Source organism: Streptomyces sp. NPDC052107, assembly GCF_040680215.1.
Lineage (GTDB): Bacteria > Actinomycetota > Actinomycetes > Streptomycetales > Streptomycetaceae > Streptomyces.
Genome location: NZ_JBFAWG010000014.1, coordinates 104365 through 158552 on the forward strand (window position 1 = coordinate 104365; position 54188 = coordinate 158552).

The window sequence follows — 54188 nt, forward strand, 5'->3', positions numbered from 1 at the left end:
GGCCGGATGTCAGGAGCCGGTCCGGGCGGATCGGCTGGAGCCGGGCTGGACGGATTCCAGAGCCGGTCCGGGCGGATCGGCTCGGGCTGGGCCGGCTGGATTCCAGAGCCGGTCCGGGGCGAGTTCGAGGTGCCGGACCAGGCGGACTCCGGGAGCCGGCGCGCCGGTGAATTCCTGGAGACGGCCCGGGCGGGTTTCCGGAGGCGGCGCGTGCGGGTACGCCGTACGCTGGCCCGATGCCGCACACCGCACCCCACTACCTCGCCGAGGGCCCCCGGGTGGCCATCCGTCACTTCAGCCTCGAAGACGGACCCGAGTTCACCGCGCGGGCCCGGGAGAGCAAGGACCTGCACCGGCCCTGGCTGTTCCCGCCGGACAACGACAGGGCCTACGCCGCCTACGCGCGCCCGCTGATCGAGGACCCGACCAAGGCCGGCTTCCTGGTGTGCGAGAAGGACAGCGGGGACATCGCCGGGTTCATCAACATCAACAACATCGTGCGCGGCGGCTTCCAGTGCGGTGCCCTCGGCTACGGGGCCTTCGCGCACGCCGCCGGGCGCGGCCTGATGCGCGAGGGCCTCGACCTGGTCATCGGGTACGCCTTCGGCCCGCTCGGGCTGCACCGGCTGGAGATCAACGTGCAGCCCGAGAACACCGCCTCCATCGCGCTGGCCCGCGGCGCCGGCTTCCGGCTGGAGGGGTTCTCCCCGGCCATGCTCCACATCGACGGCGCCTGGCGCGACCACGAACGCTGGGCGCTCACCGCCGAGATGCGCGACCCCGCCGCCTGAACACACCCTTTGCGCAATCCTGACCGGCACATCCCCTGGCCGACTCGACCCTCGCCGGGTTCCATGGTGATCGTGACGAGGATCCGACGTGAGGTACTGACGCTGCCCGCCGGGCGGCCCGGCCCGGACAACCCCCTGCCCCCGCTGCGCCCGCTCGACGAGGTCCACCGCATCGACGACCGCGACCGGGACGGCATGCCCAGGGACATGGCCCGCCAGCTCGGCTACGACCCGCTGCGCAGCCTGCTCCCGGTCCGTATCCGCGACGGCTACGACAGAAACCGCGAGCCCCGCGCCCTCGACGCCCTGGTGATCGAGAACGACCGGCTGCGCGCCACCGTCCTGCCCGGCCTCGGCGGCCGCATCGCCTCCCTGCTCCACCTGCCCACAGGACGCGAACTCCTCTACCGCAACCCGGTGTTCCAGCCAGCCAACTTCGCCCTCAACGGCGCCTGGTACTCCGGCGGCATCGAATGGAACATCGGCGCCACCGGCCACACCACCCTCTCCTGCGCGCCCCTGCACGCCGCCCGCGTCCCCGCCCCGGACGGCGGCGAGATGCTGCGCCTGTGGGAGTGGGAGCGGCTGCGCGACCTGCCGTTCCAGGTCGACCTGTGGCTCCCCGACGGCTCCGACTTCCTCTACGTCGGCGTCCGCGTCCGCAACCCGCACGAGCGGCCGGTGCCGACCTACTGGTGGTCCAACATCGCCGTGCCGGAGGAGGTCCGCGTCCTGGCCCCCGCCGAGGAGGCCTGGCACTTCGGCTACGAGCGCCGGCTGCGCCGGGTGCCCGTCCCGTCGTACGACGGCATCGACCGCACCCACCCGCTCAACAGCCCCTATGCCGCCGACTACTTCTACGAGGTGCCCGACGGCCGCCGCCGCTGGATCGCCGCGCTGGACGCCGAGGGCCGCGGCCTTGTGCAGACCTCCACCGACGTGCTGCGCGGCCGCAAGCTCTTCGTGTGGGGCCACCTGCCCGGCGGCCGGCGCTGGCAGGAGTGGCTGACCGAACCCGGCACCGGCGGCTACTGCGAGATCCAGGCCGGACTCGCCCGGACCCAGCTGGAACACGTCCGGCTGGAGGCCGAGAGCGAGGTGTCCTGGCTGGAGGCGTACGGCCCGCTCGACGCACCGCCCGAGGGGGAGTGGAACCAGGTGGTCGAGGGCGCCGAGGAACGGCTGGAGTCGGTCCTGCCGCGCGCCCGGGTCGCGGAGGCGTACGCGGCATGGCAGCCGTGCGCCGACAGCGACCCCGGCGAGACCCTGGCCGCCGGATCCGGCTGGGGCGCGCTCGAAGTGCTGCGCGCCGACTGGAAACTGCCCGGCACCCCGTTCCCCGAGTCCACCCTGGGCGAGGCACAGGCGCCCTGGCGGGAACTGCTGCGCACCGGCTCCCTGCCGGAGCCGCGCCGGGTACGGCCGCCCGGCGAGACCCTCGTCGCCCCGCACTGGCGGGACATGCTGGAGACCGCGCCCGCCACCCCGCACACCGAGTACCACCTCGGCGTCGCCCAGTGGCACGCCGGCGACCGCGCCCAAGCCGTCCGCAGCTGGGAACGCGCCCTCGAACTCGCCCCGTCGCTCTGGCCGTTGCTGCGTTGCCTCGCCGTCGCCGACCAGGAGTCCGGTCACCACGAACGGGCCGCCGAACGGTACGCGGACGCCTTCGACGACCTGTGCCGCGAACGGCGCGACGAGGGTGAGGCGTGGACGGCCGCGGTGGCCGCGCTCGGCCGGGAAACCCTGCAGGCACTGCTCCGGGTGCGGCGCATGGCGGACGCCCGAGCGGTGTGGGAGCGGCTGCTGCCCGCCGTCCGCGAGCGCGGTCGGTTCCGGCTGCTGGAGGCCGAACTGCTGCTCGCCGAGGGACGGCCCGTCGAGGCGCGGGCCGTCTTCGACGCCGGGTTCGAGGTCGCCGATCTGCGGGAGGGCGAGGAGGTGCTGGGCGGCCTCTGGGCCCGGCTCACCGACGAGCCGCTGCCCGACCGGTACGACTTCCGGATGCGGCCCGACGCGGTCTGACCGGCTCAGCCCCGCTGGTCGACGTACTCGAACACCGACCCGTCCGGATGCATCGCGAGCAGGTTCCGGCCCACCGGGGTCGGCACCGGCCCCGCGATGATCCGGGCGCCGAGGTCGGTCAGCAGCCGGTGCGCCTCGTCCACGTCCTCGACGGCGATGGTCGCGGCCACTTTGCGCAGGATCTCCAGCTCCGCCTCCGGACCGCTCATCAGCAGAAAGGAGCCGATCGCGGCGACCTGGACCCCGCCGCGCTCGAAGCGCAGGGCTCTGCCGCCGGCCAGCCGCTCGTAGAAGGGGATCGCGGTCTCGAGGTCGTCGACGCAGATGCGCAGCGAGGCGCCCAGAATCTCCATGCCGCCGAGCCTAGTTGGGGCGGTCCGGGGCGTGCAGGGCGCCCGCGTTACCCGCCGTGGCCTCCGGGTACCCGGAGGGTATGGACCGTTTGGATCACCTGGAACATCTGGACAAGCAGCTGGTCGAAGAGCTGGCACAGGTGGCACGCGAGACGGTACGCGACGAGCTGCGCGAGCAGACCCGCAAGCAGCGCCGCACCGCCACGCTCTACGCCGCGTCCGGCGCCGCCGCCCTGTACGCGGGCGCCGCGCTGGCCCTCGCGGTGGGTCTGGCCCTGGCCACCGGTCTGCCCGGCTGGGGCGCCGCCCTGATCACAGCGGCGATCATGGGCGTGGTGGCCTACGCCCTGCGTGGCGCCGCCCACCCCAAGCACGGCCACCCCGCGCCGCCGGCTCATGTCATCGGCGGCACCGCACCGGCCGGCCCGCCGAGCGGCCTCGGGCTGCCGTACCCGCCGATGCCGACGGAGCCTCCGGACGCCCCGGACACTCCGGATACTCCGGACACCCCTGGTCACAGGGCCTGAGGCTCGACAGGGCCTCGGGTCCGGGGCGTCCTTCGCGGCAACGCGCCGAAGTCACCCGAACCGCGGCAGCACCTTCGTCCGGTAGAAGTCGAAGAACCCCTTCTGATCGGCCCGGGCCGGGTAACCGGGGCCGGGCGGGCGAAACGCCGGGGGCGCGGCGCGGCGTTCGGGTGCTCCGACCGGCGTACGGGTGACCCGCCCGGCGTTTGGGTGCCCCGCCCCCGGTTACGCGGAAAACCTCGGACGAGCCACACCGCCGGAGGCGCACCGTGAGCCGACCTCATGTCGTGATCGTCGGCGCCGGGTTCGCGGGGTACCGGGCTGCCCGCACACTGGCCCGGCTGACCCGGGACCGGGCCGACGTCACCTTGCTGAACCCGACCGACTACTTCCTGTATCTGCCGCTGCTGCCCCAGGTCGCCGCCGGCATCCTGGAGGCCCGCAGGGTCACCGTGTCGCTGCCGGGCACCCTGCACGGGGTGCGGATGGTGCTCGGCGAGGCGGACCACGTCGACCTCGACGGCCGCACGGTCCACTACTCCGACCCCGAGGGCGGCATCGGCACCCTCGCCTACGACCGGCTGGTGCTGTGTGTCGGCAGCGTCAACAAGCTGCTGCCCGTCCCCGGGGTCGCCGAGCACGCGCACGGCTTCCGCGGGCTGCCCGAGGCGCTGTACCTGCGCGACCACGTGACCCGCCAGGTGGAGCTGGCCGCCACGGAGGACGATCCGAAGGTCTGCGCGGCCCGCTGCACCTTCGTCGTGGTCGGCGCCGGCTACACCGGCACCGAGGTCGCCGCGCAGATGCAGCTGCTCACCGACCGGCTGGCCCGCCGGCATCCGCCGCCCGCCGGGCTCCGGCCGCGCTGGATCCTGCTGGACGTGGCACCCCGCGTGCTGCCGGAGATGGACGAGCGGCTGTCCCGCACGGCCGACCGGGTGCTGCGGGCGCGGGGTGTCGACGTACGGATGGGGACGTCGGTGAAGGAGGCCACCCATGACGGGGTGCTGCTCACCGACGGTGAGTCCGTCGCGTCCCGGACGCTGGTGTGGTGTGTCGGGGTACGGCCTGATCCGCTGGTGGAGGCGGCCGGGCAGCCACTGGAACGGGGCCGCCTGATCGTCGACCCGTATCTGCAGGTGCCGGGCCGGCCCGACGTGTTCGCCTGTGGGGACGCGGCCGCCGTACCGGATCTGGAGCGCCCGGGGGCCTTCACGCCGATGACGGCCCAGCACGCGTGGCGCCAGGGCCGGGTGGCCGGGGAGAACGTGGCCGCCTCGCTCGGCCTCGGCCGGCGCCGGCGGGCCTACCGCCATCGCGACCTGGGCTTCGCCGTCGACCTCGGCGGGGTCCAGGCCGCCGCCAATCCGTTCGGCATCCCGCTGTCCGGCCCGGCTGCCGGGGCGGTCACCCGCGGCTACCACCTGGCGGCGCTGCCCGGCAACCGCGTCCGGGTGGCCGCCGACTGGCTGCTGGACGCCGTGCTGCCGCGCCAGGGTGTCCAGTTGGGCCTCGTACGGTCCTGGTCGGTACCCCTGGACACGGCCTCTCCGGAGCTGCCACGTGTACCGGGTGGGCCGGAGCGGGCCGGTGTACCAAAACGGCCCGACGTACCGGAGCGGGCCGAAGGAGCGGAACAGGCGGACGGACCGGAGCGGGCCGGAGCAGCGGAATCCGGCGGCGGATCGCCGGCCGCCGGGCGCGGGGACCACCCCGCACCCGGCCCGGTCAAGCGGACCGACGCCCCGGATCACCCCGCCTCCGGCCCGGTGAAGCGGACCGACGCCCCGGATCACCCCGCCTCCGGCCCGGTGAAGCGGACCGACGCCCCGGATCACCCCGCCCCCGGCCCGGTCAAGCGCACCGACCCCCCGGACCCCGCTGCCGAGTGACCCCGCGGGCTGTACCCCTCGACGCACTGCAAGGAGACCCAGACCCATGAACACCGACGAACTCGCCGAACTCGGACAGCAGTTGCGCGTGGACAGCGTGCGGGCGTCCGCCGCGGCGGGATCCGGGCACCCCACGTCCTCGATGTCCGCCGCCGATCTGATGGCCGTGCTGCTCGCCAACCATCTGCGCTACGACTTCGAACGCCCCGAGCACCCCGCCAACGACCGCTTCGTGCTGTCCAAGGGACACGCGTCGCCCCTGCTGTACGCCGCGTACAAGGCGGCCGGTGCCATCGAGGACGGCGAGCTGCTCACCTTCCGCAAGCTCGGCAGCCGGCTCGAAGGTCATCCGACGCCCCGGCGGCTGCCCTGGCTGGAGACGGCCACCGGATCCCTCGGCCAGGGCCTGCCGGTCGGGGTCGGCATCGCCCTGGCCGGCAAGCGGCTGGAGCGCACCGGTTACCGGGTGTGGGTGCTGTGCGGCGACAGCGAGCTGGCGGAGGGGTCGGTGTGGGAGGCCGCCGAACACGCCGGGTACGAGCACCTGGACAACCTGATCTTGATCGTGGACGTCAACCGGCTCGGCCAGCGCGGCCCCACCCGGCACGGCCACGACCTGGACGCCTACGCCCGCCGCTTCCAGGCCTTCGACTGGCACACCGTCGAGATCGACGGCCACGACGTCGACAAGATCGACCGGGCCTACGGCGAGGCGCTGTCCACGACCGGGCAGCCCGTGGTGATCCTCGCCCGCACCCTCAAGGGCAAGGGCGTCGCCGCAGTCGAGGACCTGGAGGGCCACCACGGCAAGCCGGTGCCGGACGCCGAGGCGGCCGTCGCCGAGCTCGGCGGGCCGCGCCGGCTGCACGTCCGGGTCCACGAACCGCCGGCCGCCGCCGCGCTGCGCGACCTGACGACCGAGGTGCTGCAGCTGCCGCGCTACGACGAGGGCGATCGGGTCGCGACCCGGGACGCCTTCGGCGCGACCCTCGCCGCGCTCGGCAGCGCGCGCGGCGACGTCGTCGCCCTGGACGGCGAGGTCGGCGACTCCACCCGCACCGAGGAGTTCGCCAAGGCTCATCCCGACCGGTTCTTCGAGTGCTACATCGCCGAGCAGCAGCTGGTCGCCGCGGCCGTCGGCATGGCCGCGCGGGGCTGGCTGCCGTATGCCTCGACGTTCGCCGCGTTCCTCACCCGCGCCTACGATTTCGTGCGGATGGCGTCCATCAGCGGCTCCGGCATCAACCTGGTCGGCTCGCACGCCGGTGTCGCGATCGGCCAGGACGGGCCCTCGCAGATGGGCCTGGAGGACCTGGCGATGTTCCGCGCCGTGTACGGCTCGACAGTGCTGTACCCGTGCGACGCCAACCAGACCGCCCGGCTGGTCGCGGCCATGGCGGGCCTCGACGGGATCCGCTATCTGCGCACCTCGCGCGGCAGGACGCCGGTGATCTACGGCCCCGACGAGGAGTTCCCGGTGGGCGGCAGCAAGACGCTCGTCTCCGGTGAGGAGGACCGGCTCACGGTCGTCGCGGCCGGGGTCACCGTGCCCGAGGCGCTGGCCGCGGCCGACCGGCTCGCCGAGGACGGCATCCGGGTGCGGGTGATCGACCTGTACTCCGTCAAGCCCGTCGACACGGCGACCCTGCACCGGGCCGCCGAGGAGACCGGCTGTCTGCTCACCGTGGAGGACCACCACGCCGAGGGCGGCCTCGGCGACGCCGTCGCGGAGGCCTTCGGCGACGGCCGGCCCGTGCCCCGGCTGGTCCGGCTCGCGGTGCGCACCATGCCGGGCTCGGCCGCACCCGACGAGCAGCTGAACGCGGCCGGCATCGACGCCGTGGGCATCGCGGCGGCGGCCAAGCTGCTGGTGGAGGAGGCGGTCGCGCGATGAAGGACGCGGACGCCCGGACCATACGGGCGGGCCGCCGCACGGTGGAGATCCAGCGGCCCGGGAAGGTGCTCTTCCCGGGCGGCGCCGGCGCGGCGATCTCGCCGACTACTACCGGTCCGTCGCGCCGTACATGCCGCCCCACCTGCGGGGCCGTCCGCTGATGCTGGAGCGGTATCCGGACGGCGTCGACGGGCAGCGCTTCATGCAGAAGAACGTCCCGAAGCACTGTCCGGACTGGATCACCCGCGCCGAGGTCCCCAAGGAGGGCGGCACGGTCACGCACGCCGTCTGCGACGACACCGCCACCCCGCCGACCAGGCCTGCCTCACCCTGCACCGCTGGCTCTCCCGCACCGACCGCTCCGGCGGCGTCGACCACCCAGACCAGCTCGTCTTCGACCTCGATCCCCCGGGCGGCGACTTCGTCCAAGTATGTGAGGCGGCCGTATGGTTGAGAGAGCTGCTGGACGAACTGGAGCTGCCCCCCGCCCCGATGACCACCGGCTCGCGCGGACTCCATCTCGTCGTCCGTCTCGACGGCCGCCAGGACTTCGACGAGGTCCGCGAATTCGCCCGTGACGTGGCCGAACTGCTGGCCTCCCAGCACCCGGACCGGCTCACCACCGCGGCCCGGAAGGAGGACCGCGGCGACCGCCTCTACCTCGACGTGCAGCGCAACGCCTACGCGCAGACCGCCGTCGCCCCCTACGCGATCCGCGCCCTGCCGGGCGCGCCCGTGGCGGTGCCCCTAGCCTGGGAACAGGTGGACGATCCCGGCATCGACGCCCGCCACTGGACGATCGCCGACGCCGTGGACCAGGCGCACGCGGACCCCTGGGCCGGGCTACCGAGCCGCGGCCGGTCCCTGAAGACCGCCCGTAGCCGTCTCGCGGAATTGGATGGCTGATACAGGTATCCCCTCTGGTCAGGTGGGACGGCCGGATCCTGGCGCGCGATGGCTTCCGGAGGTTTGGCCGAGGGCGTAAGGGCCACACGCAGGGGAGAGGTGGCCATGTCGAACACAAAGAACACATCTGAGTCACAAAGTTCACGTGAAACGCGAAACTCTCACGACTCTCATGAGTCCCACAGCCCTACAGAGCACGCGGCGGACGGCGACCGTCCGAGCCCCATCGAGGTGCTGCGCCAGGCGCGCGACCAGCTCGCGGAACTCACCGGCCTGGCACCGGAATCGGTGTCCTCCTTCGAGCAGACGGAGGAGGGATGGTCCCTCGAGGTCGAGGTCCTCGAACTTGCGAGGGTGCCCGACACGATGAGCCTGATGGCGAGCTACCGGGTCGAACTCGACCCGGAGGGGCAGCTCACCGGCTACCGGCGCGTGCGCCGCTACGAACGCGGAAGGGCCGACGCCCGCGGCGGCCGCTAGGCCACAGCGCGTCGCGGCCCGACCGCGTACCGACTACGCAGGAGGAGGAATCGCCGGCATGACTGTTGTCCCGGCACAGACCGGAGGCGGAGGCGGCAGCAGCGGTCTCTACGACGTACTCGAGCTGGTCCTCGACCGGGGACTCGTGATCGACGCGTTCGTGCGCGTCTCCCTGGTGGGCATCGAGATCCTGAAGATCGACGTGCGGGTCGTCGTGGCCAGCGTCGACACCTATCTGCGCTTCGCCGAGGCGTGCAACCGCCTCGACCTGGAGGCCGGCCCGCGCAAGAGCCCCGGACTGCCCGACCTCGTCGGCGAGATCACCGAGTCCGGCGCCCGTGGCAAGTCCAAGGGTGCTCTGTCCGGAGCCGCGGAGACCATCTCCGACGCCTTCAAGCAGGCCCGCGAGGAGGGCGGCGAGGGCCGGCCGCGCGCCCGTAAGGCCCCGGCCCGCCGGAAGGAGGAGCAGGAGTGAGCACATACGTCTATGGGATCACCGCCCGGTCGCACCCCGCGCTCCCCGAGGGCATGACGGGCGTCGGTGAGTCGGCCCGGCCGGTACGCGTCCTGACGGCCGGCGATCTGGTCGCGGTCGTCAGCGACGCCCCCGAAGGCCTGCGCCCCAAGCGACGGGACCTGCTCGCGCACCAGAACGTGCTCGCCGAGGTCGGAGCGGCCGGCTGTGTCCTGCCGATGCGCTTCGGCATCATCGCGGACAGTGACGACGACGTCACCCAGGTGCTCACCGAGCGGGCGGAGCACTATCGCGAGCGGCTGCGGGAGCTGGACGGCAAGGTCGAGTACAACATCAAGGCCACCCACGTCGAAGAGGCCGTTCTGCATCTGGTGATGGCCGAGAACGCCGACGTGCGCGCACTCGCCGAGGCCAACCGCCGCTCCGGCGGAGGCGGCTACGACGACAAGATCCGCCTCGGTGAGATGGTCGCAGCCGCCGTCAAGGCCAAGGAGGCCGAGGACGCCGGCGAGGTGCAGGGCCTGCTGACGCCGTTCTCCGCCGCGGTCAGCGTCGGCCCCGAGTCCACCGGCTGGCTGGTGAATGTCTCGTTCCTGGTCGCCCGGGACTCGGCCGAGCGCTTCATCGCCGCCGTCGAACAGGTTCGCAAGAGCCACCCCCACCTGGAGTTGCGGGCCAACGGGCCGCTGCCGCCCTACAGCTTCGTCGAGCCCGGCCCGGCCGAGCCTGCGGGCTACACGGCGGGCGCGGACGCCGGCGCGCAGTAGCGCTCCGGGCCCGGACGGAAGGGAGAACACCGTGGGACTGATCGGCGAAGTGCTGATGCTCCCCTTCGCCCCCGTGCGCGGCAGCGCGTGGGCCATCAGGCAGGTACTCCGCGAGGCGGAACGGATCTACTACGACCCCGCCACCGTACGGGCCGAGCTCGCCCGCCTCGAAGAACAACTGGAGGCGGGCGAGATCACCGAGGAGGAGTTCGACCGACGCGAGGACGAACTGCTCGACCGGCTGGAGGCCGCCCTGCGCTCCGGCGACACCACAGGCAACGGGACGTGAGATGAACCGAACGGTACTGGGCCTCGCTGTAGGGGCCGGATACTTCCTGGGACGGACGAAGAAACTCAAGATGGCTCTCGCGGTCGGCTCCCTGGTTGCCGGGAAGAAACTGAACCTCAGTCCAAAGATGCTCGCGGACGTGGTGAACCAGCAGCTGAAGAACAACCCGCAGTTCAAGGAGATCGGGGACCAACTGCGCCAGGACCTGCGAGGTGTCGGCAAGGCCGCCTCCGGGGCCATGGTCGAGCGGCAGATGAACGCGCTCGCCGACCGGCTGCACGGCCGCACCTCCCAGGTGCGCGACGAACTGACGGGAGCGGTTCCCGGCACCGGTTCCGACGAGTCGGACGAGGAGGAGCCGCGGGACGAGGCCGACGGCGACGGGGACTCCCGTGAGGAGAGGCCGCGCCGTGGGGACGGCGGGAAAGCGGACCGAAGGGGTGAGGCGCGCCGCAAGAAGGCGGTCAAGAAGGCCCCCGCCAAGAAGGCGGCGGATCCGGCTCCCTCCAGGAAGGGCCCGGCCAAGAAGGCGGCGGCCAAGAAGACGACCGCGGCCCGCAAGACGGCCGCGAAGAAGACGGCCGCCGGTGGCGGCGCCGCCCGCGGTGCCTCCCCCCGGCAGTCGAAGGGCGGCGATGAGCGATGACCGAGGCCCTCGGATCCGCTTCGTCCGCGGCCGGCAAGGCCACGGACGCGGCCAAGGACAATCCGCTGACCAACCTCGCCCACAGCGAGGCCGCCGACCGGCTGAAGGCCGAGGCTCAGGAATACCTGGCCGCACAGGCCACGAAGATGCTCACCGGCCTCGGCCGCAAGCTGGGCGAGACAACGGGCAAACTCAACGACATAGCCGAAGGCAACAGCCCGGGCTTCGCCAAGCTCGCGCTCGACGGCGGTCGCAAGCTCGCCGAGGGCAAGGGGCCGTTGCGCTCCGCGCTCGAGCTGGGCGGCTCCCGCGTCAAGGAGAAAGTGATGGACGCGGTCAGAAACCTCGGGGGCAGCAAGGGCAAGAAGGGCAGCGCGGGCAATAAGCCCACCGTCATCATGGAGTCCGTCGACGTCGGCGTACCGCTGCGCACCGCCTACGACCAGTGGACCCAGTACAAGGACTTCAGCAGCTTCGCCAAGGGTGTCAAGAGCGCGAACCGCGCCGATGACACCCACTCCGACTGGCAGGCGAAGATCTTCTGGTCCAGCCGCAGCTGGAAGGCGCAGACCACCGAGCAGATACCCGACTACCGCATCCAGTGGACATCGGAGGGCGCCAAGGGAACCACCAAGGGCGTTGTCTCCTTCCACCGGCTGGAGGAGAACCTCACCCGCGTCCTGCTGGTCATCGAGTACTACCCGACTGGCCTGTTCGAGAAGACCGGCAACATCTGGCGCGCCCAGGGCCGACGGGCCAGGCTGGATCTCAAGCACTTCGCCCGCTTCATCACCATCAAGGGCGAGGCGGAGGACGGCTGGCGGGGCGAGATCCGCGACGGCGAGGTGGTGCGCAGCCACGAGGACGCCGTGTCCGAGGAGGAGCAGGAGACCGAGGCGCCCGAGGACGAGGACGCGGAGGGCGAGGCCGAGGAACCATACGAGGGCGAGTACGAGGAGGAAGAGGAGCCCGAGGGCGAGTACGAGGAGGAAGAGGAGCCCGAGGGCGAGTACGAGGAGGAAGAGGAGCCCGAGGGCGAGTACGAGGAGGAAGAGGAACCGGAGTACGCCGGGCGCGGGAGCCGTCGATGACGACGGCCAGCCGGTTTCCCGAGCCCTACGGACAGGGCTCGGGGGCCAACCTCGCCGACATCCTGGAGCGGGTGCTCGACAAGGGGATCGTCATCGCGGGCGACATCCGGATCAACCTGCTCGACATCGAACTGCTCACCGTCAAGCTGAGGCTCATCGTCGCCTCGGTGGACAAGGCCAAGGAGATGGGCATCGACTGGTGGGAGAGCGATCCCGCGCTTTCCTCCCGGGCCCGCCGCGACGCACTGACCCGGGAGAACGCCGAGCTGAGAGAACGGCTGGCCCGCCTGGAGGAGCTGGAGCCGGGCCGCGCGCCGAAGGAGGCACCATGACCGGACTGCGCTACGTCTACGCCGTCTGCCGCCCCTTCGGGACTCCCCTGCAGTCCCAGCTCACGGGCGTCGGGGGCGCCCCGCCGGCACTGCTGCACCACCACGGGCTGATCGCGGTGGTCAGCCAGGTACCGGCGGCGGACTTCAGTGAGGAGGCCCTGAAGGCGCACCTGGAGGACCTGGACTGGCTGGCCGTGACCGCACGCGCGCACCAGGGCGTGATCGACGCCCTCACCACGGTCACCACTCCGCTGCCGCTCCAGCTCGCGACCGTCTTCCGGGACGACAGCGGGGTGCGCATGATGATCGAGGCCCGCGAGGAGGACTTCCGGCGCATCCTGGACCGGCTGGAGGGCCGGGTGGAGTGGGGGGTCAAGGTGTACCTGGAGCCCGAGCCCGCCGAGCCTGCCGAGCCCGCCCCCGCCGCGGAGCCCGCGAGCGGCCGGGATTATCTGCGCCGACGGCGCGAGAGCACCCACGCGACCGAGGAGCGGTGGCAGCGGGCGGAGGCTTTCGCCCGGTCGCTGCACGAGGGTCTTTCCCGGTACGCCGAGGATTCCCGGCTGCACGCCCCACAGAATTCCGCGCTTTCCGCCGAGCCCGGCCGCAACGTACTCAATGCGGCCTATCTGGTGCCCCGCGGGCATTCCGAGGAATTCGTGGAAATGGTGGACCGCACGAAGGACGAGGCACCCGGAATCCGAGTGGAACTCACCGGGCCCTGGGCCGCCTATTCGTTCGTCGGGGAGGCGACGCCGTGACCGTGGTGGAACGGCGCGAGATCGCCCTCGTCGACCTGCTCGACCGACTGCTGGCGGGCGGAGTGGTGATCACGGGCGACGTCACCCTGCGGATCGCGGACGTCGACCTGGTCCGCATCGATCTGAACGCGCTGATCAGCTCCGTGAACGAGTCGGTTCCCTCGCCCTTCGAGGAGATCCTGTGACCCCGCGCAACCGGCTCGACCTGGAACCCGACACGGTCGAGCGCGACCTGGTGAAACTGGTGCTCACCGTGGTGGAGCTGCTGCGGCAGCTCATGGAACGGCAGGCCGTGCGCCGCTTCGACACCGGTGAGCTGAACGAGGAGCAGGAGGAGCGGATCGGGCTCACCCTGATGCTCCTGGAGGACCGCATGGCCGAGCTGCGCGAGCGCTACGGACTGCGGCCCGAGGACCTCAATCTGGACCTCGGGCCGCTCGGACCGCTGCTGCCCCGCGACTAGCTCACGTCACCACCGGTACCAGCGGCTCCTGCCGCCGCCGGCTGTCGTGCTGCGGACCAGGAAACCCAGCAGCCAGACGACCAGCACTACCAGGGCAATCCACCATAGAATCTTCACCGCGAATCCGACACCGAAAAGAAGCAGCGCCAGAAGCAGTACCAGCAGGATGGGAACCATAATGTAAAACCTCCTGCAGTCCGGGTTTCCCGAATTTGGCGGATCAGACTTCTTTACGGCACAGAATCTCCCCGTGCAGGACCGCGAACCAGCCGTCCTCCCGCCGACCCCATTCCCGCCACGCCGCGGACACGGCCCGTAGGCCCTCCTCGGTGGCGTGACCGCCCTGCGTGGCCCGCTCCGCGTAGGAGGAGGCCAGGGTGCGGTCCGCCCACAGGCCGCTCCACCAGGCCCGCTCCTCGGGCGTGGCGAAGGTCCACGTGCTGGAGGTGGCGGTGATGTCGGTCAGCCCGGCGGCCAGCGCCCACGCCTTCAGCCGGCGCCCGGCGTCGGGCTCGCCGCCGTTGGCCCGGGCCACCCGCTCGTACAGGTCCAGCCACTCCGCCAGGCCCGGCACCACCGGGTGCCAGGTCATCGCCGCGTAGTCCGCGTCGCGTACGGCGACGAACCCGCCCGGCTTCGTCACCCGGCGCATCTCGCGCAGCGCCTGCACCGGGTCGCCGACGTGCTGCAGCACCTGGTGGGCGTGGACCACGCAGAAGGTGTCGTCCGGGTAGTCCAGTGCGTGCACGTCGGCGACCGCGAAGTCCACGTTGGTCAGGCCGCGCCCGGCGGCGGTGGCCCGGGCCTGCTCCAGGATGCCCGGCGCGTGGTCGACGCCGGTGACGTGGCCGTCCGGGACCCGTTCCGCCAGGTCGGCCGTGATGGTGCCCGGCCCGCAGCCGATGTCCAGGATCTTCATGTGGGGCTTCAGGGAGCCGAGCAGATAGGTCGCGGAGTTCTCGGCGGTCCGCCAGGTGTGCGACCGCAGCACCGATTCGTGGTGCCCGTGCGTGTAGACGGCGGTCTCCTGCGCTTTCGGCATGGCTGTTCCCCTTCACCTTCGTCACCGGTGGTACGGATCACGGTACGCGCGCATGCCGAATAATGAGACCCGCGTTTTATATGTTGGACACTGTGGATACTGGCCCGCCGTCAAGAAGCGGCGGTCAACGGCCGGTAGACCGTCAGGGCCTCCGGCAGTTTCTCCAGGGTCACCTCGCCCGACACGGGCCCCACCTCGCCGTCGTAGGCCATCGGGGTGCCCGGCGTGACGCCGGTCAGCCGGAGCCGGTTCACCTGCACCGCCGAGTGGGCGGGGGAGCGGGTCAGCGGGCCCGCTGCGGCCGCCGCCAGCAGCCGCAGCGCGGGCCGGCGGCTGCCGTGCACCACCCGCACGTCCAGCAGCCCGTCCGCGAGATCGGTACGGCGGCCGGGCGCGAGCCCCATGCGGTGGTAGACGCCGTTGCCGACGAACAGCAGCCACAGCGGCCGCCGTTCACCGCCCAGCTCCACCTCCAGCGGATGCCGGTCCGCGCGCAGCACCCGCAGCGCGCCCAGCAGCCCGGCCGGCCACCCGCCGATCCGGTGCGACCAGCGGTCCCGCACGCGCACCAGCTCCGGGTAGACCCCCAGGCTCAGCGTGTTCAGGAACAGGCCCTCGCTCGCGCCGGTGACATAGCGGACCGCGTCCACCCGCACCGCCTCGCCGTGCCGGACAGCACGGGCCAGATCGCGCTCGTCCTCCACGCCCAGGTCGAGGGCGAAGTGGTTGAGGGTGCCTCCCGGCAGCACCGCGAGCGGCAGCCCGTGCCCGAGCGCGACCCTCGCGGCCGCGTTCACCGTGCCGTCGCCACCGCACACACCGAGCGCCCGGGCACGGGCCGCCGCCTTCGCCAGTTCGTCGCCGACCTCCTGCGGCGCGCACTCGACGATCTCCGCCCGCGGCAGCGCGTCGTGCAGCGCACGGACCCGGTCGGCCGTCCCCGAGGCCCGGTTGGCGACCACCACCAGACCCTCGCCCTCCGGCAGCGCCGGCGCCGCCGCGCGCGGCCGGGACCGCCGCCGCACCTGGGCGCGGGTCGGCATCAGCCGGCGCACCAGGAAGGCCGCGCCCGCGCCGAGGGCCGCCCCGGCCAGTACGTCGCTCGGGAAGTGCACGCCCGTGTACACCCGGGAGGCCGCCACCGAGAACGCCACCGGCGCCAGCGCCGCGCCCCACGCCGGGGACTCCAGCGCGACCCCGGTCACGAACGCGGCCGCCGACGCGGAGTGACCGGACGGGAACGACGTGGTGATCGGCTGCCGCTTGAGCTGCCGCACCAGCGGCACCGGGTCCAGTACCGGCCGGGTCCGGCGCACCGAGCGCTTGCCGATCGTGTTGATGGTCAGCGAGGCCAGGCTCAGGGAGGCCAGACCCCGGGCGGCCGCCCGGCGGGCCCTCGGGGTGCGGCTCGCGGCCATCGCGGCGGCCGTCGTGAACCACAGCACCCCGTGGTTCGCGCTGTGGCTGAGGCGGGGCAGCACTCGCTCGGCGCCGGGCCAGTGCCAGGAGGCGGCCGCCTCGAACAGCCGGCCGTCCAGATCCAGCAGCCGGCACAGCGGGCTCCGGCCGGCCGAGCGGGCGGTCAGGGCCAGGTCGGTCAGGTCCAGGTCTGGGCTCATGGGGTCCGGTTACCCTGAAGTGCCCGTTTCTTGTGCCCGTCTGCGCCGTGCCGCCGCCGGCGCGTGAGGAGATTCCCCGGATGCGCCTCCTGCTCGTCCGCCACGGCGAGACCCCGTCCAACGTGCACCACCTGCTGGACACAAACGTGCCGGGCCCCGCGCTGACCCCGCTGGGCGAGGCGCAGGCCGCCGCACTGCCCGGGGCGCTCGCCGACGAGGACATCGAGGCCCTCTACGCCTCCACCCTGCTGCGCACCCAGCTCACCGCCGCCCCGCTGGCCGCCGCCCGGGGTCTCGAAGTGATCGTCCGCGACGGCATCCGCGAGGTGTCCGCCGGCGAGCTGGAGATGCTGCCCGGCGAGTCCGCCGAGGGCCGGGAGTACATGCGCACGATCTTCGGCTGGGCGGCCGGCGACACCGCGCCGCGCATCCCCGGCGGGGAGAGCGGCGAGGAGGCCCTGGCCCGGTACGACGCCGTGGTGGCCGAGGCCGCCGCGAGCGGTGCCGGCACGGTCGCCATGGTCAGCCACGGCGCCGCGATCCGCCTGTGGACCTCCGCCCGCGCCGACAACGTCGACGTCGCCTTCGCCGCCGCCCGTCCCCTGGGCAACAGCGGCGTGGTCGTCCTGGAGGGCTCCCCGTCCGACGGCTGGAAGGCGCTGTCCTGGGAGGGCGCCACGGTGGAGCCGGCGGGAGAGGCGGGGCCGACGGGGGAGCCGGTGGATACGGCCGGGTAGCGGGGCGGTGGGGGAGCCGTTCGGCGCACGTGGCGGAGTCCCGCCGCTCAGGGTGCGGACGCGGCGGGTCCCGGCGCGCGGCGGGCCCCGACGTCCGGTGTCCCCGTCCGGCGGGCGCACAGCCTCTCCGCCCGGCGGGCGCGCAGGTGTCCCCGCCCGATATCGGGTGGCCGTCGTCACCCGATAAGGGTTTGCCGTCGTCGTGGGCCGCCCCGGAGAATGCCTGCCCATGGGACATCTGGAAGCCGCGCACCTCGAGTACCACCTCCCCGACGGGAGGACCCTGCTCGGGGACGTGTCCTTCCGGGTCGGGGAAGGCGCCGCCGTCGCCCTGGTCGGCCCGAACGGCGCCGGCAAGACGACCCTGCTCCGGCTGATCTCCGGCGAGCTGAAGCCGCACGGAGGTACCGTCACCGTCAGCGGCGGCCTCGGGGTGATGCGCCAGTTCGTGGGCTCCGTACGGGACGAGACCACCGTACGCGACCTGCTCGTGTCCGTCGCCCCGCCCCGCATCCGCGAGGCGGCCAGGGCGGTCGACGAGGCCGAGCACGCCATCATGACCGTCGACGACGAGGCCGCCCAGCTGGCGTACGCGCAGGCCCTCGCCGACTGGGCCGAGGCGCGTGGCTACGAGGCCGAGACCCTGTGGGACATGTGCACCACCGCGGCCCTCGGCATGCCCTACGAGCGCGCCCAGTGGCGCCAGGTGCGCACCCTCTCCGGCGGCGAGCAGAAACGCCTCGTACTGGAGGCGCTGCTGCGCGGCACGGACGAGGTGCTGCTGCTGGACGAGCCGGACAACTACCTCGACGTGCCCGGCAAACGGTGGCTGGAGGAACAGCTGCGGGAGACCCGCAAGACGGTCCTGTTCGTCTCCCACGACCGTGAACTCCTCGCCCGCGCCGCCGAGAAGATCGTCTCCGTGGAGCCGGGCCCGGCCGGCGCCGACGCGTGGGTGCACGGCGGCGGCTTCGCCACCTACCACGAGGCCCGCCGGGAACGCTTCGCCCGCTTCGAGGAGTTGCGCCGCCGCTGGGACGAGAAGCACGCCCAGCTGAAGAAGCTGGTGCTGAATCTCCGTCAGGCCGCTGCGGTCAGCCATGAGATGGCCTCCCGGTACGCGGCCGCCCAGACCCGCCTGCGCAAGTTCGAGGAGGCCGGCCCGCCGCCGGAGCCGCCGCGCGAGCAGGACATCACCATGCGCCTGAAGGGCGGCCGTACCGGTGTAAGGGCCGTCACCTGCAAGGCACTTGAACTGTCCGGCCTCATGCGGCCGTTCGACCTGGAGGTCTTCTACGGCGAACGGGTCGCCGTCCTCGGCTCCAACGGCTCCGGCAAGTCGCACTTCCTGCGCCTGCTCGCCGGTGATGACGTCGCGCACACGGGGGAGTGGAAGCTCGGCGCACGTGTCGTGCCCGGCCACTTCGCACAGACCCACGCTCACCCCGAGCTCGAAGGCCGTACCCTCCTCGACATCCTGTGGAAGGAGCACTCCCAGGACCGAGGCGCCGCGATGTCCCGGCTGCGCCGCTACGAGCTGACCCAGCAGGCCGAGCAGCCCTTCGACCGGCTCTCCGGCGGCCAGCAGGCCCGCTTCCAGATCCTGCTGCTGGAGCTGGCGGGCGTCACCGCGCTGCTGCTGGACGAGCCGACCGACAACCTCGACCTGGAGTCGGCCGAGGCCCTGCAGGAGGGCCTGGAGGCCTTCGAGGGCACGGTCCTCGCGGTCACCCACGACCGCTGGTTCGCCCGCTCCTTCGACCGCTACCTGGTCTTCGGCGCCGACGGACGCGTCCGCGAGACTCCGGAACCGGTCTGGGACGAACGCCGCGTGGAGCGCGTCCGCTAGGGGGGCGCCGGACCAGGGCGCGTCTCGCCATGGGGGGCGCAGGTCGTCCTGCGTGTGCCGTTCCGTCGTGGCTGGACGCGCCCCGCGCCCGTTACAGGGCTTCCCGCGGCTCAGACGGCACCGGGCCGTCCGTCACTTCCAGCGCAGCAGCGCGCCCATGCCGCCGGGCGCCACCTCCTCGCCGGCGGCCCCTCCAGGGCGTCGTGCACCGCCCGGCAGGTGGGCTCGTCCGCCCCCTGCCGGGCCAGCTCCCGGGTGACCGCCTCCGCGCTCAGATGACGGCGTTGCTGCTGGTCCTCCGTGTGGATCGAGGTGTCGATGTATGCGGAGGCCCAGGACCCCGGATGTTCGTACAGTGGATTCAGGAACGCGAGCAACTTGGATTCCTCCCGGAAACGCTTCGGGGGCAATGCCTGCCGGGCGGGTACCCGGGCCGGGACCCAAGGACACGGACACGACGAGCGGGGCACCACATGAACGGAGTCGACCCCAGCCGACTGGACGACCAGCAGCTCATGAAGGAGCTGGAGACGATCCACCGCACGCGCCACGACACCCTCCTGTACGGCTCCAACGACGCGCTGCGGACCCACAACGAGCGCATGGCGCAACTGGAGGGCGAGTATCTGCGCCGCAACCCGCGCCGTCTCGTCAGCGCGGGCCGCACCCGTGAGGGCGCCCGGGAACGGCGGTGCGGCGAGGCGGCGACTCCGGAGGCCTCCGGCACCTGAGCGGCCGGGCCGGCACAGGGGTCGGCACAGGGAAGGGCCGGCCCGCACGGGCCGACCCCTCACGGGCAGCGGCGGTTCAGCCGGCCTCACCGGCGAACACGTGCAGGAACGCGTCGCAGAACGCCTTCAGATCGTCCGGCTTGCGGCTGGTCACCAGCTGGTTGGAGCCGTGGTCGCAGATCTTCACCTGCTCGTCCACCCAGGTGCCGCCCGCGTTGCGGATGTCCGTCCGCAGACTCGGCCAGGACGTCAGCACCCGGCCCCGTACGACGTCCGCCTCGACCAGCGTCCACGGCGCGTGGCAGATCGCGGCGACCGGGCGGCCCTGGTCGAAGAAGTCCTTCACGAACGCCACGGCCTTGTCGTCCATGCGCAGGAAGTCCGGATTGGCCACCCCACCGGGCAGCACGAGACCACCGAACGACCCGGCCGACGCCTCACCGACCACCTGGTCCACGTCGAACGTGTCCGCCTTGTCGAGATGGTTGAACGCCTGGATCTTGCCCGGTTCCGTCGACACCAGCACCGGCTCGTGCCCGGCGTCGGAGGCCGCCTTCCACGGCTCGGTCAGTTCGACCTGCTCCACACCCTGGGGCGCCACGAGAAACGCGATGCGCATGACTCCTCACTCTCCTTCCGTGTTCTCCTCGCCGGCACCCCTGGCGACATCGGTCGCCCGGTTCCGGTTCATGCGCCGCCCGCCAGCGCCTCGGCCAGCTGCTGCACGTTCTCGTAGCGCGCCGAGTGGGGCAGCCCGGCCACCGCGTCGACCAGCGCGGTCGGCGCGTTCTGCCGACGCAGCATCCGGGCCAGGTCACGGGCGGTCGCCGGGAACGAGCCACGGCTCAGGGTGCGGGCCAGCTCCGACCGCACCCGCTCCAGAGACGCCGGAGAGCCGAGGCCACCCACGGGCCCGCTCCAGACCTCCGGGTCGTCGTCCGCGGCCGGCTCCGGATCGTGCCACTCCTCCACCCGTGTCGGATGGCCGGACCTCAGCAGATCCTTCAGCTCGTGTTTCATCTCATCGTCCCGGTGGACGTTCAGCCGGTCACTGCCTCGCTGCATGGCAACCTCCACAGGGGGCTAGTTCTTGTCCTTGCCGGGCAGGAACTCCTGAATCTTCGCCTTGAAGCCCTGCTTGACCACCGACCTGCGGTCGGTGTCCCCCTTCAGAATCGACGCCGCCGTCGCCTCCATCTGCTCCCAGGTCGCGTGCGGCGGGATCGGCGGCACGGCGGGATCGGTGAGGAACTCGATCACGCACGGACCGTCAGCCTCCAGAGCCGCACGCCAGCCCGCCTCCACGTCCTCCGGCTTCTCCACCCGGACGCCGGTCAGACCCAGCGAGCGGGCGAACGCCGCGTACTGCACGTCCGGGATCGCCTGCGACGGCAGGAACGACGGCGCGCCCTCCATGGCGCGCATCTCCCAGGTCACCTGGTTCAGGTCCTGGTTGTTCCACACGCCCACCACCAGCCGTGGATCCGACCAGCGGTCGCGGTACTTCGCCGCCGTGATCATCTCCGCCAGGCCGTTCATCTGCATCGCGCCATCGCCGACCAGCGCGAACACCGGCCGGTCCGGATGCGCGAACTTCGCGCCGATCGCGTACGGCACACCCGGCCCCATCGTCGCCAGCGTCCCGGACAGCGAACCGCGCATGCCCGGCCGCATCGTGATGTGCCGCGCGTACCAGTTGGCGACCGAACCGGAGTCTGAGGTCAGGATCGCGTTCTTTGGCAGCAGCGGATCCAGCGCGCGGGCCACGTACTCGGGATTGATCGGATCGGCCGACAGACCGGCCCGCCGCTCCATCGTCTCGTGCCGGCGCTGCACGTTCGCGCACACCGTGTCGTACCACTCGCGCCCGCCCCGGTCGCTGTTCAGCAGCGGGATCAGCCGGCGCAGCGTCGCCTTCGCGTCGCCGACGAGGTTCACCTCGTACGGGTAGCGCATTCCGATCATGTGCGGGTCGATTTCGATCTGCACCCCGCGTGCCTTGCCGAAGTCCGGCATGAACTGTGTGTACGGGAACGACGACCCGATGGTCAGCAGGGTGTCGCAGTCCCGCATCAGCTCGTACGACGGCCGGCTGCCCAGCAGCCCGATCGGCCCGGTGACGTACGGCAGTTCGTCGCTGAGGACGTCCTTGCCGAGCAGCGCCTTCGGGACCCCGGCGCCGAGCAGCTCGGCGATCTCCTGCACCTCCGCGACGGCACCGGCCGCGCCCTGGCCCACCAGGATCGCCACCTTGTCGCCTGCGTTCAGCACGTCCGCCGCCCGGCGCAGCGCCTCGTCCGTCGGGGTCATGGAGTACTCGCTCATGCCCATGCTGGACGGCACCATCTTGAACTCGTGCGTCGGCGGAGAGTAGTCCAGTTCCTGCACGTCACCGGGGATGATCAGGGCGGTCGGGCAGCGCCGGGCGTAGGCGGTGCGGATCGCCCGGTCCAGCACGTTCGGCAGCTGCTCCGGCACCGTGACCGTCTCCACGAAGTCCGAGGCGACGTCCTTGTACAACGTGTGCAGATCGACTTCCTGCTGGTAGGAGCCGCCCATCGCGGTCCGGTTGGTCTGGCCGACGATCGCCAGCACCGGCACATGGTCGAGCTTGGCGTCGTACAGACCGTTGAGCAGATGGATGGCGCCCGGTCCCGATGTCGCGGTGCACACCCCGATACGGCCGCCGAACTTCGCGTATCCGACCGCTTCGAACGCGGACATCTCCTCGTGCCGGGACTGGATGAACCGCGGCCGGTCCTCGGCCCGGCCCCAGGCGGCGAGCAGCCCGTTGATGCCGTCGCCCGGATAGCCGAAGACCTGTTCCACATCCCAGGCGAGCAGGCGCTCGAGGATGTGGTCGGAGACCTTGGTGCTCATGAAGGGACCTCCCCGGTGGGGTGCGAAGCGGACGATCCGGTCAGCACTTACCGAGTCACCTGCACCGGGGACGGAAAACCTCTCCGGAGCCTGGACGCGAGACCCCGGGGCGGCGGTGCGGGTGGTGGAGCGTGCCGGAGCCGGAACCGGCCACTGTTTGTCACCCGGCCGGGCCTGCCCGTCCCGCGAATGGGGTCCGGCCGCGCGCGCCGCGGCGCCGAGCGGGCTGTCATGGCAGCGAGGGCACGCCGTGTGCCCCGTACACGTGACGCCGTAGGGGCTGCGTCCCCGCACCGCCGTACCGGTGCTCGACGTACTGCCCGCTGTACCGGCGTCCGGCGTACCACACCGCCGACCGATCCGCCGTGCCTGCCGAGGAGCCCGTCCCATGCGCCGCACCGCCCGTGCCCTGTCCGTCGCCTTCGTCGCCGGGGCCGTGCTCGCCCTGGCCGGGCCCGCCGCCTCCGCCGACGTGGGCCCCGGCACTCCGTCCCCGCCCCCCACAACCGCCCCGATGGGCGACTCCCGCGTCGGCCCCGCCGCCACGTGCCGGCCCGGCGAGCCCTGCCAGGACGGTGCGGGGTGCAGGCCGGGGGAGCCGTGCCCGGGCGGTCCGGGTGCGGGGTGCAGGCCGGGGGAGCCGTGCCCGAGCGGTCCGGGTGCGGGGTGCAGGCCGGGGGAGCCGTGCCCGAGCGGTCCGGGTGCGGGGTGCAGGCCGGGGGAGTCGTGCCCGAGTGGTGTGGGTTCGGGATGCAGGCCGGGGGAGGTGTGCCCCGACGACGGGCACCGGTGCACGCCGGGCCACGACGAGCCCTGCCTCGCCGGTCACGTCTGCGGCGCCCCCGACGGCCGGCAGGCCCACGGCACCGACGGCTGTGACCCGCCCACCGTGCAGTACGGGGTCGAGGCCGGGACGGGAGGCAGCTTCACCGACTCGGTCCCGTCCCTCGCCGCCGGCGCCGCCCTCATCGCCGCGGCCTGCGGCGGAGCCGGCTACCGGCTGTACGGCGCCCGGCGCGCCGCGGGAGGCCGGTCCACGGACGTGTGACCGGGGCGGCGCCCGTCGCGCCCATGGAGAGCCGTCCGGCGGGTACACACCCTCCCGAGGGCACCGGCAGCGGGCCCCCCACACCGACGGACAGCACAGGCCACGGACGAGACCGACCGCCGTTGCAAGCCCCACAACCCCCACAACCCCGCAACCCGAGCGATACGGCAGAGGCCAGGAACGCACCCCACCCCACGCTCCACATCGCAGCCCACGACGACACAGTCCGGCGGTCCCGGCCATCCGGCCCGGACCGGCGGCACACGGCACCAGGACCGCGCGGAGGCGGACATGCGGCGGACGGACCCCGAGGGCCACGGCCCCGTCCGCTACGGCCCGCCCCTGCCCGGCGACGGCCTCCCCGTGCTCCCCGAACTCACCGCCGTGCTCGCCGCCGCGGCGAGCCGCGCCGACGCCCAGCCCGTCGGCGGCGCCCCCGCCCTCCTCGAAGCGGCCTGCGGCTACTGGACCCGGCGCGGACTGCCCACCGTCCCCGACCAGGTGGCCGCCGGCCCCGGCGCCCCCGCGCTGCTGCTCGCCCTCACCGCCGCACTCGCCGGCGACGGCGCCGACATCCTCGTCCCGCGCCCTTGCGCCGCCTGGTGGGCGCCGTACGCCCGGGTGCTCGGCAGGCCCGCCTACCACGTGCCCACCCCCGCCGAGAGCGGCGGCGTCCCCGACCCCTACGCCCTGCTGGAGACCGTCCGCCGGGTCCGCGCCGAGGGCGGCGACCCGCGGCTGCTCGTGCTGTCGATCGCCGACGACCCCACCGCCACCGTCGCCCCGCCGGAACTGCTGCACGAGACGGTCGAGGCCGCCACCGCCGAAGGACTGCACCTGGTCAGCGACGAGACGTGGCGCGACACCCTGCACCACCCCCACGACACCGTGCTGCTCAGCCCCGCCGAGATGCGGCCCGACCGGGTCACCGTCGTCACCGACCTCGCCGGATCCCTGCTGCCGGCCGGCTGGCCCGCCGCGGTCGCCCGTTTCCCGGCCACCGAACCCGGCGGGCAGCTCCACGCGCGCGTGCTGGACATCCTCACCGGGCTCGACGCCCGCATCGCCGCGCCCGTCGCCGCCGCGGCCGGCTACGCCCTCGACGAGCCCCCGCCCGTCATCGAGCGCCGCGAGGCCGCCGTACGACTGCACGCACGCGTGGCCGCCGCCGCGCACGCCGCCGTCGTCGCCGCCGGCGCGCTCGCCCGCCCCCCGCAGGCCGGCCGCCACCTGTATGCCGACCTCGGTCCGCTGCGCGAACCCCTCTCCGAACAGCGCGTCGGCGACGCCCAGGAGTTGGAGGACCTCCTCACCGCCCGGCTCGGCATGCCCGCACCCGGTGGCCACCGCTTCGGTGACGACCTCGGGGCGCTGCGCGTACGGCTCGCCACGGGGCCCCTGCTGGGCGGCACCGACGAGGAACGTGCGGAATGCCTCACCTCACCCGCGCCGTTGGAACTGCCACATGTGCAACGTGCGTTGATCTTCTTGACGTCAGTCCTCGACGATCTCCGCGACGACGCTCAGCGACGGGAGCCTCCTCCATGACGCAGCAGACGCATGAGCCCGAGACGCACCAGCCCGAGACGCACGAGCCCGGATCGACCACGACGACCAAGACGACCGCGACGGCCAAGACGGCTACGGCGACCGCACCGACGGCACCGACTCGCTCCACCGGCATGCCGACCCCCCTGGCACCCCCTTTCCCCCCGCTGGCCGAGCCCCGTCCCCTCGGCGAACACCGCGTGTGGCCACGTACCTTCCACGACCGGCTCACCGCCCCCCTGCCCGGCCTCAAGGCCCTCGCCCGCTTCGCCCGCGAAGGCGCCATACGACCCGGTCGCGAAGGCCTCGCGGACGTTCCCCGGCTCCCGTGCGCCCCCGCCCCGCTGCCCCGCGTCGACACCCGCACCCTCGCCGTCACCTGGGCCGGGCACGCCAGTTGGGTCGTGCGGATCGGCGGCCTGACCGTGCTCACCGATCCCGTCTGGTCCCGCCGCATCCTCGGCACCCCGGCGCGCATCACCCCTGTCGGCGTCCCGTGGGCCGCGCTGCCCCGCGTCGACGCCGTGGTCATCAGCCACAACCACTACGATCACCTCGATGCCCCCACCCTGCGCCAACTCCCGCGGGACACCCCGGTGTTCGTGCCGGCTGGCCTCGGCCGCTGGTTCCGCCGGCGCCGCTTCACCTGCGTCACCGAGCTGGACTGGTGGGAGGGCGCCGAACTGTCCGGCGTTCGTTTCGACTTCGTCCCCGCCCACCACTGGTCCAAGCGCACCCTCACCGACACCTGTCACAGCCTCTGGGGCGGCTGGGTGCTCACCGACGCCGGCGGACAGCGCCTCTACTTCGCCGGCGACACCGGCTACGGCCACTGGTTCTCCCGCATCGGCCGCCGCTACCCCGGCATCGACCTCGCCCTCATGCCCATCGGCGCCTACGACCCCCGTTGGTGGCTCAGCGACGTCCACTGCGACCCGGAGGAAGCGGTCCAGGCCACCCTCGACGTCGGCGCCCGCCGCATGGCCCCCATGCACTGGGGCACCTTCATCCTCTCCGCGGAGCCGGTCCTGGAACCGCTGACGAGAGTGCGGGCGGCTTGGGAGAAGGCGGGGTTGGAGGGGGAGGACCTGTGGGATCTGCCGGTGGGGGCTTCAAAGGTGCTTGAGTGAGGCGCCCCCGTCAGGGGCGTGGGGCCGTATGGACATGCGCCTCCGCCGCGTGGGCGCGAGCGACCACCATGCACCCGCAGTCCGAAGCGAACGGAACCTCGACGGCGCTACCGAAACCGTCGCACCACACTCGGCATCGCGCTGATCACCAAGGTCAGCGCGACCGCCACCGCAACCCCCTCCCACGGCTCGTTGAACAACGACCCACCCAGAACCCCGATGACCTGATACGTGGCCGCCCACGCAAGGCACGCCGGCAGGTTGCCCCGCACAAACCGCCTCAACGGCCAGTCGGCCATCAGGCAGGCCAACATCACCGGTATCCGCCCCGCGGGGACGAGCCGGGACAGCACCAGCACCGCAACCCCGTGCTCGGCCAACCTCCCCCGCGCCTGCGCGGCACGCTCCTCCGGTGCCCGGCTCCTGATCGCCTCCAGCCACCGGGACCCGTTCCGCGACCGCATCCCGCGCCGCCCCAGCCAGTACAGCGCCGCATCTCCCAAGAAGGCCGCCAGCGACGCCGTGACGAAGACCAGAGCCAGCGAGAACGGCGCCGTCTGATGGAACGCCACCACCGCCGCAGAACTCACCAGCGCCCCGGTCGGCACCACCGGCACCAGCGCCCCGATCAGCACCAGCAGAAACAGCGACGGATACCCGATCGCCTGCTGTGTCGACTCCGGCGGCACCGTCGACGTGGTGGACGCGGCGGCCAGCACCGCCGCGGAGGCCGGCCACCTCACCGTGCGACCTCCAGCCGGACACTCTCGCCGTGGCCCAGCTTGTACACCGCCACCCCCGGCGCCGCCACGGCCGCCAGCCGCACGAACTCGTCCCCCGGCGCGTGGAACTCGTGCGGGCGCACCGTGTCCATCCCGATCGGCCAGTACGTCCCGTAGTGCACCGGCACGGCCGCCCGCGGTGCCAGCCGCGCCAGCGCCTGCGCCGCCCGCCCCGCGTCCAGATGCCCCTCACCGAGATACGGCCCCCAGCCGCCCACGGGCAGCAGCGCCACGTCCACCGGCCCGACCCGCTCGGCCATCGCGTCGAACAGCCCGGTGTCCCCGGCGAAGTACGTCCGTGCCTCGCCCTCCACGACATAGCCGAGCGCGGGCGCGCGGCGCGGGCCCACCGGCAGCCGCCGCCCGTCGTGCAGTGCCGGCACCGCCCGCACCAGCAGCTCACCGATCCGCACCTCGTCCCCAGGCGCCACCTCCGTCACCCGCAGCCGACGCAGCCGGCGGAGCCCGGGCACCGCCCGTGGTGCGCCCCGGGGCACGAGCAGGCGCGTGCCCGGGGTGAGCTCCGCCAGCGAGGGCAGATGCAGATGGTCGGCGTGCAGATGGGAGACGAGCACCACGTCCGCGCGACGGGCCTCGGCCGGTGGCACGGCACCCCGGCGCCGCCGCAGATGCGCCAGCCGACGGGCGAACAGGGGATCGGTGAGCACACGTATGTTCGCGTCCTGGACCGTGCAGGTGGCGTGACCCCACCAGGTGATCTCCGCCGGCACCTTCTTCGCCTCCTTCACGCGACTCCCCGAAGCCTACGGGCAGGAGTAGGGTCGGCGGCGAAACCCGGAGGTGAGGGGGACGCCATGGGACAGCTGCGGGGTACCTCCGACATGCCCGCGCCCGCGCCGGTGCGGGTTATCGCGATCGCCAGCCTGACCCCGCTGGAGGAACTGGAAGCGGACCCCTTCCTCGTCGACTCCCGCAGCCAGCACGCCATGTGCGCCCGCTGGGCCGCCGAACGCGGGTACGTCATCGCCCGGGAACTCCTCGTCGGTGGACTGCGCTTCGACCACGGCGCACTGTGGGACGGAGTCCGGCCGGGAGTGGACGTGTTCGTCGCGCCCAGCCTGCGCGTGCTCCGGCGCGCTCTCTCCTCGGTCGAGGCGTTCACCGCCGAGTGCGCGCGCCGGGGCGTGCGCGTGGAGACCGTCGGGCGGGCCGAGCCGTCGTACGACGCCCAGATGAAGGCCCGCGTGCACCGCCGGCTGTCCATGCCGACGGCCGGCTACGACGGCCGCTAGCGTCCGCGCCCTAGGCGGCCGGGACCTGGACCGCGACGCCTTCCTCCTGGGCGAGCCCGCCCAGGAGCAGAAGCTCGGTGTCGACGACCCGGTGCCCGCGGGTGTGGGCCTCGCGGGCGGCCGGCTCCAGGCCCTTCTTGGCGCGGGTGGTGAAGGCGGGCCGGGGGAAGCGGAAGGCTCCGGGGCCGAAGGTGTCGTCGGCGCGACGCTGGATCTCGGCCACGTCGATGCCACGGGAGGCGCGGGCGTCCTTGGCCGCCTGGCCGCCGGTGGCGGCCACCCCGGCCTCGGCCGGCAGCCGCTCGGTCGTCCGGCGCGCCTGCCCCAGCTCCACGCCGTGCCGACGGAGCACCTCACTCGCCGAGACGGCGGTCTGTGCCAGGCCGAGCGGGAGATGTTCGGTGCCGATGAAGTCGTGCTTCAGTGCCGGTGCCGCGTCCTGAGCCGCCACCACGGCCTGTCTGGCCGGCTCGCTGCAGTGGTCGTACACGTCAGCGCTCCTTGCCTGTCGCCTTGCGCCTGCTCGCGTGCTTCTCGTGGACCGACTGCCTGCTGACCTGCAGCGCCGTGGTCTTGCTGGTGACCTGGCTCGCCAGTCGGGCGGCCGGTGACTCGTCCACCGTCATCGGCCCTGCGGTGGACCCGGTATGACAGGGTGGAGCGGGGCCCGGGCGTCGAGCGGGGCGGGACGGGACGTGAGGGGGACAAGGCGTGCGAGGCGTACGGTGGCGACGGGTCGCCAGTCAGATCGGCCGGAGCGTCGCCGTATGGGCGGTCTCCACCCTCACCATGCTGGTCCTCGCCGCACTCCTGCCCGACTTCCAGCTCCAGTCCGCCGACGGCGACAGCGCCACCCGCATCGCCGTCACCGCCGCGCTCGGCGCCGGTGCCTTCGGTGTGCTGTCGGCCGTGGTGTGGCCGCTCCTGGTCCGGCTCCTGCTGCTCGTACCCGCCCTCGTGCTCGGTCTGTTGGTCTTCTTCCTCAACGGTTCCCTGCTGCTGCTCGCCCTGCGCATCAACCCCTCCGGTCACGGCGAGGCGGCTCCCGAGACCGCCGTCATCGTGGCCGCCGTGATGTCCGCCGTCGCCTCGGCCACCGGCGCGGCCCTCGCCGTCCGCGACGACGAGACCTACCGGCGCCGCCTGCACCGCCTCGCCGCCCGCCGCCGCAGATCCGACCCGCCCTGCCCCAGCACCCCCGGCCTGGTCTTCGTCCAGCTCGACGGCGTCGGCCATGGCGTCCTCGTCGATGCGGTCCGGAAGGGGCTGATGCCTACGGTCGCGCGGTGGCTGGGGATGGGCGACGGTATACAGCCGACCGGCGACGGCGACGGCGACGGCGACGGCGGCGGCATACGGTCTACCGGCGATGGCCCGTGGCGAGCCCGTGACGGGAGCCAACAGGCCGGCGACGTGCAGCGGGTGGACGGTATACAGGCGACGGCCGACGCGCCGTGGCGAACTCGCGACGGTATACGGTCTACCGGCGACGGCCCGCAGTCGACCCACCGCCTCGCCCCCTGGCGCACCGACTGGTCCAGCCAGACCGGTGCCAGCCAGCTCGGCATTCTCCACGGCAGTACCTTCGACGTGCCGGCCTTCCGCTGGTACGAGAAGGACCGCGGGGAGGTGATGGTGTGCAATCGACCGACGAGCGCCGCCGAGCTGCAGCGCCGCGCCATACGGCATACACACGACGGTGGACTGCTCAGCGTGGACGGTGCCAGCCGTGGCAACCTCTTCAGCGGCGGCGCCGGTGAACAGGCCCTCGTGCTGTCCATCGCGGCCCGCCGACGCAGCCGGGAGAACCGTTCCCGCGCCGGTTACTTCGCCTACTTCTCCGACCCCGCGGGCGCCGTCCGCACCGCCCTGTCCTTCGTCGCCGAGGTGGTCCGCGAGATCGGCCAGTCCACCCGCGCCCGGATGCGGAGGCAGCGCCCCCGGGTGAGCCGCGGCGGTCTCTACCCGCTCGTCCGCGCGTTCGCCACCGTCGTCGAACGGGACGTCGTCGTCGCGGCGGTGATGGGCGACATGCTCGCCGGGCGCACGGCCGTCTACGCCGATCTAGTCGCCTACGACGAGGTCGCCCACCACTCCGGTCCGTGCAGCCGGGACGCCGAGAAGGTCCTGCAGCGCCTCGACCGCTCCCTCGCCCTCCTCCAGCGGGTCGCCGAGCACGCGCCCCGCCCGTACCGCATCGTCGTCCTGTCCGACCACGGGCAGAGCCCCGGCGAGACCTTCCGCTCCCGCTACGGACTCACCCTCGGCGACCTGGTCCGGGCCGGCTGCGGGCTGCACGTGCCGCGCCGGGCCGAACACACGCACAGCGGTGCCGAGGCCCGTGCCGCCGTCCGGGCCGCGCTGCGCCGGCCCGTGGAGGAGAAGAGCGAGCAGCACCACACCGCCCCCGGCTCCGAGCCGATCGTGCTGGCCTCCGGCAACCTCGGTCTGGTGTCCTTCCCGGACGTCCCGCACCGCATGACCAAGGAGGAGATCGACGCCCGCCACCCCGCCCTGCTCACCACCCTCGCCAACCACCCCGGCATCGGCTTCCTGCTGGTGCGCAGCGCGGAGCACGGCGGCGTGGTGCTGGGTGCCCACGGCGCCGAGATCCCGCTGGCCAGGCTCGACGACCAGCCCGGCCCGCTGGCCCGGTTCGGTCCCGGCGCCGCCGACGCCGTCCGCCGTACCCACTCCTTCCCGCACACCGCCGACATCATGGTGAACTCCGCCCTCGACCCCGCCGACGGCGAGGTCCTCGCCTTCGAGGAACAGATCGGCTCCCACGGCGGCCTCGGCGGCGCCCAGTCCCGCCCGTTCCTGCTCTCGCCGCTGGAGTTGTCCGCACCGGCCGACGGCGAGGCGGAACTGACCGGCGCCGAGCAGGTGCACGAGGTACTGCGCCGCTGGCTGGGCGAGCTGAACGGCCCCCAGGTCCCGCTGACCGACGACACCGGCACCGACGACACCGACGACGAGCGGGCCGCCTGAAAATCGGCTGCGCCCGCACCGCCCTACACCCAGACTGTTCGAGTCGTAGAGCACTCGAACACCCACAAGGATGCCCAGCGTTGCAGGCTGCCGTCACCGTCACTCCCGCCCGCGTCCCCGAACTCCTCCTCGGCCTCGCCACCGTCCGGCCCGTGTTCCTCTGGGGCGCCCCCGGCATCGGAAAGTCGTCCCTGGTGCGGGAGTTCGCCGACTCGCTGGGCCTCGAGTGCGTGAGCCTGCTCGGTACGCAGCTCGCCCCCGAGGACCTGATCGGCGTGCCGCAGATCCGCGACGGACGGTCGGTGTTCTGCCCGCCGGAGACGATCGCCCGGGACGAGCCGTACTGTCTGTTCCTGGACGAGCTGAACGCGGCCACCCCGGATGTGCAGAAGGCGTTCTACTCGCTGATCCTCGACCGCCGCATCGGGAACTACGAGCTGCCCGCGGGGTCCATCGTCATCGGTGCCGGGAACCGGGCCACCGACAACGCGCTCGCCCGTCCGCTGGCCTCCGCCCTTGTCAACCGGCTCGCCCATGTCCATCTGGCGGTCTCCGCCACGGACTGGCTGGCCTGGGCCGCCGGCCACGGCATCCACCCGTGGATCCTCGATCACCTCACCGACCGGCCGGACCACCTGTGGTCCAAGCCGCCGAAAACCGAGGAACCGTTCTCCACGCCCCGTTCCTGGCACATGCTCTCCGACGCCCTGCACTCCTTCGGTGCCGATCTGGACGAGCCGACCCTGACCGTCCTGGCGCACGGCACGCTCACGCCCGCGCACGCGACCGCGTTCTGCGGTTACGTCAAGGTCGTGCGCAGCCGGTTCGGGATCGAGGCGGTCCTCAGGGGCGACGCCCGCTGGCCGCACCGCATGCAGGACCGGGACCTGCTGTACTACCTCGCCGAGTCGTTCCGCGGCCGGCTCGTCAAGGAGCTGCCCGCAAGCAAGGAGCACATGTCGGCGAACGGCCGGCAGATCGCCTACCGGGCCAAGTCGCTGCTGGTGCAGCTCGCCGAGATCTCCGTGGAGGTCGCCCAGACCGTCATCGCCTCCGACGCCGACGGCAACCCCGTGCTGCCCTCCTGGTTCCTGGTCGAGGCCGCCCGCGACATGCCCCGCCTGGTGGAGGCCCGACGGTGAGCCGCACCGGGCCGAAGAAGACGGAACAGAAGAAGACGGAACAGAAGAGGAAGCGCGACCTGGCCGGTGAGGCGTTCGCCGAGGGCATGCGGCTGCTGCGCGCCAACCCCGCCCTCGCCGCTGTCGACTTCGGCACCTGCCGCAGCGAGACCTGCACCTTCGCCCCGCGCGAGGGCCTGCTCGTCGTGGACTCCGATGCCACCGTGCACGCGCACCCCGACCGGGTCGCCGACCCCGGCGCCTGGGCCCGGGCCCTCGCCCACGCCGCGCTCCACCTCGGCTTCGGGCACCTCCCGGCCGCCAAGGGCCGGCGCGAGCAGCCCGACCGCTACGACCTGGCCGCCCGCTGTGTCGTCGTGAACCGTTTTCTGCTCGGTTTCCCCGTCGGCACCACCCCCGAGGACCTGCCCACCAGCTATCCCGACGGAGACGAGGAACGGCTCGCCGCGCGCTGGCGGGCCCACGGCCTGCCGCCCGCCTACGAGCGCTGCGGTACCGCCGGCGGCGCACCCGACCAGGTGCTCACCGAATGGCATGCCTGGCAGGGCCCCGTCCCGGACCGGCAGCTGGCCTTCGCCACCGCGCTGACCCGGACCGTGTCCGCCGCGATGGACATGGCCGGCGGCCGCCGGGACTCGCTCGACGGCGCGCGGCTCCCGCAGCGCCCGTGGGAGCGGGCCCTGAGCTGGTTCGTCTCCTCCTACCCGCTGCTCGGCGGCATCGCCGCCGGCATCAAACTGGTCGCCGACGCCGAACTGGCCCGCGCCCACGGCATCCAGATCGCCGCCGTCGACCCCGAGGCCGGCGAGATCTACATCAACCCGCTGCGCACCTTCGACGCCGAGGAGTGGCGGTTCGTCCTCGCCCACGAGATGCTGCACGCCGCCCTCCGCCACGGCGACCGCTGCGGCCCCCGCGACCCCTACCTGTTCAACGTCGCCTGCGACTACGTCATCAACGGCTGGCTGGTCGAGATGCAGGTCGGCACCATGCCGGAGGGCCTGCTGCACGACCCGGAGCTCGCCGGCCTGTCCGCCGAGGAGGTCTACGACCGCATCGCCGGCGACCTGCGCCGCGTCCGCCGCCTGGCCACCCTGCGCGGCAAGGGCACCGGCGACGTCCTCGGCGCCCCGCTGGGCCCGCCCGGCCCTTACGTCAACCTGGACGAGTTCTACCGGCGCGGACTCGGCCGCGGCCTCGACCTGCACCAGGCGCAGGAGCGCGGCTTCCTGCCCGGCGGCCTGGTCGAGGAGATCCGCGCGCTCAGCCATCCGCCGCTGCCCTGGGACGCGCAACTCGCCCGGTGGTTCGACGAGTTCGTGCCCCGCCCGGAGCCCGTACGGTCCTTCGCCCGCCCGGCGCGCCGCCAGGCCTCCACCCCCGACATCCCGCGTGCGGGCCGCTGGTTCCCGCCCGAGGGGGTCGCGCGCTGCACCTTCGGGGTCGTCCTCGACACCTCCGGCTCGATGAACCGCACCCTGCTCGGCAAGGCGCTCGGCGCGATCGCCTCCTACGCCGAGGCCCGGGACGTACCGGCCGCCCGGGTGGTGTTCTGCGACGCAGCCCCGCACGACGCCGGCTATCTCCCGGTCACCGAGATCGCGGGCCGGGTCCGGGTGCACGGGCGCGGCGGTACGGTCCTGCAGCCCGGCATCGACCTGCTGCACCGGGCCGAGGACTTCCCGCCCGCGGCACCGGTGCTGGTGATCACCGACGGCTGGTGCGACGTACTGCGGGTGCGCCGTGAGCACGCATATCTGATCCCGCAGGGAAGTCACCTCCCGTTCACGCCGCGTGGGCCGGTCTTCAGAGTGCGATGAGCCCGGATGTGATCGGATAGGAGCACGGAAACCCCCCGTAACGGGATCTCACGTCACGGGACCCGACGCGAAAGGAACCATCGTGGCCACCACGCGCACCGCGCACACCGTCTGGGAAGGCAACCTGCTCCAGGGGCACGGCGTCGTCACGTTCGACTCCTCCGGCATCGGCGAGCAGCCGGTGTCGTGGCCGTCGCGCGCCGAGCAGGCGAACGGCAAGACCAGCCCCGAGGAGCTGATCGCCGCCGCCCACTCCAGCTGCTTCTCCATGGCCCTCTCGCATGGTCTGACCGGCGCCGGCACCCCGCCCACCCGGCTGCAGACCAAGGCCGACGTGACCTTCCAGCCGGGCGAGGGCATCACCGGCATCCACCTCACCGTGCGCGGCGAGGTGCCGGGCCTGGACGCGGAGGGCTTCGCCTCCGCCGCCGAGGACGCCAAGAAGAACTGCCCGGTCAGCCAGGCCCTGGCCGGTACGACCATCACCCTGACGGCCGAGCTGGCCTGACGCCCGTACGGCCCTCGATGCCGCGTCCCGCTCCAGGGGCGCGGCATCGCCGTGTCCGGGTACCCGGCCATTGACAGCGCCGCGGGCACGTCCTGTGCTGGGAGTGCGGCGGCGCCCGGGCGGAAGGGGACGGACCATGGCACGTGCGGTCGGGATCGATCTCGGGACGACGAACTCGGTGGTGGCCGTCCTGGAGGGCGGCGAGCCCACCGTCGTCACCAACGCGGAGGGTGCGCGCACCACACCCTCCGTGGTGGCGTTCGCGAAGAACGGGGAGGTGCTGGTCGGCGAGGTCGCCAAGCGGCAGGCCGTGACCAACGTGGAGCGCACCGCCCGCTCGGTGAAACGGCACATGGGAGACGCTTCCTGGCGCTTCCCCGAGCAGGGCTCCGTCGACGGCAGCCGCCTGCGTGCGCAGGAGCTGTCCGCGCGGGTGCTGCAGAAACTGAAGCGGGACGCGGAGGCCTACCTCGGCGAGGACGTCACGGACGCGGTGATCACCGTGCCGGCGTACTTCGACGACGCCCAGCGGCAGGCCACCAAGGAGGCAGGCGAGATCGCCGGCCTGAAGGTGCTCAGGATCATCAACGAGCCGACCGCCGCCGCCCTCGCCTACGGCCTGGACCGGGGCGACGAACAGACGGTCCTGGTGTTCGACCTCGGCGGCGGCACCTTCGACGTGTCCCTGCTGGAGATCGGCGACGGCGTCATCGAGGTGAAGGCCACCAACGGCGACACCCACCTCGGCGGCGACGACTGGGACCAGCGGATCGTCGAGCACCTGGTGAAGCGGTTCAAGGGGAGTTACGGCATCGACCTCGGCGCCGACAAGATGGCGGTGCAGCGGCTGCGCGAGGCCGCCGAGAAGGCCAAGATCGAGCTGTCGTCGTCCTCGGAGACCTCGATCAACCTGCCCTACATCACCGCCTCCGCCGAGGGCCCGCTGCACCTGGAGGAGAAACTGACGCGTGCTCAGTTCCAGGAGCTGAGCGCCGACTTGCTCGACCGCTGCAAGAAGCCGTTCCACCAGGCCGTCCAGGACGCAGGGATCCAGCTGTCCGCGATCGACCACGTCATCCTCGTCGGCGGCTCCACCCGGATGCCCGCCGTCACCGACCTGGTCCGTGATCTCACCGGCAAGGACCCGCACAAGGGCGTCAACCCCGACGAGGTGGTCGCCGTCGGCGCTGCCCTCCAGGCCGGTGTCCTGCGCGGCGACGTCAAGGACGTGCTGCTGCTCGACGTCACCCCGCTGTCCCTGGGCATCGAGACCAAGGGCGGCATCATGACCAAGCTGATCGAACGCAACACCACGATCCCGACGCGCCGTTCGGAGATCTTCACCACCGCCACCGACAACCAGCCCTCGGTCGGCATCCAGGTCTACCAGGGCGAACGCGAGATCGCCGCCTACAACAAGAAGCTCGGCGTCTTCGACCTCACCGGGCTGCCGCCCGCCCCGCGCGGCGTCCCGCAGATCGAGGTGGCCTTCGACATCGACGCCAACGGGATCATGCACGTCTCGGCGAAGGACCTGGCGACGGGACGCGAGCAGAAGATGACGGTCACCGGCGGTTCGGCGCTTCCGAAGGACGACATCGACCGCATGATGCGGGAGGCCGAACAGTACGCCGAGGAGGACCGCAAACGCCGCGAGGTCGCCGAGACCCGCAACCAGGCCGAGCAACTCGTCTACCAGACCGAGAATTTCCTGCGCGACAACCGGGACCGCATCCCCGCCGACACGCGCGGCGAGGTCGAGACGGCCGCGGCGGAACTGAAGACCCTGCTGGAGCAGAACGCCGACACCACCGCCCTGCGCACCGGCGTGGAGAAACTCGCCACCGTCAGCCAGAAGATGGGGCAGGCCATGTACGCCTCCGCCGGCGGCCAGACCGCACAGGAGGGCGCGAGCACGGAGAACACGGCCGACGCGGACGGCGTGGTCGACGCGGAGATCGTGGACGACGAGCACGACAGCAAGGGCGGAGCCGCCTGACACCGCCCGGCCGGGGGCGCCTGGGGCTGATACCGGCTCGCAGGGGGCGTCCCGGGGTTCACATGAGCGCGGTCAGGTTTCTGATCGCCTCGTGTGCCCACTCCTGCGCGCCCGCCTCCACCCCGGCCGCGGCACCCATGGCGACCGGGGCCAGCGCCCCCTTGAGGCCGTTCAGCACCCGCCTCAGCCGACCCGGCTCGGGTGTCCCGGGCCCGGTGACCTCCGCGAGCACCTCCCCGGCCGCGGCCTCGGCGTCCACCCGGTCCTGCTCCGCGAGGCCCGCGTGCGGCAGCTGACGCACCAGCTCGCCCACGAGCCGGGCGAGCGCCTCGACATCGGGTGCGGCCGCGGTGTCGTTCCGCTGGTTCTGGGTGACGGTCTGGTTGCCCCAGGCGATCTGGCTGCCCGAGACCGGTCCGTGGAACTGCGGACCGCCGTGGGCGTCCTGCTGCTGCGGGTCGATCATGAGCCGGCTCCGTCCTGTGTGGTCTGCTGCTGGATGACGTGGGTGTTGCCGAAGGCGACCTGGGAGTGCGTGATCGCGCCGGTGAAGACCGGGGCGTTGTAGTTGTTGACGACGGTCGCCGGCGGGGGAGCGGCCGGCTCGGAGAACTGCTCGGCGACACGCAGCGAGGAGTCGAGCGAGACCAGGTCGACGCGGCCGTTGTGCTGGACGGCCATGCCCCCCGGCGCGCCCGTCACGGAGCAGTCCACCAGCCGGCCGCCGCTCGTCCCCTGCACCGACACGGCCACCCGGCCGCAGTCGGTGAACCGGGTCCCGGCGACGTCCAGGTACGCGGAGTCCGTGGAGCCGAGGCCGGGTCCGTCCGGGCCGGTGACAGACAGGTTCCGGGCGAACAAGGTCGATCGGCCGATGGCGAGGACGCCCATGCCCATCTCGGCGACCTCGCAGTCCTGGACCCGCAGCGTGGACTCCTCGACGGCGGCGAAACCCACGACCCCGCGCCGCGCGGTCACCCCCCTGACCGTGACCCGCGACTGGCCGCCCGCGGCCACGGACCCCATGGTGCAGTCATGGAACCGCCCGCCGGTCACCTCGGCCGTGGTACCGGCGTCGCCCTGTGTCTCCAGGCCTGCCGTGCAGTGCTCGACCCGCACGTCCTCGAAGACGGCCGAGGATCCCTCCCGCACCCGCAGCGCGACGCTCGGCAGGTTCTCGACGTCGATCCGGCTAAAGCGCCCCCGGGACTTGCCGACGACCGCGACACCGACGTTGCCTCCCACGATCCGGCAGCCCGACACCGCCGGCGCGCCGCCCCCCGTCACGAACACCGACACCGTCCGGGCGTCGACCACCTCGCAGTCCTCGAACGTCCCCAGGCCCGCGTCCGCGACGTTGATGCCCGTGTCCCGGCAGTCGGTGAACACACAGTCGCGGACGACGGGATCGCTGCCGGCCGTCGCCGCGACCCCGTGCTCGGCGTCGCTCACCCGGCAGCCCTGCATCAGGCCCCGGGACTGCCCGGTGAACAACACGCCCTCGGCCTGAACGGCGCTGATCACGCAGTCCGTGACGGTCAGCTCCGCCCGTGTGTCCGCGGACACGGCCGCCTGTCCGGTACCGGACAGCTCGCATCCCGCGAGCTCGGCCCGGGCGTCACTGACCCGCACTCCGTGGATCTGGCTGCCGGTGAACCGGCTGTCGCGGAGAGCGACTCGGCCGCTCTCGATCACCGCGACCGCGTTGTCGGCGGCGTCGGTGAACCGGCACCGTTCCACGCTCCCCGTCGCCCCGGTGAACAGCACCCGCCCGTACCGGAATTCGCTGTCGGTCAGAGTGGCAGCCGTGTCCCGCCGGGCGTGCAGACAGACGCCGCCGTGCGCCCGGACCGCCACCCGGTCCAGTACGAGGGTGCCCGCGTGCAGGTCGACGACGTCCGCGTCCCGCCCGACCAGCTCCAGACCACGCACCACCACCGACCCCGCGGCCTCCAGCACGGTGCCCCGGGCCGGGTTCACCACCACGGAGCCGGGTTCACCGCGCGCGACGAGCTCGACCTCGCCCCGTACGGTCAGGAACTCCGGGTAATGTCCGGGCTCGATCTCCACCCGCACCGGGCCGCGCCGGCCTGCGGCCGCCCGCAGCGCGGACCCGATGTCCGGATAGGTGCCCCACCGCCCGCGCGGTGCGACCACGAACCGCTTCACCATGCCCGCATTCCCCCGCCGTGCTCATCGATGGCGCCGTCCGCTCGCGGCGACCGATGCTACCGGAGCACTCAACCACCCAGCCGTTGCCGGCCGCAGGCCCAACTGCCGTGGATCGCGGGCGCGGTGGACGACGTACGGCCGGATACAGACCCGTGTGGGTCAGCGCTTGACCGCCACCCCCGCATACACCGGCACGACCCCCTCCGCCTGGGCGGTCACGTCCACCGGTTCCGGGCGCCAGCCGTACACCGGGATGACGCCGGGGCCGAGCAGTTCCAGGCCGTCGAAGAAACGGGAGAACTCGGTGAGTGCGCGGGGGTGGAAGGGCGTGCCGCTCCTGCGGAACAGCTCGGCCGCTGCTGCCACTCCCTCGGGGCTGAGGTCCTGGGTGACCTGGGTGAGGATCAGGAAGCTGCCCGGGGCGAGCTCGTCGACGTACCGCTTGACCAGCCCGAACACATCGTCCTCCTGGTCACCCAGGTAGTGCGTGAGTGCCACCAGGGACAGCGAGACCGGGCGGCCGAAGTCCAGGGACTCGCCCGCCAGCCGCAGGATGGTGTCGGGATCGCGGACATCGGCGTGGATGTAGTCCGTGCCGCCCTCGGCGGAACTCTGCAGCAAGGCCTCGGCGTGCCGGAGCACGATGGGGTCGTTGTCCGCGTACACCACCCTGGACTCCGGGGCCACGCCCTGGGCGACCTGGTGCAGGTTGGGCTCGGTAGGGATACCGGCCCCGATGTCGAGGAACTGCCGTACCCCCGCCTCGGCCGCCGTGCGGACGGCCCGGTGCATGAACCGGCGGTTGGCGCGCGCCCCGCGCACCACCGTGCCGTCCACGGCGAGGATCTTCCGCGCCAGTTCCTCGTCCACCGGGTAGTTGTCCTTGCCGCCCAGCCACCAGTCGTACACCCGGGCCGGATGCGGACGGCTCGTGTCGATCGGTGTGGGCGTGGCATCGCGTGCGGTCATACGGCTGTTCCCCCAGGGATCGGTCCGGACAGGGCGTCACAAGGTCGTGCGGAACTCCCGCAGCAGGGTCTGGGTGCGCTGTGCCGACGCGGCGCGGGCCGTCATGTGGTCCAGCACCTCCAGATGCGCGGCCACCTCGCGGCGGGAGTCCAGGTACAGGGCGCCGGTGAGGTACTCGGTGAACACCATGTCCGGCAGTTCCGGCTCGGCGAACCGGAAGAGTGTGAACGGCGCGTACGTCCCCGGATGCGGGCCCGCCGCGAACTCGGCGACCTGGAGGGTGACCCGGTCCCGCTCGGCGTACTCCAGCAGCCGGTCCAGCTGGCCGCGCATCACCTCGCCGCGCATGCTCACCGGGCGGCGCAGCACCGTCTCGTCCATGATCACCCACAGGTGGGGCGGGTCGTCCCGCTCCAGCAGCCGCTGCCGTTCCATACGCAGCGACACATGCCGTTCCACGCTCTCGGGCGAGGTCTGCCCGATCGTCCCGGCCTCCAGCACCGCCCGCGCGTAGTCCTCGGTCTGCAGCAGACCGGGGATGAAGTGCGGCTCGTAGGAGCGGATGATCCGAGCGGCGCTCTCCAGGCTGACGTACAGGCTGAACCAGTCCGGGAGCACGTCGTGGAACCGCTGCCACCAGCCCGGCTGGTTCGCCTCCTCGGCCAGCCGCACGAACGCGGCCGCCTCCTCCTCGGGCACCCCGTAGGTGTCCAGCAGCACCTGCACGTAGGGGATCTTCAGCGAGACCTCGGCCATCTCCATCCGCCGTACGGTCGCCGACGCCACCCTGAGGACCTTGGCGGCCTCCTCCCGGCTGAGACCCGACGCCTCGCGCAGTTCCTGCAACCGTTTACCGAGCACCACCTGCCCCACGGTGGGCGCAGCCCGCCGCTCACTCACGCCACGCCCTCCCCTACGCGCCGAAGTACCCGGGCAGTCTGCCATGTGATCCCCTCTCGCACACGAGTCCGAGGGGGATCCGGGCGGCCGGAGCAGTCAAATGGCCAGCGCTTGCAGGTACTTGGTGGTCGCCGGGTCCGCCGGCAGGAACGTCTCGATGGCCAGCTCGGCGACCGTGACGTCCATCGGCGTGTTGAACGTGGAGATCGACGACACGAACGACAGGACCCGGCCGTCGTGCTCGATGATCAGCGGCAGCGCGAAGTACGGGACGGGCTCCGCCGGTTCGTCGCCCGGCGCGTCCTCCGGGACGGGGTAGACGGCCACCTCGTCGTACAGGGCGCGCAGTTGGGCCGAGCGCTGCAGGGCGATCTGCCGCTCCATCTGCGCCAGCAGATGCCCGCGCCACTCGCGCAGATTGCGGATGCGCGGTGCGAGACCCTCCGGATGCAGGGTCAGCCGCATCGCGTTCGGCGGCGACAGCAGTGTCTCCGGCACGCCGTCCAGCAGCATCATGATGCCCCGGTTCGCCGCGACGACCGTGTAACCGGCGTCGACCACCAGCGCCGGATAGGGCTCGTAGCCCTGGATGAGGCGTTCCATGCCGTCGCGCAGCGCGTCCAGCGCCGGGTCGCCCAGCGGGGTCTCCGGATAGTGCGGTGCGTAACCGGCCGCCAGCAGCAGCGCGTTGCGCTCCCGCACCGGCACGTCGAGATGTTCGGCGAGCCGCAGCACCATCTCCTCGCTCGGCCGCGACCGGCCGGTCTCGATGAAGCTGATGTGCCGGGCCGAGGAATCGGCGCGCAGCGCCAGCTCCAGCTGGGAGATCCGGCACCGCTCCCGCCAGGCGCGCAGCAGCGGGCCGACGCCCTTGTCGGCGGCGGGGGCGGTGGAGGACGCGGAGGGACCGGAAGCGACAATGGTCATACGCCCGACCGTAGTCGAGGAGTTGCTGAGGAGTTGCTTCCGTTGCGCACGAACGAGCCGTGGTCGAAACCGTGGCGGACCTCGTCCCCCCAGGCGTCCCTTCAGGCCGCGGCCGTCTACCGGGCCAGGGTCCGCGGCTGTCTCCTCGGCGGCGCGGTCGGTGACGCGCTCGGCTACCCCGTGGAGTTCGCCTCCCTGGACCGGATCCGCGCCGCCCACGGTCCGCGCGGCGTAACCGGTTTCGTACCCGGAGCTTACGGCGCGATCGGCCTGATCAGCGACGACACCCAGATGACCCTGTTCACCGTGGAGGCCCTGATCCAGGCGCACGCACGGCAGCGCGAGAAGGGCATCGGCGGCGCCTGGCCGCTGCTGCTGCGTCAGGCGTACGAGCGCTGGCTGGAGACCCAGTCGAAGCCCGGCCCCGAGCGGCCGGCACCGGAGCTGCCCGGCGCACCGGCCGGCGGCCTGGTCACCGAGGCCTGGCTGTTCGCCCGCCGGGCCCCCGGCAACGCCTGCCTGTCCGGCGTGGCCCAGATGTACGCACCCGACCCCGCGCTTCCGCTGGACGGCACACCGGGCGAGGTCAACCCCGACTCCAAGGGCTGCGGCACGGTGATGCGCTCGGCCCCCTTCGGCCTGGTCGGCCCCGCCGATGAGGCCTTCGCCATGGCCGCGCGCGGCGCCCAGATCACCCACGGCCACCCCACCGGTTACTACGCGGCGGGCGCGCTCGCCGCGATCGTGGCGCACCTGGTCGCCGGGGAGTCCCTGGAGGGCGCCGTACTGCGCACGCTGCGGCTTCTTGAGCGGTACCCCGGCCACACGGAGACCACGGCCGCCCTGCGTGCCGCCCTGGACCTCGCCGCCGACGGGACGCCGACGGCCGAGAAGGTGGAGTCCCTCGGCGCGGGCTGGGTCGCCGAGGAGGCCCTCGCCATCGGCGTCTACTGCGCGCTCGCCGAGCCCGCTGCCGGGCAGGCCCTGCCGCTGGCCGTCAACCACTCGGGTGACAGCGACTCCACCGGCTCGATCTGCGGCAACCTGCTCGGCGCGCGCCACGGCGACACCGGCCTGCCGCACGCCTGGGTGGCCCGGGTGGAGGGCCGGGACCGGATCGCCGCACTCGCCGACGACCTCGCGGCGGAGTGCGCACAGGGCTGACGTGGCAGGCTGAACCCGTACCCCGTGTGCCCGCCTCGAAGGGAGACCCGGCCATGGCCGTCGAACCGCTGTCGCAGAAGGAGATCGAGGACCGGCTCGCCGAGCTGCCCGGCTGGTCGGTGGACGACGCCGGCCGACTCACCCGCTCCTACCGCCTCGGCTCACATGTCGCGGCGGCGGCGCTGGTCATGCACATCGCCGCCGTGCAGGACGAGCTGGACCACCACTCCGACCTCACCCTCGGCTACAACACCGTCTCCCTCAGCGTCCACACACACAGCGCGGGCGGCGCACTCACCGCGAACGACTTCGCGCTCGCCCGCAGGGTGGAGGACCTCGCCCCAGGGCACCACGCACACTGAGGGGCGTGCTCGACTACGACAAGGAAGCCGACGCCTATGACGCGTCCCGGGGCGGCGAGGCCCGCGCCGCGGCGGCCACGCAGGCGGTGCTCGGCCTGATCCCCGGGGGACCGGGCAGACTCCTCGACGTGGCCTGCGGGACGGGCATCGTCACCCGCCGGCTGGCCGCCGGCCGTCCCGGGCTGCGGGTGACGGGAGCCGACCTCACCGCCGCCATGGTGCGCAGGGCGGGTGCGCGGCTGCCGGGCGCGATCGTACGGGCCGACAGCCGTCGGCTGCCGTTTTACACCGGTGCCTTCCACGCGGTCACCAGCATCTGGCTGCTGCACCTGCTGCAGGACGCCGAGGACGTCCGCGCGATCGTCGCCGAGTGCGCCCGGGTGCTGCGGCCCGGCGGGGTCTACGTCACCACCGTCGACAAGGCCGCGGCGCACGACGTCGGCAGCGACATCGACGCCGTCCTCGCCGCCCGTCCGCGCCGCCCCGCGCGGGACGCCGCCGCCACCGTCACCGCGCACGCCGTCCGGCACGGGCTCCGGCCGGCCGGCGACACCGCGTTCCCCGGCGTCGGCCAGGGCCGCAGCCCTCGCGCCACCATCGCCGACCTGCGCCGCGGCTGGTTCACCCTGCTGCCCCCGGGCGAGCCGCGCACCGAGGAGTTCGCCGCCCGCCTGTCCCGCCTCCCGGACCAGGACCGCCCCCGCCCGGACCCGGTGTTCGCGGTGCGCGCGTTCCGGAAGCCGATGGCGGGGGTGACGGCGGGGGACGGCGACCCCATGGCCGGCTGAGCGGCAACGTTCGCCGTCACCGCCGGACCCGCGCCGTCCCGAGGCCGGGTTCGGCTCCGAGACCCCGGCGGATCGCGCGCTCCACCGGCGAATAACCGCCGCCCGGCCGCTGCAGCTCCAGCGGCACCGCCGGAGACAGCGGCGGCTGCGCCATGAAACGCGGGCGGGTGCCGTGGTGCGGCTGGGCCGCGTGCACCAGGAACGGATGGCAGAGGTAGACGTCACCGGTGCGGCCGGTGGCGTGGGCGAGCGGGCGGTGGGCGGTGGCCCGGTCCAGCCGGGGGCCGAGCTCCAGGATGGACGCCCCCGCCTCGCCGTACGGCTTCAGCAGCGGCGGTACGTCCAGGTGCGAGCCGACCCGGATCCGCGTCGGGGCGTCGGCCTCGGTGACCTCGCTGAACAGGAACAGCATCAGCAGGGCGCGGTCCCGCGAGCGCAGGTTGGCGAAGTACCAGCTCTGGCCGTCGGGGAGATAGCTGCCCTCGATGTGCCAGCCGGCGTCGTCCGGTTCCTCGGTGTGCGGGAAGCGGAGCGGGAACGTGCCCAGCGAACGGCGCGGCGCCCATCGGCCCTCGCCGACGAGCAGATCGAACGCCTCGTGCAGCACAGGTGAGTTGACCGCCGCGTCGAACGGCTCCTGGGCCATGCCCCCGACCCACACCACGGGATCCTTCCAGGTGCCGGGATCATCCGGGTCGTAACCGGTTTCCCGCCACAGCAGCCGGGCGCAGTCCGCGGCGACAGGGGCCGGGACCGCACCGTCGATCTTCACGAAGCCGTCGTCGAGGAAGCGCTGCACCAGTTCACCGTCCACGGAGCCCCATGCTGGCGCCGTGTCCGCTCCGGCACACCTGGTTTTTTGCCGCACCGGCACCTTTTTTGCGGCACCGGCAACGAAAGTGGCATCTGCCCGTGCGTCGTCGCACTCTGGCCGCATCCGAGCGAGAGGCTGAGCGACATGGCACACGACCACCAGGCCCACCACGGGCACCCCACACAGCACGGCCATGGTCACACCCACGGCGGCGACGTCGACTGGGCCACGATGGCGGCGCTGCTGGAGGCGGAGGCCGAGGTGTGCTCCCCGGCGTACGCGCGCGCCCTGGCCTGGCTGGGCCAGGAAGTGACCGAGCCCGGGCTGATCGTGGACGCGGGCAGCGGGCCCGGAGTGATCGCCTGCCTGATGGCGGAGACGTTCCCCGGCGCGCGGGTGGTCGCCGCCGACGCCTCCGAACCGCTTCTGGAGTGTGCCCGGAGCCGGGCCGTCCGCCAGGGCGTCGGCGACCGCTTCGACACTCTCGTCGGTGAACTGCCGGAGTCTCTCGCTGAGTTGGACTATCCGGTGGACCTGCTGTGGGCCAGCCGCAGTCTGCACCACCTCGGCGACCAGAGGGCCGCGCTCGCCGCGTTCGCCGCCCGGCTCGCCCCCGGTGGCACGCTGGCCATCCTGGAGGGCGGCCTGCACGCCCGTTATCTGCCCCGTGAGATCGGCTTCGGCCGCCCCGGACTGCAGGCCCGCCTCGACGCGGCCCAGGAGGACCGCTTCGCGCGGATGCGCGCCGAGCTGCCCGGCGCGGTCACCGAGACCGAGGACTGGCCCGCCCTGCTGACCGCGGCCGGCCTGAAGCACACCGGCACCCGCAGTTTCCTCCTCGACATCCCCGCCCCCGTGCCGGACCGGACCCGCGCCTTCGTCGCCGCGTGGCTGACCCGCACCCGGGACATCCACGCCGACGCCTTGGACGCCGAGGACCGGGCCACCCTCGACCGTCTCCTCGACCCTGCCGACCCCGGCAGCGTCCACCGGCGCCCCGACGTGTTCGTACTGGCGGCCCACACGGTGCACCGCGCGGTACGGCCGGTCTGACCGGGCGGGACCGGCCGCGACCCCAGGTCCTGCATTCCTCCGTCCTGCTCGACTGCATACCGCGTTCAACCGCCGGTCCACCGTCCCCCGGACACAGCCGACGATGTGCCCACCAGCCGCCACCACGCAGCGGGGCCGGCCCCGGGCGGCAGGGCCACTCCGGCCGGTCCGGACGGCGTACCGGCGACGCGCAGCTCTCGCCGGGCTCACCCCACGCTCTTCCGGCCGGTGTTGTCAGCGTGGCGGGGGCGCTGTCGGCGGGGGAGGCGTGCATGGGGCGGCGGGAGAAACCGGTGGATCCGGAGGCCGGGGTGGTGCAGCGGTTCGCCCATGACCTGCGCGGGCCGCGCGAGGAGGCGGTCACCCCGGCCTGCCGTGCGATGGCGGCACCGGCCGGCTGCTCCGGGCCCACCCAGTCCGCCGCCGCGGCCGGGGAACGGCTGGCGACCCTGCCCGTGCTGCGGGCCTGCGTCACCCCGTGCGGCGGCGAGGTGGCGGAGTGGGAGCGGCGCCGGCACACGGCCGCCGCCGAGCTCGCCGCCGCCCCCGTGCCCGAGGACGACGAGAGCGGCCCGTACCCCGGGCTCGCCCGGTTCGACACCGGTGACCGGGCGCACTTCCGCGGCCGTGACGAGCTGATCGCCGAACTCGCCGCACACACCCGCCGGCACCGCGTCTGCGCGCTCGCCGTCGGCTTCGGCCACGACGGCGGGGAGATGCGTATCGCGACGGCCCATCTGGCCGAGGGCGCCCGCCCGTTGGATCCGCGGCGGACGGCGGCCACGGTGTGCACCCGGGCGCACGGCGGCGCCGGGCCCGCGACCTGGCCCCGCTACCTGCTGTCGGGGTCGTACCGCCGTACCTGCGACGGCACTTGACTTGGAGAGTGCTCCAAGTGATGGACTCCCGGTCTCACCGACACACAGGGGGACTCACGTGAACGACTCTCCGGTCGCACTCGTCACCGGCGGCGCCACCGGCATCGGCGCCGCCGTCGCCCGGCAACTACTGGACGCCGGTCACCGGGTCACCGTCACCGGCCGTACGGAGGCCCGGCTGCGGGACTTCGCCGACGGGCTCGGGAACCCCGACGAACTGCTGACGGTCGCCGGTGACGCCTCGGCGTTCGACGACATACAGGACGCTGTCGACCGTACGCTCAAGGCATACGGTCGACTGGACACCGTCGTGGCCAACGCCGGCTTCGCCACCCACGACACCGTCGCCGAAGGCGACCCGGCCGGCTGGACCGAGATGGTGCTCACCAACGTCCTCGGCCCGGCCCTGCTCATCCGGGCCTCCGTCGAGGCGCTGAAGGAGTCCCGCGGCCGGATCGTCCTCGTCGGCAGCGTCGCCGGGTTCGTGAACACCCCGGGCAACCTCTACGGCGCCACCAAGTGGGCGGTCACGGGGCTCGCCGAGAACACCCGGCGCCAGGTGACGGAGTTCGGGATCGGTGTGACGCTGGTCGCCCCCGGCCGGGTGGAGACCCCGTTCTGGGACGGTCTCGGCAGCCTGCCGCCGGGACACCTGCTGACCGCCGACCAGATCGCCGACTCGGTGGTCTGGACGATCCGGCAGCCGGCCGGGGTCGATGTCAACACCGTGGTCGTACGCCCGCTGGGCCAGCCCAACTGACGTACGTCGCCCGTCAGTTGTTCGCGAGGAACTGCTTGGCCAGCTGGTCCCCGAGAGAGACCGCGGCGCTGTGGCTCTCGATGGGGGAGACCTTGGAGTTCTTGAACAGGATGTAGGTCACGCCCGAGTCGGCGCCGCCGGTCTCCGGGTCCGGGTCGATGCCGAGCGCCTTGGCGGTGGCGTACGACGCCTCACCGATGATCTTCGTGGGGCCGGTGTCGCCGACGACGGCGTACTCCACCTTGTCGTTGTAGATGACCGCGACCACGCCGCCGCCCTTGATGCCGGCGCTGGAGTAGTTCCAGATGCTGCTGGAGCTGGGGACCACCACGTACGGGAGCGACTCCGCCTTCAGAGGCTTGCCGTCGGACTGGTGGAAGGCGGTGTCGTCCTGGTACCAGGGGTCGCGGTTCTCGTTGCAGTTGGTGGTGCGCTGGCCGTCGCAGTCGATGTCCATGTCGGCCTTCCAGAACACCGCGCCGTTCTTGCCGCACACGGGGACCGTGGCCGACGTCTCGTCGTCGGTCTTGTACTTGCCGTTCGATATCTGCGAACACGACTTCACCTTGGCGAGCAGATCGGCCGCACTGACCGAGCCCTCCTGGGCGGAGGCCGGAGCGGTCCGCGTCGCCGAGCCGGGAGACGCGTGTGAGGGCAGCGTTCCGGCGGCGAGCAGGGCGGCCCCGGAGGCCGCGGCAAGGGTCAGGGTTCGAAGGCGCACTGTGGGGGCCCTTCTGTTAGGAAAGTTTCCTTACCAGTGCCGTACACCGTGGACCCGTGTGCATGTCCGCGTCAAGCCTCGGGTTGCGAGCTAGCAAATGCTCTGCGTATTGCGGTGATTTGAGACGGTGGCAAAACTGTAGAAGACCACTTTTCCGGATATGTCTGCCGCAATCGATCGGCAGGGTCACCGCTCCGGGAGGCGAGGCGCATGTTCGTACGCACGGTGTACGCGACCGGCGATCCGGCGCAGCTGGGCACGGCCGTGGGGGCCCTGAACACGCGGGGGCACGACCTGCTGGAGGAGCGGCCCGGATATCGGGGTGCGGGTGTCTTCGTCGACCGTGACCTCGGCAAACTGCTCACGGTCAGCTGGTGGGAGTCCGTGGACGCGCGCCGCAACAGCGACGAGGTGATGAGCGCCCGGCGGCCGGAGCTGCTGCAGCCCTTCGCGGGGACGATCGCCGTCGAGAACTACGAGGCCGCCGTCTTCCACCCCACGCACCGGCCCGTCACCGGCGGCGGGCTGCGGGTCACCCGGCTCGAGTTCGACCCGGCGGACGCGGATCTCGCCGCCGACACCTTCCACGCCGGCGTGCTGCCCCGGCTGGAGGTCCTGCCCGGTTTCGCCGGCGCGGCCCTCTTCCTGGACCGCGAACGCGGCCGTGGCATGTCGGGTGTCCTCTTCGCCGACCGTGTGTCGCTCGCCGCGTCCCGGTCCGGACAGGCGGCGATCCGCCGCGAGAGCGCGGCCAAGGCGCATGTGGGGGTGGTCGCCCTGGAGGAGTTCGAGGTGATCCACGCGGACGTACGGGGCGACTGAGCGCGAAGACGCGCGGACGCGTGGGGGCGGCACCGGCACATGAACTGGCATCGGGCGCGCACCGCCATACGGCCCGAGGTACCCGCTGCACCGCAGGTCAGGCGTAAGGCGCGTCGGGTGGCCGCCCCCGAACCGCACACGGCCGCCCGCCCCGCCGCGCGGACGGGACGCGCGGCCGTGTGGTGCGCGGTGGGCGTCAGCCCCTGCCGAAGGCGACGGGAGTCAGCCCATGCCGAGGGTGACGGGAGTCAGCCCATGTCGAAGGTGGCCGGGTCGGGGCCCAGACGCCGGTCCTCGTTGAGCGCGCTGATGGCCGCGAGGTCCTCGTCGTCCAGGCTGAAGCCGAAGACCTCGATGTTCTCCTTGATCCGGGACGGCGTCACGGACTTCGGGATCACGATGTTGCCGAGCTGGATGTGCCAGCGCAGCACCACCTGGGCGGGGGTGCGGCCGTGCTTCTGTGCGATGGCGACGATCGCCGGCACCTCCAGCAGCCCCTTGCCCTGGCCGAGCGGCGACCAGGCCTCGGTCGCGATGCCCTGCTCGCCGTGGAACTCACGGGCGGCGTGCTGCTGCAGATGCGGGTGCAGCTCGATCTGGTTGACCGCCGGGATGACGGAGGTCTCGGAGATCAGCCGCTCCAGGTGCTCGGGAAGGAAGTTGGACACGCCGATGGCCCGGACCCGGCCGTCGGCGAGCAGCCTCTCGAACGCCTTGTAGGTATCGATGTATGTGCCACGGGCCGGCAGCGGCCAGTGGATCAGGTACAGGTCGAGGTAGTCGAGACCCAGCTTCCGAAGCGACACGTCGAAGGCGCGCAGTGTGGCGTCGTACCCATGGTCGCTGTTCCAGAGCTTGGTGGTGACGAAGATGTCCTCGCGCGGCACGCCGGAGGCGGCGATCGCCTTGCCGGTGCCCTCTTCGTTGCCGTAGATGGCCGCGGTGTCGATGCTGCGGTACCCGGCCTCCAGTGCCGTGGCGACGGCCCGCTCGGCCTCGTCGTCCGGCACCTGCCACACGCCGTAGCCCAGCTGGGGCATCTCCACGCCGTTGTTGAGGATGATCGGGGGGACCTTGCTGCTCACGAGCCTCTTGATCCTTAGGTTGTCGACAGGTGGTACTCCCATCGTCAACGATCACGCGCCGCGCCGCATTCCTGATGGCGCGATCCGCCTCGACTGACCGGTCAGTCAGTCCTCGGGGTGGAGATTGGCCGGAAACGCATCCGACGTTTTCGGTCCGGACCATTGACCGGAGCCCTTCGTCCCGCAACTCTGTATCGCGCCACCGGACGTATCACTGAACCCGGTGCATACATGTGAACGGGCCCTGACCAGGCCGCGTTTTCCCTCCGGCTCCCTTCTGAGACTCCCCACCCTCAGGAAAGCGAGTACGCACACATGACCGAGAGCCCTTCTCTGCCTGTCTTGACGCACCCCTCCGACACCGAGACATCGGATGAAAAAGTCTGGAGAAGCCCTGGTTACCACATCGTGGAGACCGCGCTGGAGGTGACCGCGTACGCGCTCGCCGACCGCCGCCCGCCCGAGCCGCCCCCGGTCGCATGAGCGCGGCACCACCGGAACCCGACGGCCGCGCCGCCTGGCCGGCCGCCGAGTTCACCGAGCGGCTGCGCGCGGTCACCGCGACGCGCTACCACGACCGGCACCCCTTCAACCAGCGGATGCACCGCGGCGAACTGACCCCCGCCGAACTGCGCCGCTGGATCGCCGCCCGTTTCCACTACCAGCGGCACATCCCCGTCAAGGACGCGCTGATCCTCGCGAAGCTCGACCGGCCCGAGGAACGCCGCGCCTGGCTTCGCCGCATCCACGACCAGGACGGTACCGACGCTGACTCCCTGGAGGGCGGCGGTATCGAGCGCTGGCTGCGGCTCGGCGAGGCGGCCGGCCTCGCCCGCGAGGAGCTGTGGGACACCTCCCGGGTGCCGCCCGGGGTGCGGTTCGCGGTGGAGGGGTACGTCACCTTCTGCCGGCGGCGTCCGGTGCTGGACGCGGTCGCGGCCTCCCTGACCGAGCTGTCCGCCCCGGATCTGATGCGCACCCGCATCGCCGCCTTCGAACGCCACTACCCGTGGATCGACCCTGCGGGCCTCGCCTACTTCCGCACCCGCGTCACCCAGGGCGCCCGGGACGCCGAGCAGGCCCTCGCCCTGGTCCTCGCCCGGGCCCGCACCCGTGAGCAGCAGCAACGGGCCGTCAAGGCACTGGAGTTCAAGTGCGAGGTGCTGTGGGCCCTGCTGGACGCGGTGGACCGGAGTGCCCCATGACAGCGCCGCCGTCGGCATCACTCGCCACGTCATGGCGCCCCGTCCTCGCCCGGGGTGTGGTGCTGCGCCGCGACCCGGTCCGGGATGCCGACCTGTTGCTGCTGCCGGAGCGGGTGGTGGTGCTCGACGGCAGTGCGGGCGCTGTGCTCCAGCTGTGCGACGGCGTCCGGGACGTGGCCGCCGTCGTCGCCGAGCTGGCCGTACGCCATCCCGTCGCGCCCGTGGCCACCGAAGTCCCGGAGTTTCTCCACCGGTTACGCAAGGAGGGCTGGCTGAGATGACCGCCCCTCCCGATCCGCCCTGGGCCCTGCTCGCCGAACTCACCCACGCCTGCCCGCTGCGCTGCGGCTACTGCTCCAACCCCGTCGAACTGGTCGGCCGGTCAGCGGAGCTGTCCACGGAGCAGTGGTCGGAGGTCTTCCGGCAGGCGGGCGCGCTCGGCGTCGTCCACACCCATCTCTCCGGCGGCGAGCCGCTGCTGCGGCGCGACCTGCCCGACCTCGTGGCCGCCGCCGACGGTGCGGGTCTGTACACCCAGCTCGTCACCAGCGGGGTGGGTCTCGGTGAGCCGCGGCTGGCCGAGCTGACCGGGGCCGGGCTGCGCAGCGTGCAGCTGTCGGTGCAGCACGCGAACCGCGAAGCCGCCGAACTCATCGCGGGGGCACGGTCGTTCACGGCGAAGGAACGCGCCGCCCGGCTGATCAGGGCGGCCGGGCTGCCCCTGGGACTGAACGCCGTGCTGCACCGCGGCAACCTGGACGACCTCGACGGCCTCATCCGGCTCGCGCTCGACTGGGGTGCCGACCGGATCGAGCTGGCGAACACCCAGTACCACGGCTGGGCGGCCCGTAACCGCGCCGCGCTGCTGCCCACACCCGCCCAGGTCGACCGGGCCCGCGCCCGAGTGGCCCGCTGGCGTGAACGCCTGGGCGACTCACTGGAGTTGGTGTGGGTGGCCCCCGACCTGGTGGACGCCACCGCGAAACCCTGCATGGGCGGCTGGGGCGCCGTCTCCCTCACCGTGGCCCCCGACGGCACGGTGCTGCCCTGCCCGGCCGCCGGCACCCTGCCCGGCCTGGACCCGCCGAACGTAGCGAACCGCGAACTGGCCTGGATCTGGCGGGAGTCGAGCGCCTTCAACGCCTTCCGGGGCGAGTCCTGGATGTCCGAGTCGTGCCGCGGCTGCGCCCTGCGCACGGTCGACCACGGCGGCTGCCGCTGCCAGGCGTACGCCCTGACCGGCGAGGCCGCCCGCACCGACCCTGCCTGCCGGCACGCCCCGGACCGTCATCTCGTCGAGGTGGTGGTGCATGGCATCGCCGACGGCGCTGATCCACGCGCGTATGCCTACCGGGGGGGAGGCCGTTGAGTCGCCGATGCTCGCGGGCCGCCGCGCTGACCGGCGAGGCCGCCATTACCGACCGCGTCTGCCGGCGCGCGCCGGACCGTCATGTCGTCGAGGTGGTGGTGCATGGCATCGCCGATAGCGCTGATCCACGCGCGTACGCCCACCGAGAAGGAGGACCATGAGACGCCGACGCCTGCGGGCCGCGCTGACCGCAGCCACGCTCGCCACCGCCATCCTGGCCGCGCTGCCCGCCGCCGTACCCCCGGCGAGCGCCGCCCCCGCACCCTCCGCCCCGGCCCCCGCGCCCCGCCCCGCCGCCGCCCGCGACTGGTCCACGGCCGTCGTGGACTCCACCATGGCGCGCTACACACCGGCGACCATCGGCGGCTGGTCGTACCCCGTGGGCCTGTATCTCTACGGCCAGTACCTCGTCTACCGGCGCACCCACGACCCTCGCCTGCTCACCTACATCAAGGCCTACGTCGACCGGTTCGTGCACAGCGACGGCACGATCGACCAGTCCTTCAACAGCCTCGACAGCATGCAGGCGGGCCGGCTGCTGGTGATCCTGCACCACGAGACCGGCCAGGACCGTTACCGCAAGGCCGCGCGGAAGATCCGCGATCGTCTGAACAGCTATCCGCGCACCTCCGACGGCGGCTTCTGGCACGCCGACACCAGCAGCCGGGCGCACCAACTGTGGGCGGACGGCACCTACATGGTGAACCCCTTCCTGGTCGAGTACGGCAGGGAGTTCGGCGAAAGCGCATACACCAACGCCGAGGCCGCCAAGCAGTTGTCCGTGTACGGCGGTCATCTGAAGGTGGATAACGGCCTGTTGCGGCATGCCTACGACGAGTCGAAGTCGGCGAGCTGGGCCGACCCGGCCACCGGGCTCGCCCCGGAACACTGGTGCCGTGCCGTCGGCTGGTACGCCATGGCGCTGGTGAACGTCCTGGACGCGATCCCCGCCGACCAGCCCCGGCGTCCCCAACTGCTCGGCATCTTCCGGACGCTGGCCTCGGCGCTGGAGAAGTACCAGGACCCGGCGTCCGGGCGCTGGTTCCAGGTGATCGACAAGGGCTCCCGGTCGGACGACTGGACCGAGACCTCGTGCTCCAGCATGTTCACCTACGCCCTCTCCCGAGGCACCCGACAGGGCTACCTGGACCCGCACTTCACTGCGGTCGCCCGCCGCGGCTACCAGGGCGTGCTGACCCGGCTGTCGGTCGGCGCGGACCGCCGTACGAACCTGGCCGACATCTCCGTGGGCACCAACGTCGGGGACTACGCGTACTACGTCGGCCGCACCCGGGCCAGCAACGACTTCCACGGGCTCGGGGCCTTCCTGATCATGAACGAGCAACTGCGAGGTGATTAAGTGTCATGAGCACGTCTAGAAGAGCCGTACTCGGTGCCGCGCTCGGCGGCGCCGCGGCAGCCGTGACC

Annotated in this window: 58 protein-coding genes and 2 pseudogenes; 40 read left to right on the top strand and 20 right to left on the bottom strand. The window is 72.6% G+C overall.

Translation table 11 applies throughout. The annotated features are described in order from the left end of the window. Nucleotides 1-236 precede the first annotated feature (236 nt). Both AB0M27_RS18205 and AB0M27_RS18210 read left to right on the top strand, forming a co-directional pair. Nucleotides 237-791, top strand: a complete 555-nt coding sequence (locus AB0M27_RS18205; RefSeq protein WP_365722853.1) for a GNAT family protein — start codon at nucleotides 237-239, stop codon at nucleotides 789-791. 63 nt (nucleotides 792-854) lie between these two features. Next, on the top strand, nucleotides 855-2816 hold the full coding sequence (locus tag AB0M27_RS18210; protein ID WP_365722855.1) for a DUF5107 domain-containing protein: 1962 nt from the start codon (nucleotides 855-857) through the stop codon (nucleotides 2814-2816). A gap of 5 nt (nucleotides 2817-2821) precedes the next feature. Here AB0M27_RS18210 and AB0M27_RS18215 read toward each other — a convergent pair whose 3' ends face one another. After that, complete coding sequence (locus tag AB0M27_RS18215; RefSeq protein WP_365722857.1) at nucleotides 2822-3169, bottom strand: VOC family protein; 348 nt, start codon at nucleotides 3167-3169, stop codon at nucleotides 2822-2824. An 80-nt stretch (nucleotides 3170-3249) separates the two neighbouring features. Between AB0M27_RS18215 and AB0M27_RS18220 the strand changes: the two genes are divergently transcribed. The 14 genes and pseudogenes from AB0M27_RS18220 (at nucleotide 3250) to AB0M27_RS18285 (ending at nucleotide 13692) form a co-directional block, all read left to right on the top strand. Further along, on the top strand, nucleotides 3250-3696 hold the full coding sequence (locus AB0M27_RS18220; RefSeq protein ID WP_365722859.1) for a phage holin family protein: 447 nt from the start codon (nucleotides 3250-3252) through the stop codon (nucleotides 3694-3696). Nucleotides 3697-3983: 287 nt separating this feature from the next. Beyond that, a complete protein-coding gene (locus AB0M27_RS18225; protein WP_365722941.1) occupies nucleotides 3984-5588 on the top strand; it encodes an FAD-dependent oxidoreductase in 1605 nt (534 codons plus the stop codon). 46 nt (nucleotides 5589-5634) lie between these two features. Beyond that, a complete protein-coding gene (locus AB0M27_RS18230) occupies nucleotides 5635-7482 on the top strand; it encodes a transketolase (RefSeq protein ID WP_365722861.1) in 1848 nt (615 codons plus the stop codon). Beyond that, nucleotides 7479-8388: pseudogene (gene ligD / locus AB0M27_RS18235) on the top strand (non-homologous end-joining DNA ligase). The gene AB0M27_RS18230 and the pseudogene ligD overlap by 4 nt, the downstream one beginning before the upstream one ends. A gap of 105 nt (nucleotides 8389-8493) precedes the next feature. Beyond that, nucleotides 8494-8868 (top strand): gas vesicle protein, encoded by a 375-nt coding sequence (locus AB0M27_RS18240; RefSeq protein WP_365722863.1) that lies wholly within the window; start codon nucleotides 8494-8496, stop codon nucleotides 8866-8868. Nucleotides 8869-8926: 58 nt separating this feature from the next. Beyond that, entirely contained in the window at nucleotides 8927-9343 is a 417-nt protein-coding gene (locus AB0M27_RS18245; protein WP_365722865.1) for a gas vesicle structural protein GvpA, read from the top strand. Further along, nucleotides 9340-10110 carry a GvpL/GvpF family gas vesicle protein gene (locus AB0M27_RS18250; protein ID WP_365722867.1) on the top strand — a complete coding sequence of 257 codons (771 nt, stop codon included), beginning with the start codon at nucleotides 9340-9342 and terminating at the stop codon, nucleotides 10108-10110. Before AB0M27_RS18245 ends, AB0M27_RS18250 begins: the two co-directional genes overlap by 4 nt. Nucleotides 10111-10141: 31 nt before the next feature. Beyond that, nucleotides 10142-10399, top strand: a complete 258-nt coding sequence (locus AB0M27_RS18255; RefSeq protein ID WP_365722869.1) for a gas vesicle protein GvpG — start codon at nucleotides 10142-10144, stop codon at nucleotides 10397-10399. Nucleotide 10400: 1 nt separating this feature from the next. Further along, a complete protein-coding gene (locus AB0M27_RS18260; protein ID WP_365722871.1) occupies nucleotides 10401-11045 on the top strand; it encodes a DNA primase in 645 nt (214 codons plus the stop codon). Next, nucleotides 11042-12136 carry an SRPBCC family protein gene (locus AB0M27_RS18265; protein WP_365722873.1) on the top strand — a complete coding sequence of 365 codons (1095 nt, stop codon included), beginning with the start codon at nucleotides 11042-11044 and terminating at the stop codon, nucleotides 12134-12136. Before AB0M27_RS18260 ends, AB0M27_RS18265 begins: the two co-directional genes overlap by 4 nt. Continuing rightward, nucleotides 12133-12468 (top strand): gas vesicle protein, encoded by a 336-nt coding sequence (locus AB0M27_RS18270; RefSeq protein ID WP_365722875.1) that lies wholly within the window; start codon nucleotides 12133-12135, stop codon nucleotides 12466-12468. The genes AB0M27_RS18265 and AB0M27_RS18270 overlap by 4 nt, the downstream gene beginning before the upstream one ends. Continuing rightward, nucleotides 12465-13229, top strand: a complete 765-nt coding sequence (locus AB0M27_RS18275) for a GvpL/GvpF family gas vesicle protein (protein WP_365722877.1) — start codon at nucleotides 12465-12467, stop codon at nucleotides 13227-13229. Before AB0M27_RS18270 ends, AB0M27_RS18275 begins: the two co-directional genes overlap by 4 nt. After that, nucleotides 13226-13414 carry a gas vesicle protein gene (locus tag AB0M27_RS18280; RefSeq protein WP_362122623.1) on the top strand — a complete coding sequence of 63 codons (189 nt, stop codon included), beginning with the start codon at nucleotides 13226-13228 and terminating at the stop codon, nucleotides 13412-13414. Before AB0M27_RS18275 ends, AB0M27_RS18280 begins: the two co-directional genes overlap by 4 nt. Next, complete coding sequence (locus AB0M27_RS18285) at nucleotides 13411-13692, top strand: gas vesicle protein K (protein WP_365722878.1); 282 nt, start codon at nucleotides 13411-13413, stop codon at nucleotides 13690-13692. The genes AB0M27_RS18280 and AB0M27_RS18285 overlap by 4 nt, the downstream gene beginning before the upstream one ends. 6 nt (nucleotides 13693-13698) lie before the next feature. Here the strand turns inward: AB0M27_RS18285 and AB0M27_RS18290 are convergent, their stop codons facing one another. The 3 genes from AB0M27_RS18290 to AB0M27_RS18300 all read right to left on the bottom strand — a co-directional run bounded on the left by AB0M27_RS18290 (nucleotide 13699) and on the right by AB0M27_RS18300 (nucleotide 16353). Then, on the bottom strand, nucleotides 13699-13869 hold the full coding sequence (locus AB0M27_RS18290) for a hydrophobic protein (RefSeq protein ID WP_365722879.1): 171 nt from the start codon (nucleotides 13867-13869) through the stop codon (nucleotides 13699-13701). 43 nt (nucleotides 13870-13912) lie between these two features. Then, nucleotides 13913-14734 carry a class I SAM-dependent methyltransferase gene (locus tag AB0M27_RS18295; protein ID WP_365722880.1) on the bottom strand — a complete coding sequence of 274 codons (822 nt, stop codon included), beginning with the start codon at nucleotides 14732-14734 and terminating at the stop codon, nucleotides 13913-13915. 110 nt (nucleotides 14735-14844) lie between these two features. Then, nucleotides 14845-16353 (bottom strand): phosphatase PAP2 family protein, encoded by a 1509-nt coding sequence (locus AB0M27_RS18300; RefSeq protein WP_365722881.1) that lies wholly within the window; start codon nucleotides 16351-16353, stop codon nucleotides 14845-14847. 80 nt (nucleotides 16354-16433) lie between these two features. On the opposite strand from AB0M27_RS18300, the gene AB0M27_RS18305 reads away from it, so the two are divergent. Beyond that, complete coding sequence (locus AB0M27_RS18305; protein WP_365722882.1) at nucleotides 16434-17090, top strand: histidine phosphatase family protein; 657 nt, start codon at nucleotides 16434-16436, stop codon at nucleotides 17088-17090. Nucleotides 17091-17319: 229 nt separating this feature from the next. After that, the gene (locus AB0M27_RS18310; RefSeq protein ID WP_365722883.1) at nucleotides 17320-18939 is read left to right on the top strand and encodes an ATP-binding cassette domain-containing protein; all 1620 of its coding nucleotides are present in this window, start codon (nucleotides 17320-17322) and stop codon (nucleotides 18937-18939) included. Nucleotides 18940-19130: 191 nt separating this feature from the next. Here the strand turns inward: AB0M27_RS18310 and AB0M27_RS18315 are convergent. Next, nucleotides 19131-19316, bottom strand: a pseudogene (locus tag AB0M27_RS18315) (hypothetical protein); the annotation flags it as partial. Between the two features lie 96 nt (nucleotides 19317-19412). Here AB0M27_RS18315 and AB0M27_RS18320 point away from each other — a divergent pair. Continuing rightward, complete coding sequence (locus tag AB0M27_RS18320; protein WP_365722884.1) at nucleotides 19413-19670, top strand: DUF6158 family protein; 258 nt, start codon at nucleotides 19413-19415, stop codon at nucleotides 19668-19670. A 76-nt stretch (nucleotides 19671-19746) separates the two neighbouring features. On the opposite strand, the gene AB0M27_RS18325 is transcribed toward AB0M27_RS18320, so the two are convergent. From AB0M27_RS18325 to AB0M27_RS18335, 3 genes are all read right to left on the bottom strand, one after another. Beyond that, the gene (locus tag AB0M27_RS18325; protein ID WP_365722885.1) at nucleotides 19747-20289 is read right to left on the bottom strand and encodes a type 1 glutamine amidotransferase domain-containing protein; all 543 of its coding nucleotides are present in this window, start codon (nucleotides 20287-20289) and stop codon (nucleotides 19747-19749) included. Between the two features lie 68 nt (nucleotides 20290-20357). After that, complete coding sequence (locus AB0M27_RS18330) at nucleotides 20358-20735, bottom strand: DUF2795 domain-containing protein (protein ID WP_365722886.1); 378 nt, start codon at nucleotides 20733-20735, stop codon at nucleotides 20358-20360. Between the two features lie 18 nt (nucleotides 20736-20753). Beyond that, nucleotides 20754-22550, bottom strand: a complete 1797-nt coding sequence (locus AB0M27_RS18335) for a thiamine pyrophosphate-requiring protein (RefSeq protein ID WP_365722887.1) — start codon at nucleotides 22548-22550, stop codon at nucleotides 20754-20756. A 766-nt stretch (nucleotides 22551-23316) separates the two neighbouring features. Between AB0M27_RS18335 and AB0M27_RS18340 the strand changes: the two genes are divergently transcribed. From AB0M27_RS18340 to AB0M27_RS18350, 3 genes are all read left to right on the top strand, one after another. Further along, nucleotides 23317-23598: a hypothetical protein gene (locus AB0M27_RS18340; protein WP_365722888.1), complete on the top strand. Its 282-nt coding sequence runs from the start codon at nucleotides 23317-23319 to the stop codon at nucleotides 23596-23598. Between the two features lie 291 nt (nucleotides 23599-23889). Continuing rightward, nucleotides 23890-25146, top strand: coding sequence for an aminotransferase class I/II-fold pyridoxal phosphate-dependent enzyme (locus AB0M27_RS18345; RefSeq protein WP_365722889.1), 1257 nt, complete (start codon nucleotides 23890-23892; stop codon nucleotides 25144-25146). A 134-nt stretch (nucleotides 25147-25280) separates the two neighbouring features. Further along, nucleotides 25281-26276, top strand: a complete 996-nt coding sequence (locus AB0M27_RS18350; protein WP_365722942.1) for an MBL fold metallo-hydrolase — start codon at nucleotides 25281-25283, stop codon at nucleotides 26274-26276. A 107-nt stretch (nucleotides 26277-26383) separates the two neighbouring features. Here AB0M27_RS18350 and AB0M27_RS18355 read toward each other — a convergent pair whose 3' ends face one another. Beyond that, the gene (locus AB0M27_RS18355) at nucleotides 26384-26995 is read right to left on the bottom strand and encodes a VTT domain-containing protein (protein WP_365722890.1); all 612 of its coding nucleotides are present in this window, start codon (nucleotides 26993-26995) and stop codon (nucleotides 26384-26386) included. A gap of 20 nt (nucleotides 26996-27015) precedes the next feature. Further along, entirely contained in the window at nucleotides 27016-27789 is a 774-nt protein-coding gene (locus tag AB0M27_RS18360; RefSeq protein WP_365722943.1) for an MBL fold metallo-hydrolase, read from the bottom strand. An 84-nt stretch (nucleotides 27790-27873) separates the two neighbouring features. Between AB0M27_RS18360 and AB0M27_RS18365 the strand changes: the two genes are divergently transcribed. Then, nucleotides 27874-28311, top strand: coding sequence for a hypothetical protein (locus AB0M27_RS18365; protein ID WP_365722891.1), 438 nt, complete (start codon nucleotides 27874-27876; stop codon nucleotides 28309-28311). Nucleotides 28312-28321: 10 nt separating this feature from the next. On the opposite strand, the gene AB0M27_RS18370 is transcribed toward AB0M27_RS18365, so the two are convergent. Both AB0M27_RS18370 and AB0M27_RS18375 read right to left on the bottom strand, forming a co-directional pair. Further along, the gene (locus AB0M27_RS18370) at nucleotides 28322-28801 is read right to left on the bottom strand and encodes a Clp protease N-terminal domain-containing protein (RefSeq protein ID WP_365722892.1); all 480 of its coding nucleotides are present in this window, start codon (nucleotides 28799-28801) and stop codon (nucleotides 28322-28324) included. A gap of 1 nt (nucleotide 28802) precedes the next feature. After that, nucleotides 28803-28937: a hypothetical protein gene (locus AB0M27_RS18375; protein WP_365722893.1), complete on the bottom strand. Its 135-nt coding sequence runs from the start codon at nucleotides 28935-28937 to the stop codon at nucleotides 28803-28805. A gap of 85 nt (nucleotides 28938-29022) precedes the next feature. Between AB0M27_RS18375 and AB0M27_RS18380 the strand changes: the two genes are divergently transcribed. The 5 genes from AB0M27_RS18380 to dnaK all read left to right on the top strand — a co-directional run bounded on the left by AB0M27_RS18380 (nucleotide 29023) and on the right by dnaK (nucleotide 36771). Continuing rightward, complete coding sequence (locus AB0M27_RS18380) at nucleotides 29023-31302, top strand: phage holin family protein (RefSeq protein ID WP_365722894.1); 2280 nt, start codon at nucleotides 29023-29025, stop codon at nucleotides 31300-31302. A gap of 80 nt (nucleotides 31303-31382) precedes the next feature. Then, nucleotides 31383-32444, top strand: a complete 1062-nt coding sequence (locus AB0M27_RS18385) for a MoxR family ATPase (protein WP_365722895.1) — start codon at nucleotides 31383-31385, stop codon at nucleotides 32442-32444. An 86-nt stretch (nucleotides 32445-32530) separates the two neighbouring features. Continuing rightward, nucleotides 32531-34264, top strand: a complete 1734-nt coding sequence (locus AB0M27_RS18390) for a hypothetical protein (RefSeq protein WP_365722944.1) — start codon at nucleotides 32531-32533, stop codon at nucleotides 34262-34264. An 82-nt stretch (nucleotides 34265-34346) separates the two neighbouring features. Beyond that, on the top strand, nucleotides 34347-34772 hold the full coding sequence (locus AB0M27_RS18395; RefSeq protein WP_055709926.1) for an OsmC family protein: 426 nt from the start codon (nucleotides 34347-34349) through the stop codon (nucleotides 34770-34772). Nucleotides 34773-34908: 136 nt separating this feature from the next. Beyond that, a complete protein-coding gene (gene dnaK / locus AB0M27_RS18400; RefSeq protein WP_365722896.1) occupies nucleotides 34909-36771 on the top strand; it encodes a molecular chaperone DnaK in 1863 nt (620 codons plus the stop codon). 58 nt (nucleotides 36772-36829) lie between these two features. Here the strand turns inward: dnaK and AB0M27_RS18405 are convergent, their stop codons facing one another. The 5 genes from AB0M27_RS18405 to AB0M27_RS18425 form a co-directional block, all read right to left on the bottom strand. Next, nucleotides 36830-37237 (bottom strand): hypothetical protein, encoded by a 408-nt coding sequence (locus AB0M27_RS18405; protein ID WP_365722897.1) that lies wholly within the window; start codon nucleotides 37235-37237, stop codon nucleotides 36830-36832. Further along, a complete protein-coding gene (locus AB0M27_RS18410) occupies nucleotides 37234-38943 on the bottom strand; it encodes a right-handed parallel beta-helix repeat-containing protein (RefSeq protein WP_365722898.1) in 1710 nt (569 codons plus the stop codon). The genes AB0M27_RS18405 and AB0M27_RS18410 overlap by 4 nt, the downstream gene beginning before the upstream one ends. 159 nt (nucleotides 38944-39102) lie before the next feature. Beyond that, complete coding sequence (locus tag AB0M27_RS18415) at nucleotides 39103-39912, bottom strand: SAM-dependent methyltransferase (protein WP_365722899.1); 810 nt, start codon at nucleotides 39910-39912, stop codon at nucleotides 39103-39105. A gap of 36 nt (nucleotides 39913-39948) precedes the next feature. Then, on the bottom strand, nucleotides 39949-40812 hold the full coding sequence (locus tag AB0M27_RS18420) for a helix-turn-helix transcriptional regulator (RefSeq protein ID WP_365722900.1): 864 nt from the start codon (nucleotides 40810-40812) through the stop codon (nucleotides 39949-39951). Between the two features lie 96 nt (nucleotides 40813-40908). Continuing rightward, a complete protein-coding gene (locus tag AB0M27_RS18425; RefSeq protein ID WP_365722901.1) occupies nucleotides 40909-41739 on the bottom strand; it encodes a helix-turn-helix transcriptional regulator in 831 nt (276 codons plus the stop codon). A 42-nt stretch (nucleotides 41740-41781) separates the two neighbouring features. Here AB0M27_RS18425 and AB0M27_RS18430 point away from each other — a divergent pair, with 42 nt between their 5' ends. From AB0M27_RS18430 to AB0M27_RS18440, 3 genes are read left to right on the top strand one after another with little or no spacing between them, the layout of a single operon-like run. Beyond that, the gene (locus AB0M27_RS18430) at nucleotides 41782-42903 is read left to right on the top strand and encodes an ADP-ribosylglycohydrolase family protein (RefSeq protein WP_365722902.1); all 1122 of its coding nucleotides are present in this window, start codon (nucleotides 41782-41784) and stop codon (nucleotides 42901-42903) included. 53 nt (nucleotides 42904-42956) lie between these two features. Beyond that, the gene (locus AB0M27_RS18435; protein ID WP_365722903.1) at nucleotides 42957-43265 is read left to right on the top strand and encodes a 4a-hydroxytetrahydrobiopterin dehydratase; all 309 of its coding nucleotides are present in this window, start codon (nucleotides 42957-42959) and stop codon (nucleotides 43263-43265) included. 5 nt (nucleotides 43266-43270) lie between these two features. Continuing rightward, nucleotides 43271-44053, top strand: coding sequence for a class I SAM-dependent methyltransferase (locus AB0M27_RS18440; protein WP_365722904.1), 783 nt, complete (start codon nucleotides 43271-43273; stop codon nucleotides 44051-44053). Nucleotides 44054-44069: 16 nt separating this feature from the next. Here AB0M27_RS18440 and AB0M27_RS18445 read toward each other — a convergent pair whose 3' ends face one another. Then, nucleotides 44070-44867, bottom strand: coding sequence for a phytanoyl-CoA dioxygenase family protein (locus AB0M27_RS18445; RefSeq protein WP_365722905.1), 798 nt, complete (start codon nucleotides 44865-44867; stop codon nucleotides 44070-44072). A gap of 144 nt (nucleotides 44868-45011) precedes the next feature. On the opposite strand from AB0M27_RS18445, the gene AB0M27_RS18450 reads away from it, so the two are divergent. The 3 genes from AB0M27_RS18450 to AB0M27_RS18460 all read left to right on the top strand — a co-directional run bounded on the left by AB0M27_RS18450 (nucleotide 45012) and on the right by AB0M27_RS18460 (nucleotide 47558). Beyond that, the gene (locus tag AB0M27_RS18450) at nucleotides 45012-45920 is read left to right on the top strand and encodes a class I SAM-dependent methyltransferase (protein WP_365722906.1); all 909 of its coding nucleotides are present in this window, start codon (nucleotides 45012-45014) and stop codon (nucleotides 45918-45920) included. Nucleotides 45921-46192: 272 nt separating this feature from the next. Continuing rightward, entirely contained in the window at nucleotides 46193-46798 is a 606-nt protein-coding gene (locus tag AB0M27_RS18455) for a hypothetical protein (protein ID WP_365722907.1), read from the top strand. A gap of 58 nt (nucleotides 46799-46856) precedes the next feature. Next, nucleotides 46857-47558, top strand: coding sequence for an SDR family oxidoreductase (locus AB0M27_RS18460; protein WP_365722908.1), 702 nt, complete (start codon nucleotides 46857-46859; stop codon nucleotides 47556-47558). A gap of 13 nt (nucleotides 47559-47571) precedes the next feature. On the opposite strand, the gene AB0M27_RS18465 is transcribed toward AB0M27_RS18460, so the two are convergent. After that, nucleotides 47572-48279: a glycoside hydrolase family 75 protein gene (locus AB0M27_RS18465; RefSeq protein ID WP_365722909.1), complete on the bottom strand. Its 708-nt coding sequence runs from the start codon at nucleotides 48277-48279 to the stop codon at nucleotides 47572-47574. 210 nt (nucleotides 48280-48489) lie between these two features. On the opposite strand from AB0M27_RS18465, the gene AB0M27_RS18470 reads away from it, so the two are divergent. Beyond that, a complete protein-coding gene (locus AB0M27_RS18470) occupies nucleotides 48490-49101 on the top strand; it encodes a hypothetical protein (protein ID WP_365722910.1) in 612 nt (203 codons plus the stop codon). 248 nt (nucleotides 49102-49349) lie between these two features. On the opposite strand, the gene AB0M27_RS18475 is transcribed toward AB0M27_RS18470, so the two are convergent. Then, nucleotides 49350-50186, bottom strand: a complete 837-nt coding sequence (locus tag AB0M27_RS18475) for an aldo/keto reductase (protein WP_365722911.1) — start codon at nucleotides 50184-50186, stop codon at nucleotides 49350-49352. A gap of 315 nt (nucleotides 50187-50501) precedes the next feature. Here AB0M27_RS18475 and pqqA point away from each other — a divergent pair, with 315 nt between their 5' ends. From pqqA to AB0M27_RS18500, 5 genes are all read left to right on the top strand, one after another. After that, nucleotides 50502-50669, top strand: coding sequence for a pyrroloquinoline quinone precursor peptide PqqA (pqqA, locus tag AB0M27_RS18480; RefSeq protein ID WP_365722912.1), 168 nt, complete (start codon nucleotides 50502-50504; stop codon nucleotides 50667-50669). Further along, complete coding sequence (pqqC, locus tag AB0M27_RS18485; protein ID WP_365722913.1) at nucleotides 50666-51391, top strand: pyrroloquinoline-quinone synthase PqqC; 726 nt, start codon at nucleotides 50666-50668, stop codon at nucleotides 51389-51391. The genes pqqA and pqqC overlap by 4 nt, the downstream gene beginning before the upstream one ends. Then, complete coding sequence (gene pqqD / locus AB0M27_RS18490; RefSeq protein WP_365722914.1) at nucleotides 51388-51672, top strand: pyrroloquinoline quinone biosynthesis peptide chaperone PqqD; 285 nt, start codon at nucleotides 51388-51390, stop codon at nucleotides 51670-51672. The genes pqqC and pqqD overlap by 4 nt, the downstream gene beginning before the upstream one ends. Beyond that, entirely contained in the window at nucleotides 51669-52760 is a 1092-nt protein-coding gene (gene pqqE, locus AB0M27_RS18495; RefSeq protein ID WP_365722915.1) for a pyrroloquinoline quinone biosynthesis protein PqqE, read from the top strand. Before pqqD ends, pqqE begins: the two co-directional genes overlap by 4 nt. A 157-nt stretch (nucleotides 52761-52917) precedes the next feature. After that, nucleotides 52918-54120, top strand: a complete 1203-nt coding sequence (locus tag AB0M27_RS18500; protein WP_365722916.1) for a glycoside hydrolase family 88 protein — start codon at nucleotides 52918-52920, stop codon at nucleotides 54118-54120. Nucleotides 54121-54188: the final 68 nt, after the last annotated feature.

What these genes read in the sequence shown, in the direction of transcription:
- AB0M27_RS18205 (WP_365722853.1), top strand. Translation starts at nt 237, where the DNA reads ATGCCGCACACCGCACCCCACTACCTCGCCGAGGGCCCCCGGGTGGCC.
- AB0M27_RS18210 (WP_365722855.1), top strand. Translation starts at nt 855, where the DNA reads ATGGTGATCGTGACGAGGATCCGACGTGAGGTACTGACGCTGCCCGCC.
- AB0M27_RS18215 (WP_365722857.1), bottom strand. Translation starts at nt 3,169, where the DNA reads ATGGAGATTCTGGGCGCCTCGCTGCGCATCTGCGTCGACGACCTCGAG.
- AB0M27_RS18220 (WP_365722859.1), top strand. Translation starts at nt 3,250, where the DNA reads ATGGACCGTTTGGATCACCTGGAACATCTGGACAAGCAGCTGGTCGAA.
- AB0M27_RS18230 (WP_365722861.1), top strand. Translation starts at nt 5,635, where the DNA reads ATGAACACCGACGAACTCGCCGAACTCGGACAGCAGTTGCGCGTGGAC.
- AB0M27_RS18240 (WP_365722863.1), top strand. Translation starts at nt 8,494, where the DNA reads ATGTCGAACACAAAGAACACATCTGAGTCACAAAGTTCACGTGAAACG.
- AB0M27_RS18245 (WP_365722865.1), top strand. Translation starts at nt 8,927, where the DNA reads ATGACTGTTGTCCCGGCACAGACCGGAGGCGGAGGCGGCAGCAGCGGT.
- AB0M27_RS18260 (WP_365722871.1), top strand. Translation starts at nt 10,401, where the DNA reads ATGAACCGAACGGTACTGGGCCTCGCTGTAGGGGCCGGATACTTCCTG.
- AB0M27_RS18265 (WP_365722873.1), top strand. Translation starts at nt 11,042, where the DNA reads ATGACCGAGGCCCTCGGATCCGCTTCGTCCGCGGCCGGCAAGGCCACG.
- AB0M27_RS18270 (WP_365722875.1), top strand. Translation starts at nt 12,133, where the DNA reads ATGACGACGGCCAGCCGGTTTCCCGAGCCCTACGGACAGGGCTCGGGG.
- AB0M27_RS18275 (WP_365722877.1), top strand. Translation starts at nt 12,465, where the DNA reads ATGACCGGACTGCGCTACGTCTACGCCGTCTGCCGCCCCTTCGGGACT.
- AB0M27_RS18290 (WP_365722879.1), bottom strand. Translation starts at nt 13,869, where the DNA reads ATGGTTCCCATCCTGCTGGTACTGCTTCTGGCGCTGCTTCTTTTCGGT.
- AB0M27_RS18295 (WP_365722880.1), bottom strand. Translation starts at nt 14,734, where the DNA reads ATGCCGAAAGCGCAGGAGACCGCCGTCTACACGCACGGGCACCACGAA.
- AB0M27_RS18300 (WP_365722881.1), bottom strand. Translation starts at nt 16,353, where the DNA reads ATGAGCCCAGACCTGGACCTGACCGACCTGGCCCTGACCGCCCGCTCG.
- AB0M27_RS18305 (WP_365722882.1), top strand. Translation starts at nt 16,434, where the DNA reads ATGCGCCTCCTGCTCGTCCGCCACGGCGAGACCCCGTCCAACGTGCAC.
- AB0M27_RS18310 (WP_365722883.1), top strand. Translation starts at nt 17,320, where the DNA reads ATGGGACATCTGGAAGCCGCGCACCTCGAGTACCACCTCCCCGACGGG.
- AB0M27_RS18320 (WP_365722884.1), top strand. Translation starts at nt 19,413, where the DNA reads ATGAACGGAGTCGACCCCAGCCGACTGGACGACCAGCAGCTCATGAAG.
- AB0M27_RS18325 (WP_365722885.1), bottom strand. Translation starts at nt 20,289, where the DNA reads ATGCGCATCGCGTTTCTCGTGGCGCCCCAGGGTGTGGAGCAGGTCGAA.
- AB0M27_RS18330 (WP_365722886.1), bottom strand. Translation starts at nt 20,735, where the DNA reads ATGCAGCGAGGCAGTGACCGGCTGAACGTCCACCGGGACGATGAGATG.
- AB0M27_RS18335 (WP_365722887.1), bottom strand. Translation starts at nt 22,550, where the DNA reads ATGAGCACCAAGGTCTCCGACCACATCCTCGAGCGCCTGCTCGCCTGG.
- AB0M27_RS18345 (WP_365722889.1), top strand. Translation starts at nt 23,890, where the DNA reads ATGCGGCGGACGGACCCCGAGGGCCACGGCCCCGTCCGCTACGGCCCG.
- AB0M27_RS18350 (WP_365722942.1), top strand. Translation starts at nt 25,281, where the DNA reads ATGCCGACCCCCCTGGCACCCCCTTTCCCCCCGCTGGCCGAGCCCCGT.
- AB0M27_RS18365 (WP_365722891.1), top strand. Translation starts at nt 27,874, where the DNA reads ATGGGACAGCTGCGGGGTACCTCCGACATGCCCGCGCCCGCGCCGGTG.
- AB0M27_RS18375 (WP_365722893.1), bottom strand. Translation starts at nt 28,937, where the DNA reads ATGACGGTGGACGAGTCACCGGCCGCCCGACTGGCGAGCCAGGTCACC.
- AB0M27_RS18390 (WP_365722944.1), top strand. Translation starts at nt 32,531, where the DNA reads ATGCGGCTGCTGCGCGCCAACCCCGCCCTCGCCGCTGTCGACTTCGGC.
- dnaK (WP_365722896.1), top strand. Translation starts at nt 34,909, where the DNA reads ATGGCACGTGCGGTCGGGATCGATCTCGGGACGACGAACTCGGTGGTG.
- AB0M27_RS18405 (WP_365722897.1), bottom strand. Translation starts at nt 37,237, where the DNA reads ATGATCGACCCGCAGCAGCAGGACGCCCACGGCGGTCCGCAGTTCCAC.
- AB0M27_RS18410 (WP_365722898.1), bottom strand. Translation starts at nt 38,943, where the DNA reads ATGGTGAAGCGGTTCGTGGTCGCACCGCGCGGGCGGTGGGGCACCTAT.
- AB0M27_RS18415 (WP_365722899.1), bottom strand. Translation starts at nt 39,912, where the DNA reads ATGACCGCACGCGATGCCACGCCCACACCGATCGACACGAGCCGTCCG.
- AB0M27_RS18425 (WP_365722901.1), bottom strand. Translation starts at nt 41,739, where the DNA reads ATGACCATTGTCGCTTCCGGTCCCTCCGCGTCCTCCACCGCCCCCGCC.
- AB0M27_RS18435 (WP_365722903.1), top strand. Translation starts at nt 42,957, where the DNA reads ATGGCCGTCGAACCGCTGTCGCAGAAGGAGATCGAGGACCGGCTCGCC.
- AB0M27_RS18450 (WP_365722906.1), top strand. Translation starts at nt 45,012, where the DNA reads ATGGCACACGACCACCAGGCCCACCACGGGCACCCCACACAGCACGGC.
- AB0M27_RS18455 (WP_365722907.1), top strand. Translation starts at nt 46,193, where the DNA reads ATGGGGCGGCGGGAGAAACCGGTGGATCCGGAGGCCGGGGTGGTGCAG.
- AB0M27_RS18470 (WP_365722910.1), top strand. Translation starts at nt 48,490, where the DNA reads ATGTTCGTACGCACGGTGTACGCGACCGGCGATCCGGCGCAGCTGGGC.
- pqqA (WP_365722912.1), top strand. Translation starts at nt 50,502, where the DNA reads ATGACCGAGAGCCCTTCTCTGCCTGTCTTGACGCACCCCTCCGACACC.
- pqqC (WP_365722913.1), top strand. Translation starts at nt 50,666, where the DNA reads ATGAGCGCGGCACCACCGGAACCCGACGGCCGCGCCGCCTGGCCGGCC.
- pqqD (WP_365722914.1), top strand. Translation starts at nt 51,388, where the DNA reads ATGACAGCGCCGCCGTCGGCATCACTCGCCACGTCATGGCGCCCCGTC.
- pqqE (WP_365722915.1), top strand. Translation starts at nt 51,669, where the DNA reads ATGACCGCCCCTCCCGATCCGCCCTGGGCCCTGCTCGCCGAACTCACC.
- AB0M27_RS18500 (WP_365722916.1), top strand. Translation starts at nt 52,918, where the DNA reads ATGAGACGCCGACGCCTGCGGGCCGCGCTGACCGCAGCCACGCTCGCC.